The 57,671-nt window shown below is 54.9% G+C and carries 35 protein-coding genes (1 of these 35 running past the window's edge); 8 read left to right on the top strand and 27 right to left on the bottom strand.

The features are described 5' to 3' along the window. A protein-coding gene (locus J1782_RS14275; RefSeq protein ID WP_217153366.1) for an Ig-like domain-containing protein crosses the window boundary here: on the bottom strand, positions 1 to 11,349 show its 5' portion. The gene continues 2,496 nt to the left of window position 1, outside the view; the window shows 11,349 of its 13,845 coding nt (coding positions 1-11,349); the start codon lies at positions 11,347 to 11,349; the stop codon falls past the left edge of the window. 753 nt (positions 11,350 to 12,102) lie between these two features. Here J1782_RS14275 and J1782_RS14270 point away from each other — a divergent pair. From J1782_RS14270 to rcsB, 3 genes are read left to right on the top strand one after another with little or no spacing between them, the layout of a single operon-like run. After that, positions 12,103 to 13,323, top strand: a complete 1,221-nt coding sequence (locus J1782_RS14270; protein ID WP_244370483.1) for an MFS transporter — start codon at positions 12,103 to 12,105, stop codon at positions 13,321 to 13,323. 38 nt (positions 13,324 to 13,361) lie between these two features. Continuing rightward, positions 13,362 to 16,052: a phosphotransferase RcsD gene (rcsD, locus tag J1782_RS14265; protein WP_217153365.1), complete on the top strand. Its 2,691-nt coding sequence runs from the start codon at positions 13,362 to 13,364 to the stop codon at positions 16,050 to 16,052. 4 nt (positions 16,053 to 16,056) lie between these two features. Continuing rightward, positions 16,057 to 16,707, top strand: coding sequence for a response regulator transcription factor RcsB (gene rcsB / locus J1782_RS14260; RefSeq protein WP_013574620.1), 651 nt, complete (start codon positions 16,057 to 16,059; stop codon positions 16,705 to 16,707). Between the two features lie 76 nt (positions 16,708 to 16,783). Here rcsB and rcsC read toward each other — a convergent pair whose 3' ends face one another. Then, complete coding sequence (rcsC, locus tag J1782_RS14255; protein ID WP_165058265.1) at positions 16,784 to 19,651, bottom strand: two-component system sensor histidine kinase RcsC; 2,868 nt, start codon at positions 19,649 to 19,651, stop codon at positions 16,784 to 16,786. A gap of 149 nt (positions 19,652 to 19,800) precedes the next feature. Then, positions 19,801 to 22,452 carry a DNA topoisomerase (ATP-hydrolyzing) subunit A gene (gyrA, locus tag J1782_RS14250; protein ID WP_152324346.1) on the bottom strand — a complete coding sequence of 884 codons (2,652 nt, stop codon included), beginning with the start codon at positions 22,450 to 22,452 and terminating at the stop codon, positions 19,801 to 19,803. Positions 22,453 to 22,712: 260 nt separating this feature from the next. Between gyrA and ubiG the strand changes: the two genes are divergently transcribed. From ubiG to yfaE, 4 genes are all read left to right on the top strand, one after another. After that, the gene (gene ubiG, locus J1782_RS14245; RefSeq protein ID WP_152324347.1) at positions 22,713 to 23,450 is read left to right on the top strand and encodes a bifunctional 2-polyprenyl-6-hydroxyphenol methylase/3-demethylubiquinol 3-O-methyltransferase UbiG; all 738 of its coding nucleotides are present in this window, start codon (positions 22,713 to 22,715) and stop codon (positions 23,448 to 23,450) included. Between the two features lie 503 nt (positions 23,451 to 23,953). Continuing rightward, complete coding sequence (gene nrdA / locus J1782_RS14240) at positions 23,954 to 26,236, top strand: class 1a ribonucleoside-diphosphate reductase subunit alpha (protein WP_165058269.1); 2,283 nt, start codon at positions 23,954 to 23,956, stop codon at positions 26,234 to 26,236. A 71-nt stretch (positions 26,237 to 26,307) separates the two neighbouring features. After that, a complete protein-coding gene (gene nrdB, locus J1782_RS14235; protein WP_152324349.1) occupies positions 26,308 to 27,438 on the top strand; it encodes a class Ia ribonucleoside-diphosphate reductase subunit beta in 1,131 nt (376 codons plus the stop codon). Next, positions 27,439 to 27,699, top strand: coding sequence for a class I ribonucleotide reductase maintenance protein YfaE (gene yfaE / locus J1782_RS14230; RefSeq protein ID WP_165058271.1), 261 nt, complete (start codon positions 27,439 to 27,441; stop codon positions 27,697 to 27,699). Positions 27,700 to 28,358: 659 nt separating this feature from the next. Here the strand turns inward: yfaE and J1782_RS14225 are convergent. Continuing rightward, positions 28,359 to 29,567 carry a nicotinamide mononucleotide deamidase-related protein YfaY gene (locus J1782_RS14225; protein WP_217153364.1) on the bottom strand — a complete coding sequence of 403 codons (1,209 nt, stop codon included), beginning with the start codon at positions 29,565 to 29,567 and terminating at the stop codon, positions 28,359 to 28,361. A 156-nt stretch (positions 29,568 to 29,723) separates the two neighbouring features. After that, entirely contained in the window at positions 29,724 to 30,269 is a 546-nt protein-coding gene (locus J1782_RS14220) for a YfaZ family outer membrane protein (protein ID WP_152324353.1), read from the bottom strand. Between the two features lie 320 nt (positions 30,270 to 30,589). On the opposite strand from J1782_RS14220, the gene J1782_RS14215 reads away from it, so the two are divergent. Further along, a complete protein-coding gene (locus J1782_RS14215; protein WP_217153363.1) occupies positions 30,590 to 32,023 on the top strand; it encodes a catalase in 1,434 nt (477 codons plus the stop codon). A gap of 55 nt (positions 32,024 to 32,078) precedes the next feature. Here the strand turns inward: J1782_RS14215 and menE are convergent, their stop codons facing one another. From menE to lrhA, 22 genes are all read right to left on the bottom strand, one after another. After that, a complete protein-coding gene (gene menE, locus J1782_RS14210; RefSeq protein ID WP_217153362.1) occupies positions 32,079 to 33,455 on the bottom strand; it encodes an o-succinylbenzoate--CoA ligase in 1,377 nt (458 codons plus the stop codon). Continuing rightward, a complete protein-coding gene (gene menC, locus J1782_RS14205) occupies positions 33,440 to 34,441 on the bottom strand; it encodes an o-succinylbenzoate synthase (protein ID WP_152324356.1) in 1,002 nt (333 codons plus the stop codon). The genes menE and menC overlap by 16 nt, the downstream gene beginning before the upstream one ends. Continuing rightward, positions 34,441 to 35,298, bottom strand: coding sequence for a 1,4-dihydroxy-2-naphthoyl-CoA synthase (gene menB, locus J1782_RS14200; RefSeq protein WP_152324357.1), 858 nt, complete (start codon positions 35,296 to 35,298; stop codon positions 34,441 to 34,443). Before menB ends, menC begins: the two co-directional genes overlap by 1 nt. Continuing rightward, positions 35,285 to 36,082 (bottom strand): 2-succinyl-6-hydroxy-2,4-cyclohexadiene-1-carboxylate synthase, encoded by a 798-nt coding sequence (gene menH / locus J1782_RS14195; RefSeq protein WP_217153361.1) that lies wholly within the window; start codon positions 36,080 to 36,082, stop codon positions 35,285 to 35,287. Before menH ends, menB begins: the two co-directional genes overlap by 14 nt. Beyond that, positions 36,079 to 37,752: a 2-succinyl-5-enolpyruvyl-6-hydroxy-3-cyclohexene-1-carboxylic-acid synthase gene (gene menD / locus J1782_RS14190; RefSeq protein ID WP_217153360.1), complete on the bottom strand. Its 1,674-nt coding sequence runs from the start codon at positions 37,750 to 37,752 to the stop codon at positions 36,079 to 36,081. Before menD ends, menH begins: the two co-directional genes overlap by 4 nt. Before the next feature lie 23 nt (positions 37,753 to 37,775). Continuing rightward, entirely contained in the window at positions 37,776 to 39,116 is a 1,341-nt protein-coding gene (gene menF / locus J1782_RS14185; protein WP_165058284.1) for an isochorismate synthase MenF, read from the bottom strand. 230 nt (positions 39,117 to 39,346) lie between these two features. Further along, the gene (locus J1782_RS14180; protein ID WP_152324361.1) at positions 39,347 to 39,655 is read right to left on the bottom strand and encodes a DUF883 family protein; all 309 of its coding nucleotides are present in this window, start codon (positions 39,653 to 39,655) and stop codon (positions 39,347 to 39,349) included. A gap of 103 nt (positions 39,656 to 39,758) precedes the next feature. Next, positions 39,759 to 40,274, bottom strand: coding sequence for a DUF1097 domain-containing protein (locus J1782_RS14175; protein WP_217153359.1), 516 nt, complete (start codon positions 40,272 to 40,274; stop codon positions 39,759 to 39,761). A gap of 205 nt (positions 40,275 to 40,479) precedes the next feature. Then, complete coding sequence (gene nuoN / locus J1782_RS14170; RefSeq protein ID WP_015696468.1) at positions 40,480 to 41,940, bottom strand: NADH-quinone oxidoreductase subunit NuoN; 1,461 nt, start codon at positions 41,938 to 41,940, stop codon at positions 40,480 to 40,482. Positions 41,941 to 41,946: 6 nt separating this feature from the next. After that, positions 41,947 to 43,476: an NADH-quinone oxidoreductase subunit M gene (gene nuoM, locus J1782_RS14165; RefSeq protein ID WP_217153358.1), complete on the bottom strand. Its 1,530-nt coding sequence runs from the start codon at positions 43,474 to 43,476 to the stop codon at positions 41,947 to 41,949. A 97-nt stretch (positions 43,477 to 43,573) separates the two neighbouring features. After that, positions 43,574 to 45,421: an NADH-quinone oxidoreductase subunit L gene (gene nuoL / locus J1782_RS14160; protein ID WP_208950899.1), complete on the bottom strand. Its 1,848-nt coding sequence runs from the start codon at positions 45,419 to 45,421 to the stop codon at positions 43,574 to 43,576. Continuing rightward, positions 45,418 to 45,720 carry an NADH-quinone oxidoreductase subunit NuoK gene (nuoK, locus tag J1782_RS14155; RefSeq protein WP_004936014.1) on the bottom strand — a complete coding sequence of 101 codons (303 nt, stop codon included), beginning with the start codon at positions 45,718 to 45,720 and terminating at the stop codon, positions 45,418 to 45,420. The genes nuoL and nuoK overlap by 4 nt, the downstream gene beginning before the upstream one ends. Beyond that, entirely contained in the window at positions 45,717 to 46,277 is a 561-nt protein-coding gene (nuoJ, locus tag J1782_RS14150) for an NADH-quinone oxidoreductase subunit J (RefSeq protein WP_165058292.1), read from the bottom strand. Before nuoJ ends, nuoK begins: the two co-directional genes overlap by 4 nt. A gap of 12 nt (positions 46,278 to 46,289) precedes the next feature. Then, on the bottom strand, positions 46,290 to 46,832 hold the full coding sequence (nuoI, locus tag J1782_RS14145; RefSeq protein WP_112289933.1) for an NADH-quinone oxidoreductase subunit NuoI: 543 nt from the start codon (positions 46,830 to 46,832) through the stop codon (positions 46,290 to 46,292). Between the two features lie 14 nt (positions 46,833 to 46,846). Beyond that, positions 46,847 to 47,824, bottom strand: coding sequence for an NADH-quinone oxidoreductase subunit NuoH (gene nuoH / locus J1782_RS14140; protein WP_013574595.1), 978 nt, complete (start codon positions 47,822 to 47,824; stop codon positions 46,847 to 46,849). Then, complete coding sequence (nuoG, locus tag J1782_RS14135) at positions 47,821 to 50,547, bottom strand: NADH-quinone oxidoreductase subunit NuoG (protein ID WP_217153357.1); 2,727 nt, start codon at positions 50,545 to 50,547, stop codon at positions 47,821 to 47,823. Before nuoG ends, nuoH begins: the two co-directional genes overlap by 4 nt. A gap of 141 nt (positions 50,548 to 50,688) precedes the next feature. Continuing rightward, entirely contained in the window at positions 50,689 to 52,050 is a 1,362-nt protein-coding gene (gene nuoF / locus J1782_RS14130; protein ID WP_152324367.1) for an NADH-quinone oxidoreductase subunit NuoF, read from the bottom strand. After that, positions 52,047 to 52,583: an NADH-quinone oxidoreductase subunit NuoE gene (gene nuoE, locus J1782_RS14125; RefSeq protein ID WP_226790007.1), complete on the bottom strand. Its 537-nt coding sequence runs from the start codon at positions 52,581 to 52,583 to the stop codon at positions 52,047 to 52,049. Before nuoE ends, nuoF begins: the two co-directional genes overlap by 4 nt. A gap of 2 nt (positions 52,584 to 52,585) precedes the next feature. Continuing rightward, positions 52,586 to 54,385: an NADH-quinone oxidoreductase subunit C/D gene (nuoC, locus tag J1782_RS14120; RefSeq protein WP_152324368.1), complete on the bottom strand. Its 1,800-nt coding sequence runs from the start codon at positions 54,383 to 54,385 to the stop codon at positions 52,586 to 52,588. 81 nt (positions 54,386 to 54,466) lie between these two features. Next, on the bottom strand, positions 54,467 to 55,141 hold the full coding sequence (locus J1782_RS14115) for an NADH-quinone oxidoreductase subunit B family protein (protein WP_101076105.1): 675 nt from the start codon (positions 55,139 to 55,141) through the stop codon (positions 54,467 to 54,469). Between the two features lie 22 nt (positions 55,142 to 55,163). Continuing rightward, positions 55,164 to 55,607, bottom strand: coding sequence for an NADH-quinone oxidoreductase subunit A (locus J1782_RS14110; RefSeq protein ID WP_104921271.1), 444 nt, complete (start codon positions 55,605 to 55,607; stop codon positions 55,164 to 55,166). A gap of 702 nt (positions 55,608 to 56,309) precedes the next feature. Beyond that, positions 56,310 to 57,254, bottom strand: a complete 945-nt coding sequence (lrhA, locus tag J1782_RS14105) for a transcriptional regulator LrhA (RefSeq protein ID WP_152324369.1) — start codon at positions 57,252 to 57,254, stop codon at positions 56,310 to 56,312. Positions 57,255 to 57,671: the final 417 nt, after the last annotated feature.

Raw genomic sequence — 57,671 nt, 5'->3', positions numbered from 1 at the left:
GCTGAGCAGCCCGTCACCCAGCACGGAAGTGAGGTTGATGACCGGCCTGACGAGGTCGAGTACGGCGTTGGCAGCCGCAGTGCCGACGTTACCCGCCGCATCCACAACGCTGACGCTCACAGCCGCTGTCGTACCGGCCAGCGTGCTGAGAATATCCGGTGTAACGGTGACCAGGAAATGCCCCGTCGCATCGACCACGCCATTAATAGTCTGTGTACCGACCTGCACCGCAATCTCCGTTCCTGCTGCCACGTTCGACACGGTTCCGCTGATCGTCTGATTGACCAGCAAATCGGCGATATTGAGCACGCCGTCGCCAAACACCGTGTTAAGCACGACGGTTGGCAGGTTGTGGATCGCAATACCCACCGGAATCGTAGTGCTGGTGGAGTTGCCCGCCGGGTCTGTCAGCGTAATGCCTATGTTCAGATTGCCGTCGAGCAGCGTGGCCAGGTCACCCGGCAGAATGCTGATGTTCCAGGCACCCGCCGTCACCGTTGTATTGTAGGTTTTACCGCCCAGCGTGACGGTCACCTGCGTGCCATCCACTGCCGTTGCCACCCCGCCGATAGTCTGTGCGGTCAGTGCTTCGACCGCATTCAGCAGGCCGTTGCCGCCAAAGATCGGATCAAGCGCACCCAGCACCGGCAGGGTTTTTATGACGTCAATGTTCAGCGGTTCAACTTTGACGTTACCGGCAGCATCAGTGATGGTCAGGTTCAGAACCTGTGTGCCATCACCCAATGCACCCAGCAACGTTGCCGGAATGGTGAAGGCCCATGCCCCGTTGGCGCCGACGATGGCAGACAGTGTCGTGCCGTTAATCACGGTAGACACCACTGAACCCACGCCTGCGCCAATTGCCGTACCGCTGAGGATTTGCGCGACCTGAGATTCCGCCAGACTGAGGTAACCGTCGGTTAGTCCCAGTCCGCTGGCCACGCTCACATCGAGCAGTTTGTTGAAGAAAATATCCAGACCGGCTGAGACGCTGGTGGTGTTACCCGCCGCATCGGAGACCGTCGCCGCCAGGGTCAGGGAACCGTCGTTGAGCAGCAACATCTGCGCTGGCGTCAGGTTCAGAGACCAGGCGCCGCCCGGCTGAATGAGTGCCGTCCCGATGGTTGCACCACCGAGTGTCACCGTCACCGTCTGACCATCCGCACCGGAGGACGTCCCGCCGAGCACGACGTTTACCAGTGATTCAGCCAGATTAATGATGTTGTTTCCGGCAACCGCATTAAGGGCGAGCAGCGGCGCGGAAGTATCGACAGTAATCGGATGTGGCGTCGCAGCCCCGAGGTTACCGGCAGCATCCGTGACCGTCGCGGTAATGGTGTTGCCGGTGCCCTGTGGCAGCGCCTGCAAATCGGCGGCCGGTACGCTGACCGACCAGAGACCGCCCGCCAGCACGGTCGTGGTGTAGGTTTTACCGTTGAGCGAAACGGTCACCACACTGCCCACATCGTTATTGTTGTTATCAACCACCGTACCCGAAATGGTTTGCGCCGATTTCGATTCAAGGTTGTTGATAGTGTTGTCCGCAGTAAAGTCGTTGATGGTCACCACCGGCGCGCTGGTATCGACCACGACGGTTTGTGTGGCAATGGTCGGCGGAAGAAGGGTGGTTGCGGTGACCGTTGTATTGGTGCCGTTCACGAATTCAGAAGCCGCCACAGAAACTGACCAGATCCCCCCGGTGACCGTCGCCACATGCGCATTGCCCCCCACCGTCACATTCACCGGCGTGCCGTCCGGCACGTTGATGGATTTACCAGAAACGGTGATGTTGGTCGGATTGTTATCCGCCACGTTGATGACGTTGTCGCCGGTAACCGGATCAATCGTCAGCGTTGGCGTGACTGGCGGCGTCAGATCCACGCTGACCGGCAGGGAAACACCGTTAGCCAGGTTACCGGCCAGATCGGAAACTTGCGCAGTGATAATTTCACCGGTGGTCAGCGTAGCCAGTTCCGCCGGGGTCAGCGTTAATGTCCATGAGCCATCACCGAGTACCGTTGCCTGATGGGTAATGCCGCCGACAGCCACGGTCACCTGTTGCCCGGCCTGCACATTCACGGTGGTACCGGTAATGGTTTGCGGGTTCTGGCTTTCTGCATAGGTCAGGTCAAAACCGGTACCGGCAAACGAGGTGACTGCCACTGATGGAAGCAGGGTGACAGCAATGCCGACATCGGTTGAGGCCGAACCGGTATTACCGCCGCCGTCCGTCGCGGTCACGCTGATCAGCTGCGGTCCCTGCGGCAGATCGGCGATTTCCCCCGCGCTCAGAGAAACCGTCCAGTTACCGTCCGCATCTACCGTCGCGCCCGGAATTGCGATACCGCCGACAAGTACCACCACGCTTTGCCCGGCACCCGTCACGCCCGTCGTCCCGCTGAGGATGACTGGCGTTGTGGCAACCGCGGCTGCTTCGGCGGCACTCAGATAACCATCACCAAATGGCGTGTTGATGGTGACATCTGGTGCGGTGAGATAGCTGGTGAATGGCAGCGTCGCTGGCGCACTGTTGCCCGCCGCATCCGTAACCGTCACGTTGATATCATGCGTACCACTGCCCAGAGAATTCAGTACGCCCGCAGGCAGGCTGACAGTCCAGTTACCTGTGAGCGGATCGACAGTCGCGGTATAGGTGGTGCCACCGACGTCGATAGTCAGTTTAACGTTCTGGTTGTCGCCGGTGATGCCGGTGTTACCCGTGATGATGTTCACACCTGCGGCTTCAGCGATATTCAGGTTGCCGTCCGCGAAAGGTTCATTAATGACCGGCACCGGCCCGGACAGGTGGGAGGTAAAGCTTACCGTTGCATCATTATGGTTACCGACAGCATCGGTCGCGGTGACTGTGATGGCATGCGTTGCCGTCGCCAGCCCCAGCGTTGCCAGCTGGGCAGGCGTCAGGTTAAGACTCCAGACGCCGGTTGCCGCATCCACCGTTGCCGTAAACGGACTGCCCGTGATGCCCGCAATAGCGACGCTGACGGTTTGCCCTGCGCCGATCACTCCGGTTGTACCGGTAATGGTCTGCCCGCCGGTCGCCACAGAGGCTTCCGTAATATTCAGCGTGCCGTCACCGAATGGCAAATCGATGGTTGGCGCAGGCAGGGAATGAATCTGTACCCCGACAGAAACTGGCAGCACCGAGGAGTTTCCGGCGCTGTCGGTCACGGTCACGACAACCGGCCAGGTGCCATCCTGCAAGGACAACAGCTGGGCAGAAGTGAGTGAAACGCTCCAGGTTCCGTTCGCTGCATCAACCACCACCGGCACAGCGTTACCGTTGATGACCACGGTAACTGTCTGGCCTGCACTGGTGATCCCGGTGGTGCCGGTGATGACCTGTCCCAGCGGATCAGATGCTTCATCGAAGTTCAGAATGCCGTCGGTAAATGGCGTGTTGATCCCGGCTACCGGCAGTGTGTGCGTGAGGGCGGTGAAATCAAGGGTTCCGGCAGTGCTGACGTTGCCCGCACTGTCGGTGGTGGTCACGCTGATGGTGTGTGTCGCATCCGCCAGCCCCTGTAACAGACCGGAAGGCACGGTGGCCGTCCAGACGCCGTTATTGCCCACTGTTGCCAGCACCGGTGTGCCGTCAATCGTCACCAGAACGGTCTGGCCCGGACCGGTAATGCCGGTAGTACCGGTAATCAGCTGAGTGGCTGCCGCTTCGGCGGCGTTCAGAATGCCGTCGGTGAACGGCGTATTAATCGTCGGAACCGGCGGTGCGCCCAGCTCGATATCCAGACTTGCGCTGGAAGACGCCGGGTTACCGGCCACGTCCTGCGCCGTCACGGTGACCTGCACCACGCCGCTCGTCAGCCCGCTGAGCGCACCCGGCTCAACGGTTGCAGTCCAGCCAAGTCCGTCCGGATTGACCGTCCCGGATACCGGCGTCGCCAGCCCCGGAATGGTCACCAGAACGGTCGACCCCGGTGCCAGCCCGCTGCTGGTGCCGGTGAGCGTGATCCCTGCGGTTGCTTCACTGATATTGAGCACACCATCGCCGGCCACAACGCCCAGCGTCAGCACCGGCAACGCATGGATTGCCAGCGTAAAATCAGCAGAGTTACTGGCGGTGTTTCCGGCTGCATCGCTGACGCTGACGCTGACCGTTTTGTTGCCGTCCGTGGTGATGGCCTGAAGATCCACGCCCGGAATATTCAGCGTCCACACGCCGGATCCGTTGGCCGTACTGAAGTAATCCTTACCGTTAAGCGTAATTTTGACGACCAGATTCGGGTCAGTCTGACCGGTAAGCGGAAGGCCTGCCACGGCCTCAGCCAGATTGATGTAACCGTCACCGCCGGTATTCACCGTGACACTCAGCGTCGGAGCAATCAGGTCTACCGTGACGTTTTGCGTCGCAGTCGCCACATTTTGCGCCACGTCATCCGCCGTCACGGTGAAGGTGTTATTGCCCGCTGGCAATTCCTGCACCTGCGCCGCCGTCAGCGGAATGCTCCAGCTACCATTGGCCTGCACGGTCGCGGTATACGTGTGGGTATAACCTTCACCGGTGATGACCAGCGTGATAATTCCGCCCACAGGAACACGGGTTGAGGTGCCGGTAATGGTTGTCGCCTGGTTGTGTTCGATGATGTTGAAGTTGCCGTCGCCGGACACCGCGTTAATGGTCACCGTTGGCAAATCACCCGGCTGGGCAATTACGGTAGCATTGTGCGACGCCGTGGCCGGGTTCTGCGCCACATCGGTCACGGACGCCGTAACCGTCAGCGGCCCGTCGGACAATCCGACCAGATCTCCCGCCGGTACACTCGCCGTCCAGCTTCCGTTCGGCTGCACAATGGCCGTGTAGGTCTGGCCGTTAAACACCACTGTAACAACCTGGTTTGCTTCTACATGCGTCGTGGTACCGGTAATCGGTACCGGCTGGCCTTTTTCGATAGCGTTGATGTAATCATCAGTGGAAACCGCGGTAATGGTCAGCGTTGGCAAATTAGCCGCAGCCGCATCGACGCTGAAGGTATGGGTTCCGGTCGTCACGTTCCCGGCCGCATCGGTGATGGTTGCCGTCAGCGTATAGGTAGTATCCGTCAGTGCCTGCACCACACCACTTGGCAGCGTGAAGCTCCAGCTGCCATCCGGCTGAACAACAGCGTTGTACGTCACGCCGTTGAAACTCAGTACGACAGAAACCGTCTGACCGGCATCCGGCAGATCGGACGTTCCGCTGATCACCACCGGTTGCAGCGCTTCGGCGGCGTTGATGATGTTATCCGTCGCCACCGGGTTAAAGCTCAGCGTTGGCAACGTGTAATCGACTGTGATTGCACTGCTGACGGTACCCACGTTGCCGACGCTGTCGGTTGCCGTGACCAGAACCGTTTGCGGGCCTTCCGATATGGCCTGCAAATCCGTTGCGCTGAGGGTAACCGTCCAGACACCGTTCGCATCTACAGTCGCCGGGTGATCGACACCCTCAATATTCACTACCACCGTCTGGCCTGCGCCCAGAAGGCCGGTCGTCCCGGTCAGGGTTTGGGCAACATCGGCTTCATTGAGGTTGAGGAAGGTATCGCCAAACGGCGTGTTGAGTGATGGCACCGGCGGATGCGCGGCAACTACGGTGTAGGTTTCCGTCGTCGTCGTGGTATTTCCCGCCAGATCTTTCAGCGTGGCGGTCAGCGTATAGCTACCGTCTGCTGTGCCGGTCAGCGTGCCCGCCGGAACATCGAAGCTCCACGCACCGCCAGGTTGCACGACGGCCTGATAAGTCTGGCCGCCAAATTGCAATGTCACTGTCTGCCCGGCATCGGCCGCATCCGCCTGCCCGGAAAGCGTAATGATACCCGCCAGCTCCTGCGCATTGATGACGTTATCGCCTGCAACGTTGGCAAGCGTCAGCGTCGGCGGTGTGAAGTCGATATTGACTGAACCGGTCGTAGTGCCGGTGTTGCCACCGGCATCGGTCACGTTAACCTGAATTGGCGTCGGGCCTTCGGTTACACCGGTCAGGGTGCCCGCTGGCACGGTGACCGTCCAGGTGCCATTGCTGGCGACAGTGCCGGTCAGGGTATAACCGTCGATGATCACCTCAACCGTCTGGCCGTCACCGGTCAGGCCGGTCGTCCCGGTCAGAGTCTGTACGGCGGCCGCTTCAGCGGTGCCCAACTGGCCGTCACCAAACGGTGCATTGATGGTCGGGACAGGTACCTGCGTGTAAATGCCAATATCGACCGTACTGGTGACGTTACCCAAATCGGTGCTCACCGTGGTGGCGATCACATGGCTGGTGCCATCCGCCAGCCCCGCAAAGGCGGATGATGGAATATTGACTGACCAGTGCCCGGCCGCATCAATAACCGTTGTCGGGTAATTCTGCCCGCCCAACGATACGGTGACGACTGTGCCAATCGGCACATTGCTGGTGGTGCCGCTGACGGTGATCCCCGCAGCCGCCTCCGTCGCGTTGACGTTATTGTCACCGGCAATGGTATCAATCGAAATCCCCCCCAGCGTTGTATCTACCGTAATCGGGTGCGAGGCGTTTTGCGGATTCCCCGCCTTGTCACTTACGCTGGCCGTAATGATAAACTGGGAATTACCCAGTTCCTGTAAATCAACCGCCGGAACGGAAACGCTCCACGCACCGCTGGCCTGCACAGTGGCGCTATAAGTGTGTGCACCCAGCGTAATCGTCACTGTCTGACCTGCTTCCACATGCGTCGTGGTTCCGCTGATCAGCTGCGCGGTCTGTTGCTCGGCGCCATTAAGCACATCATCACCGGCGAAGGTGTTAACGGTAATCGTTGGCAGAAGCGCCGGATCCGCCACGATAGTCACCGGCGTGCTGGTGCTGCCGGTATTGCCTGCCGCATCGGTAATGCTCGCCGTCAGGGTGTACTGACCGTTAGCAACGCTGGCCAGCGCGTCAGCCGGAATATTCACCGTCCACGCGCCCCCCGCAGCGACCACGCCGGTGTAAGTGTGCCCGCCGATGGAAACCGTCACGGTCTGGCCGACTTCTGTCACGCCTGTCGTGCCGGTTACCGCAATAACAGCGTCCGCTTCAGCAGCATTAATGGTGCCATCACCGGCAACAGGGTTGATTGTGACGGTCGGTGCGACGGTATCAACAGTGACCGGGACCGTGATGTTGCTGGTATTGCCCGCGGCATCGGAAGCCGCGACCTGAACCGTTGTCCCCCCCTGACCCAGTGTGGAAAGCGCCGTTGACGGAACGGTCACGGTGAATGAACCGTCGCCGCCCACCGTTGCGGTATACGTTTCCCCGCCCAGCGTCACAGTGACAGTTTGCCCGTTGCCGGACACGCCGGTGTTACCGGTCAGCGTCTGACTGGTCGCTGTTTCAGCGGCATTCAGAATGCCATCGCCAAATGGCGGGTTGAGGGTCACGGCTGGCAGGTTATGAATGATGACGTTCAGAACGTCGGTGTTGCTGACCGGGTTCCCTGTCGCATCGGTCGCGCTGACACGAATCGTGTTCGGGCCATCGCTGAGCGTCGCCAGATCGCTGGCTGAAACCAGCGCACTCCAGGCACCGCCAACGCCGACAGTGGCGGTGTAGGTTTTACCGTTCAGCGTAATGGTCACGACGCCGTTCACCGGCACGTTGACCGAGGTTCCGCTGATGGTAACACCCGCCGCCGCCTCAAGAGCGTTCAGCTGGTTATCGCCGGTCACCGGATCCACGGACAGGCCGCTTTGCAGGTTGTTAACGGTGATCTCTTCCGAATCGCTGGCCGGATTCCCGGCTTTGTCGAGCACGGTGGCGGTGATTTGCAGCGTTCCGTTAGTCAGTGCGGTCAGCGCCGAAGAAGGGACGCTGGTGCTCCAGCTGCCATTTGCCTGCACGGTCGCCGTGTAAGTAATGCCGTTGAGCAGGATGGAAACGACCTGACCGGCTTCCACATGCGTGGTCGTGCCGCTCAGGGTCTGCGCCGCTCTCTGCTCAGCTCCATCGACAATGTTGTCACCAGCAAAGGCATTGAGGGTAATGGTCGGCGCGGAGGCCGGATCGGTGGCCAGCTGAACGTTAGCGCTGACTGTCGTGCTATTGCCCGCCGCATCCGAAAGCTGTGCGGTCAGCGGATATTGTCCGTCGGCCACACCGGCCAGCGCACCGGCTGGCACTGTCACACTCCACTGTCCGTTGACGCCGACAACGCCGGTATAAGTCTGGCCGTTTAGCGTCACCGTGACGGTGCGCCCCGCATCCGCAACAGAGGCGGTGCCGGTGACGGCGATGTCTGCCGCCGCCTCACTGATATTGACGTAACCGTCGCCGGAAACCGGGTTGATGGTCAGCACAGGCGCGGTCAGATCGACCGTTGTGGTGGCGTTCAGCGTGGCGGTGTTGCCTGCGCTGTCCGTTACATTGACCACTATCGCATTACTGCCCGCCGGTAACGCCTGCAAATCGGCGGACGGAAGGCTGACCGACCATGCGCCGGTACCATCCACCGTGGCGTTGTAGGTATGTCCGCCAATCGTCACGGTCACAATCTGTCCGTCACCGACTTTCCCGGTGGTGCCGGTCAGAGTTTCAGCTGTTGCCGCTTCGGCAATATTGAGATAACCGTCGCCAAACGGTGTGTTAAGCGTCGGTACCGGACTGATCGCATCGTAATTGACCGAAACGCTGTTACTTACCGTCGAGCCATCCATTGCCTGAACAATCGCGGTAAATTGCAGGTTGCCCGTCAGGCCCCCTGCCGCAGCAAGCAAATCGTTGGATGTCAGTTGCACCGACCAGGTACCGTCCGGCTGTACCAGCGCCAGACGAACCAGGGATCCGAAAGTAAGTTGTACCAGCTCAAAGGTTGAGACCCCCAGCGTGGTACCGGTCACCAGGAAACCGTTCTGCGTTTCCTGCACGTTGATAACGTTGTCGCCGGTAATCGGCGCAATGGAGATACCTTCCTGCGTAATATCCACATTGAAGGTGTCGGTGCCCGGAGTGGCCGCATTACCGGCCTTATCCGAAACCGTCGCCGTAATAGTTTGCGTACCGTTTGTCAGCACAATCATATCCGCAGCCGGAACGATGACGTTCCAGTTACCGCTGGCCTGAACAGTAGCGGTATAGGTATGTCCGTTCAGGGTGATCGTCACAATCTGACCGGCTTCTACCCGCGTTGTGGTGCCGCTTAATACCTGCGCCGTTTTGACTTCCGCACCGTTGATAAAATCATCTCCGGTAAACGGATTGATGCTGATAACCGGCGGCAGGAGAGGATCGGAAGCCACGTGGATCGTGCTGGTATTGGTGGTCTGGTTGCCTGCAGTGTCAGTCAGGGTCGCGGTGACCGTGACGTCCTGATCGAGATTACTCAGGGAACCGGCCGGAATACTCACGCTCCAGGTGCCGTTCGGCTGAACCACCGCGCCGGGATAATCCACGCCGTTGATGGTGATAACTACCGGACGCCCTGCTTCACTGACCGATGCTGTCCCGGTCAGGATCATGACCCCCGCGGCTTCGGCCACGCTGATATAACCGTCGCCTTCCAGCGGATTGACGGTCAGGGTTGGCGCAATGGTGTCAACGCTCACTGGCGTGGTGAGGGTGTTATGGTTGCCCGCGGTGTCCGTCACGGTCACCGTAATATTGTTGGTGCCTTGTGGCAGAGTGCCGAGTACAGACGGCGGTACGCTGACGGTAAAGCTGCCGTCGCTGTCGACCGTGCCGGTGAGTTGCTGCCCGCCAATGGTCACGGTAACTGTCTGGCCGTCGCCTTTCAGGCCGGTGTTACCCGTCAGAATCTGCGTGGCGGTGGATTCAGTGCCATCAAGCGTGTTATCGCCGCCAAATACCGGATCCAGCGTTGGCGGGACGCCGTGAATGGCAACATTAAGACCGGCCGACTGACTGATAGTATCGCCCTGAGCATCAACCAGACTGACGGTCAGGGTCGTTTCGCCATCGGTCAGCGCCTGTAGCGCCGGGGAAGGCACGCTCAGGCTCCAGCCGCCGTCAGCGTTAGTGGTTGTGTGATACGTCACACCGCCAAGAACCACGGTAATTTGCGTACCCGCCGCGACATTTGACGTCGTTCCGGTGATCACCAGCGCGGACTGTGCTTCGGTTGCATTGAGCTGGCCGTCGCCGGAAATCGGATTGACGGTCAGAATGCCCGCGCTGTCATTGATGACAAAGCTTTCCGGTGTCGTGGTTGAGTTACCGGCGGCATCCGTCAGCGAGGTGGTGAGGGTGTAATTCCCTTCGGCCAGCGCAGAAACGACGTTGGCCGGAATAGTGACGGACCAGGTGCCCTCTGAGGTCACGGTGGCGCTGTAGTGCACGCCGTTAAGCACCACATCGACGGTGCGCCCGGCTTCAGAAACCGAGGCGGTTCCACTCACGACCAGCGGTTGCTGATGTTCAATCGCATCGATGACGTTGTCGCCATCCACCGGATTGACTGTCAGCACCGGCGGTGTGGTATCAACCACCACGGTGACGCTTTTGGTCACGCTATCGCCATTGGTGTTGGTTACAGTCACACTGACCACGTAAGTGCCGTCGGCCAGCGTGTGCAGCTCAGCCGCCGTCAGCGGAACACTCCAGTTGCCATTGCCGTCAACGGTGGTTGTGAAGGTTTTGCCATTGATGGTCAGCACGATGGTGCTGCCTGCGGCGGCGTGAGTGGTGCCACCGGTGAAATTCTGAGTACTTTCTGCGGCCGTTTTATTGACGACGTTGCCGTTGGCAAACGTGGCCAGCGTCAGCGTTGGCGCTTCATTGGTGGTTCCGCCGTTGTTGCCGCCGTTATTCCCACCATTGTTGCCACCGTTATTCCCGCCATTGTTACCGCCGTTATTCCCGCCATTGTTGCCGCCATCACTTCCGCCGTTATTACTGCTGCTGCCCCCGCCGCCACCACCGCCGCCGGCGGCAATCGCGATACCCGCGCCGAGCGCCACAACGCCCAGCACCGCGGCTAATACGCCCGGGCTAAAACTTGAGGAATCTTCAAGCAGAACACCGATATCCGGGATGGTCTGATAAGCGGGAACAATCGGTACGGCACCGGCTGTGGCACCGGTATCGACAAACGCGGCGTGTTCAATGGGATGAACACCATCATCGAATACCAGAACGCTGTCTTCGGCACCTTCGGTGTTGAAGAAACTGTGGTAGCGGACGGTGCTGCCGTCTTTCATGTGGATGACGAGATCATTGCCCACGCGCTCATAGCTGGACACCGCTTCACGGGTGCCGTGAATGCGAATTATGCTGGCCTGATTGAGGGTAACATCCTGACTGGCACTGGAAACCTGAGAGATTACTGCACCATTTTTACGAGAGAGAACATCAATAACAACGCTACCGTTCTGAGCCATGTTGTACCCCTATAACATCCAGTTGAGACTCACACGCGCATGGCCCACGCTTTCCGTTATCGGAGAAGAGCGGTTCAGCAGGTATGATGACCATTACGAAAATGGGTTAACTTCCAACTGGTGTTGGGGAATGCCATAGACTACAAATCGAGCAATTAACACGTCACTTAAGGCTAGAATGTTCTTTTTATGTAATCGTTACGGTAACTTTTTGTCCGAAACTCCATAAGTTATATGCATGATTTAAGTTAAGTGCATAAAAAAAAGATAATCTTTAAGATAAAATTTATTTATCGTTTGGAGTGGAAATATAAGTTTGACGCGAGGTAATTCCTGTTCTAGCCCAAAGCGTTAAAAAACAACATGATGATAAATAACAAGTTTGCAACTTCATCTTAAAGACTAAGCGGGATCATTATTAATAAAATCAAGCATTAGCCGCACTGATAACTCATCAAATTGACTTACCAATTGTGTGATCGCCTCTTAGATTTTCTGGCACTACTGTATTCCGCCAGCAAATATTTAAGACTATGCGCAATCACAGTGACTTATGCTTTCTGATAAGATGCCCGGTTAGTAAGTTTGTGTGATGTTTTTCAGAACCTCTCAGCCGTTAAAAGCCGACGGATTAAGCGAAAACCGGGTTGTCTTGCCCCCCTTCCGGCCCGTTTCAGAGAGAAAACCGGCAGCAGGATTGATTAATTAATTTTTTTTATAATTTCGCCAATCAGTACAAAGGGATTTTGCACCATGCCTCATGACCCGCTGCTCACACAGCCTGCTACAGAAAGTGTTTCAGACGTTGATTCACAGAATTCTTCAGAAGAACAAATCGCCGGAACGCCACAGCCCGGCGTCGCACAGCAACACGCGACACGGCTTATTTTTCTGCTTTCCGGCTTTGCCATGGCAGCCTGGGCGCCGCTGGTGCCGTTTGTGAAATTGCGGCTCGATATCAGCGACGGCACGCTCGGATTATTGCTTCTGTGTATCGGCGCAGGCTCGACGTTTTCGATGCCGCTGACCGGTTTTCTCACCGGTAAACTCGGGTGCAAAACCGTGATTTTAATCGCCAGCACATTGCTTTTGCTGGCGCTGCCGTTACTGACACTAATGAACAGCGTTGAAGGTATGGCACTGATTTTGCTGGTATTCGGCGCAGCAATTGGCATGGTCGATGTGGCTATGAACGTTCACGCCGTGGTGGTCGAAAAAGCCAGCGGACGCGCGATGATGTCCGGGTTCCATGGCTTTTTCAGCATGGGCAGTATTTTTGGCGCACTGGCCATCACCGGCCTGCTCTTTCTGGGCATGACACCGTTTATTTCGGTGATGATCGTGGTGGCCGCGCTGGCTGTTTTAGTGGTGCTGACCAGCCCTCATTTTTGGAAAGACACCCGTCACGACGGCGACGGGCCGATGTTTGTTCTGCCGCGCGGCTGGGTGATTTTGCTCGGTTTTTTATGTTTTGTGATGTTCCTGACCGAAGGCTCAATGCTGGACTGGGGCGCGCTGTTCCTGACCACGGAACGCGGTGTTTCCGCCCATCAGGCCGGTCTGGGTTATGCGGTGTTTTCTATTGCGATGACCCTGGGCCGCCTGACCGGCGACCGTATTATTGCGGCAATGGGACGTTATAAAGTGCTGATGTTTGGCAGCCTTTGCGCCAGCCTTGGTATGATTTTACTGACCACGGTAGACAATCTCTGGTTTGCCGGTCTCGGCTTCATCATGACCGGTTTTGGTGCGTCGAATCTGGTGCCTATTATGTTCAGCGCCGCGGGGAATCAGACGGCGATGCCCGCCAGCATGGCTATCGCTTCCGTGACAACCCTGGGTTATGCCGGTATTTTGGCGGGTCCCGCGCTGATTGGCTTTATCGCGCAACTGAGCAGTTTGTCTGTCGCACTGGGCTGCGTGGCAGCAATGATGTTATGTGTCACGGCCTGCGCGAAAGCCGTGCTCCGATAAAAGAGTGATAACAAGAATGAAGGAAAAAATTCATCATCATGGCTGGTAAATATTTATCACTGACATCAACCAACATTACGCGTTTCTTCTGGTTGTTCATTCTGCTGCTGGTCGTGGGGCTGGGCCTTTACGGTTACAACTACACCAACGCGTACATGAATGACAAACTGCACACGACGCAAACTCTTGCCGATCAGTTGCAAAAACGCATCGATAAATATCGCTACATGACTTACCAGATTTACGATGATTTTTCCGGTCAGCCGATGACGCCCGATGCAGTGAATGCGCAGGAAATCCGTCTTCGTCAGGATATGTTCTTCGTCTCCAAGCCGCATAAGAAAACGGATGCGCTGATCTTCGGTACGCACGACAGCTCGACGCTGGATCTCACGTTGAAGGTCTCGGCATTTCTCGACGATCAGTGGGGCTCAACCACCCTGCCTTATTCCCTGTATTATCTGAATGGCCAGGACAACAGCATGATGCTGATTACCACCGTGCCGTTGCAGCAGCAGGATTCCCGGCTGAAAGAAAACTATTTCACCAGCACGCTGCAATCGCGCCGTGCGGAAATGCTCCAGCAAGCCAACACGCTGGACGAGCGGGAAAGTTATTCTCCGCTGCGCAAATCCCGCCAGAGCAATGAATATTCATTCTCCCTGCGCACGACCTTCAATAATCCGGGTCATCTGGCAACGGTAATTGCCTTTGATTTACCGATGAGCGACCTGATCCCGTCGAGCATGGCGCGGGATAATTTCCAGCTCAACGGCAATACCTCGGACGTCAATGAAGGGGATCCGACCGACGACGGCGCCGCGAGCACCATTGCGCTGCAAGGCTGGTCGCTGGTCTTTAATGTCCCTCTGAACAACTCTCCGCTGTCGCTGACTTACCATGTGCCGCTGTTTAGCCTGGTCGTGGATCTGTCGCGCAACAACTTCTGGCTGATCCTCATCAATCTGTTCCTGATGGGACTTGCGATGGCGAGTATCTATTTCATCCGCCATCAGTACATCCGCCCGAGCGAAAATATGGCGGCGCAGTTGCAGATGCAGCAGGCGCTCAATCAGGAAATTATCTCCGGTCTGCCGCTCGGATTGCTGGTGTACAATTTCAGTAACCACAGCGTGATCCTGAGCAACAAGATTGCCGATCAGCTGTTGCCGCACCTGAGCCTCAATAAAATTGCCAATATGGCCGAGCAGCATCACGGTACGATACAGGCCACCGTCAATAATGAGGTGTACGAGATACGCATGCTCCGCAGCCAGATTTCATCGGAAACCTACCTGTTCATGCTGCACGATCAGGACAAAGAAGTGATGGTGAACCGGACGCTGCAACAGGCCAAACGCGAGTTCGAAAAGAACCTCCAGGCGCGCAAACTGATGCTGCATAATCTGGGCATTGAGCTTAACCAGCCGCTTCAGGAACTCAACGGACTGGCGCAGGCGCTGACCGAAGAACAGCAACCGGAAGAGCGTCTGGCGCTGGAAGCCAAACTGCTCAATGAATCGCGTAACGCACTGACGCTGGTGGATAATATTACCCTGCTGACGCGGCTGGAAACGCAGGACTGGCAGCCTTCCAGCGACGGTTATGTGTTATCGGCGATGGTTGATGAACTGTTACTCGACGCCCTGCCCCGCCTCAGCCAGAAAGGGCTCGGGCTGCTGAACCATTTCCAGATTGCGCCGGAAGCGTCCTTTGTGGGCGATATGCAGGCGGTGAAGAAAATTCTGTCGCTGCTGATCGATTACGCCATCGTTACCACGTCGCTGGGCAAAATCACGCTGACCAGTGAACAGGACGAAGATCGCCCGGATCAGCTGATTTTCCACATTACCGACACCGGCAGCGGAATTTCGAAGGAAGAATTGAGCAATCTGAATTATCCTTTCCTGAGCCAGACGTTAGTTGATCGCTTTAATCACGGGTCAGGACTGACGTTCTTCCTGTGTAATCAGCTGTGCAAGAAGCTCGGCGGTCAGCTCGAAATCCGCAGTAAGCTGAACATCGGAACCCGCTACACCGTGCGCGTGAAGCAGCGTCCGCAGGCGCAGGAAGTGGAAGCCGAACATGAGCAGTTGCTCAATGATGTCACGGTTTTACTCGACATCACCTCGGAAGAAGTTCGCGGCATTGTCACCCGCACCATGAATGCATATGGCGCGGTGTGTATTGTGGCAGACGAGCGCCAGGTGACGCGCGAGTACGACGTTTTACTGACGGATAATGCGCAAAACAGCGATAAATATACGCTGCTGCTGACCGACGATGAAGCCGGTTTCCAGCCGCTTGAAAAGCATTATATTCGCGTCAATTACAACATCAGCAGTGCGCTGATCGACGCAACCTTACTGTTAATCGAACAGCAATTTTCTGTTTCCGATGACAGTGTTTCACCCGAAGAACCCGGCGAAGACTCTCTCGATCAGTACGAAAAGCAGTTAAAATCAAGCGATTACTATCAGCTTTTTGTCGAGACAGTACCGGAAGATCTTGAGAAACTGTATAATGAAAACCAACGTCGTGATTTTACGTCACTGTCACAAACAGCACATCGCCTTAAGGGGGTATTCGCCATGCTGAATCTGACTCCCGGCAAGCAAATGTGCGAAGCGTTAGAACAATACATCGCAGACGGCGATGCATTACAGATTACTGAAACCATCAATCACATTGATTCTTTTGTCTCCAGACTGCTCCAGCAAGGTAGCTAATCACATGAATAATATGAACGTAATTATTGCTGATGACCATCCTATCGTCCTGTTTGGTATTCGTAAGTCCCTTGAACAAATTGAATGGGTGAACGTTGTCGGTGAATTTGAAGACTCGACAGCACTGGTTAACAGCTTAAGCAAACTTGACGCCCATGTTCTGATTACTGACCTTTCAATGCCAGGCGACAAATTCGGCGACGGCATTACGCTGATCAAGTACATCAAACGTCACTATCCGCAGCTGTCCATTATTGTTCTGACCATGAACAATAATCCGGCGATCCTGAGCTCTGTCCTGGATCTGGATATTGAAGGGATTGTGCTAAAACAAGGCGCGCCAACCGATTTACCGAAAGCGCTGGCCGCGTTGCAGAAGGGCAAGAAGTTTACCCCTGACAGCGTTGCCAAATTGCTGGAAAAAATCAGCGCCAACGGTTACGGCGACAAGCGTCTGTCTCCGAAAGAAAGCGAAGTTCTGCGTCTGTTTGCAGAAGGCTTCCTGGTGACAGAGATTGCTAAAAAGCTGAACCGCAGCATCAAAACCATCAGCAGCCAGAAGAAATCTGCGATGCTTAAACTGGGAGTGGAAAACGATATCGCCCTGCTTAACTACCTGTCTTCCGTCAGTTCCCAGCCAGTCGATAAAGACTAACGTTTCAGGACGTTACTCTGATTATTGAACGTTAAGACATAAAAAAAGGCACCTCCGGGTGCCTTTTGCTTTTCTATTACTGCTCACTTTCCCGTTTCTTGCGAACCAGCGCGCTGTAGTAACTCAGCGTATCGCGCAACGTCTCCAGCGTGACCGGTTTCGACAGGCAGTTATCCATCCCCGCTTCCAGACAACGCTGACGTTGTTCGGCCAGTGCGTTGGCAGTCACGCCAATCACCGGCAGCGTATGGCCCAGCTCACGCAGTTTTTGGGTCAGCCCGTAACCATCCAGCCGTGGCATGTTTACGTCACTGAGAACGATGTCGATTTCATGGGAACGCATGGCGTCCAGCGCGTCCATACCGTCATTCGCCGTCACCACGACGTATCCCATCGTGCCCAGCTGATCTGCCAGCAGACGCCGGTTGATCGGATGGTCATCCACCACCAGCAATGTGATATCGCTGTAATCGTGAACCACAGTGGCTTCCGGTGCCGGTAAACCGCCTTCTTCTGCTGACGTTTCCAGCCGGTAAATACGGTTAAGCAGCGCGGTGATTTCCAGCGGCGTCGAGGTGCTGTGAACCCAGTACCCCGGGCGTGTCTCGACCGGCGGCCCGATGTGCGCGATAGAAAACTCAATCTGTGCCGCCAGTTCACCTTTGTGGATGAGCGGCGTATCGGTGATCAGCACATCTTCGCGCTGGCTTTGCATTCCTGCCTCAAAGCGCTGAATATTCGCGCCGTGGTAACGTAGCAGCTGCATCAGATAGCTTTCCAGATACGCGTTACGCACATCCAGCCAGACCGTTTTGTCCTGCCAGTTATCGAGCGGTTCTTCGGACGGGAACGTGGCGTTGTACAACGGAATACGCACGGTAAACGAACTGCCCAGCCCCGGTTCGGATTCAACGTCAATGTCGCCATCCATCAGGTTGATCAGCTTTTCACAAATCGCCAGCCCGAGCCCGGTGCCCTGGAAGTGGCGCTGCACGCCGGTTCCGACCTGGAAGAACGGGTCAAACAGGCGGGTGATTTCCCGCTCCGGGATGCCCACGCCGGTATCGCGCACCTGGAATTCCAGATAATTACCGCAGGTTCTGACGTTCAAAACGATACAGCCGGTATCGGTAAATTTGATCGCGTTATTCAGGATATTCGAAATGACCTGCTGCAAACGCACCGGATCGCCGTTAAACGACAGCGGCACGTTGTGCTCGATAAAACAGTAAAGGCCGAGGTGCTTTTTCACCACCAGCGGCAGATAGTTGCCGGCAATGTGGGTAATCACTTCACGGCACGAGAATTCCTGCGGCTCGATTTTCAGCTGCTCGGATTCAATTTTCGAGAAGTCGAGAATGTCGCTGATGATTTTCAGTAAAAGCGCCGAGGAGTTGTTCATCGCCGTTACCAGACGGTCAACGCCCTGCGGCAGCCCCTGCGTTTGCAGTAAATCCAGGTTACCGATAATCCCATACAGCGGCGTACGCAATTCATGGCTGACCGTCGCCAGGAACATGGATTTCGACTGGCTGGCCTGTTCCGCCGCATTGGCCATTTCCTGGAGTGATTCCTCCATTTTCACCCGCGAGCTGACGTCTATCAGAACGCAGATCGCCACGTCTTCATTCCGGTAGCGAGAGTGAACGAAACTCAGCTGGATGTTGTTGTTATTCTTGGTAATCACATCAACAAAATTGACCTGCTGGTCGCAGATGATCCGCGTAATACGCTGGCGGTCTTCCTGCGTCAGCATATTGATATAATTATGCGCCAGCTCATTACTCAGGATATTCACGCCATCACTGATGCGCAGAATCGAAATTCCTACCGGCGCCGAGGCAACGATTTTATGGTTAAACTGCTCATGTTCTTCCAGACGGAACGCGTTTTCTTCCGCCGGTAAAAACATCTTACGCTCAAATACCCAGGCCAGAATAAACAGCAGCAGACCGGAGAAGATATTCAGCAATACGGCGTTGAAAATCAGTATCTTGAACCGTTCAAGCAGCGTGTTGAACGGCATTGAATAGACTACGCTCAGCGTGGATGGTGTCAGCGGCTTTTTATAAATGAGATCTTTATAGCCGTTCATGTAGCCGAAATAAGAGCTTTCTTCCGGGTAATTTCCCAGCGTCGCCGTGTTACCGTCATCTTCAGAAATGCTCAGCAACGGCTGATCGTCTTCATCCAGCAGCGTCACGCCGGTGTGCTGGGCATTAGGATTCAGTAAATCTTCAAGACGCAAATTTTGCTGAATACCCATCAGCGCTTCGAGTTTATTACCGACATAAATTGGGGTTAATACATAAAGATAGCCGGAATCTTTATTACCGGACTGCGACACCCAGTACAGGCTGTTGGCCTTGTCCTGGTTTTTACCGTTGCGGTATTGCAGGATTTTCTCATGCAACGATTTCAGCTGCTCCTGACTTTCACGCTCCAGCGGTTCGCTGCTGACCCCAAAATCCACCAGACACAAATTCTCGCCGCTGATATAGAACACACGGTTCAGATCGTAAGCATCGGAGAAATTGTCTTTCCAGTAATGGATCATGTTACCAAGCGACGCCAGCGAGTTGCGGTAGCTGCTGTTTATCTGAGAACAATCGGACTCAGGAAACAGTGAAAGATAGGTCGGCGGCGTGCTTTTGGTGCTGATCATGCCATTGATGATATCCAGCCCGTTCATGGAATCGCTGAGACGCTTCTCGGCCATAAACTTTATGCTGTGCATGACGTCATTGGAGTTTTTGACGTAGCTCTGCGCCAGATCGTAGTTGAGGTTATCCTCATCGCGGATCTCAGATTCTTTGTTGTGGAAGATATTCAGCACATAAAAGGTGGTCAGCAGCACACCCAGTGTCCACAACATAAGCGCCAGCACCCGGAACAGATAGCGGGATATTTTTAGCGTTGTTCGAAACGAAGCAAGATATTTCAAGGATTAACCATCGGTGTAACGGCTCAGTGAGCAGGATACGTTTAGGATTCAGAATACACTATTGTCGTGGTTTCTAAAAAATACGATGTTAATAAAAAAGGCATAACACGTTGCCATGTTATGCCCTTCATTTATCCGACTAAGAAAACTTATTCTTCGTCGTCTTCAGCTGGCTGATCGTCTTCACCTTCTGCGTCGTCCGGCAAATCGGCTGCTTGTGCCGCTTCCAGTTCGCCCGCTTCAGTGGCTACGCCATCCAGTTCTTCGTCTTCTACCGGCTCTGCAACACGTTGCAGACCGACGACGTGTTCTTCTTCTGCGGTACGGATAAGCGTCACACCCTGGGTGTTACGGCCTACTGTACTCACTTCAGAAACACGGGTACGCACCAGCGTACCGGCGTCGGTGATCATCATGATCTGATCCGCTTCATCTACCTGAATCGCGCCAACAACCGGTCCGTTACGCTCGCTCACTTTGATTGAGATTACGCCCTGCGTTGCACGGGATTTGGTTGGATATTCTGTGGACTCAGTCCGTTTACCGAAGCCGTTTTGCGTCACAGTCAGAATACAACCGTCGCCGCGTGGGATAATCAGGGACACAACGCTGTCGCCTTCGCCCAGACGGATACCGCGTACACCGGTCGCCGTACGGCCCATCGAGCGGACGGCTTCTTCGGAGAAGCGCACCACTTTACCGGCGGCAGAGAACAGCATGACTTCGTCTTTACCGTCAGTCAGGTCAACACCAATCAGCTCATCACCCTCGTTCAGGTTGATGGCGATGATGCCGGCGCTGCGCGGACGGCTGAAATCGGTCAGAGCAGTTTTCTTCACGGTACCGCTTGCGGTTGCCATGAACACATGACGGCCTTCTTCGTACTCGCGTACTGGCAGAATGGCGGTAATACGTTCGTTTGGCTCAAGCGGCAGTAAGTTGACGATCGGACGGCCACGGGCACCGCGGCTGGCTTCCGGCAACTGATAGACTTTCATCCAGTACAAACGTCCGCGACTTGAGAACATCAGAATGGTGTCATGGGTGTTAGCCACCAGCAGACGGTCGATAAAGTCTTCTTCTTTAATGCGTGCGGCTGATTTGCCTTTACCACCGCGACGCTGCGCTTCATAGTCGGTCAGAGGCTGATATTTCACATACCCCTGATGCGACAATGTCACCACAACGTCTTCCTGATTGATCAGGTCTTCGATGTTGATGTCAGAAGAGTTCGCCGTAATTTCGGTGCGACGCGGATCGTTATACTGATCGCGGATCGCTTCCAGTTCTTCACGAATGACTTCCATCAGACGCTCAGGGCTGGACAGGATGAACAGCAGCTCGGCGATTTGCACCAGCAGCTCTTTGTATTCATCCAGCAGTTTTTCGTGCTCAAGGCCGGTCAGTTTCTGCAAGCGCAGATCCAGAATCGCCTGTGCCTGCTGTTCAGTCAGGAAGTATTTACCGTCGTGAATACCAAACTGTGGTTCCAGCCATTCAGGACGAGCCGCATCATCACCGGCGCTTGCCAGCATCGCAGCAACGTTACCCAGATCCCATGAACGCGCGATCAGGCCCGCTTTCGCTTCAGCCGGTGTCGGTGCAGCACGGATCAGTTCAATGATTGGGTCGATGTTTGCCAGCGCGATGGCTAGTGCTTCAAGGATATGTGCACGGTCACGGGCTTTACGCAGTTCGAAGATAGTACGACGCGTGACGACTTCACGACGGTGACGGACAAACGCAGACAGGATCTCTTTCAGACCGAGAATTTTCGGCTGACCCTGGTGCAATGCCACCATGTTGATGCCGAAAGACGTTTGCAGCTGCGTCAGTGAATAGAGGTTATTCAGAACCACTTCACCGACAGCGTCGCGTTTGATTTCAATGACGATACGCATACCGTCTTTGTCGGACTCATCGCGCAGTGCGCTGATGCCTTCGACACGCTTTTCTTTCACCAGCTCGGCGATCTTTTCGATCAGACGGGCTTTGTTCACCTGATACGGGATCTCGTGAACAATGATGGTTTCGCGACCGGTTTTGGCGTCCGCTTCCACTTCAGCGCGGGCACGGATGGAGATTTTGCCACGGCCTGTACGGTAAGCTTCTTCGATACCACGACGGCCATTGATGATCGCTGCCGTCGGGAAGTCAGGCCCCGGGATGTGTTCCATCAGCCCTTCAATGCTGATGTTTTCATCTTCGATGTACGCCAGACAGCCGTTGATCACCTCAGTGAGGTTATGCGGCGGAATGTTCGTCGCCATACCGACCGCGATACCTGACGAGCCGTTAACCAGCAGGTTAGGAATACGCGTTGGCATTACCGCAGGAATTTGTTCGGTGCCGTCATAGTTTGGCACGAAATCGACAGTTTCTTTTTCTAAGTCTGCCAGCAATTCGTGTGCAATTTTTGACATGCGGATTTCGGTATAACGCATGGCGGCGGCGGAGTCGCCATCCACCGAACCGAAGTTACCCTGCCCGTCCACCAGCATGTAGCGAAGTGAAAAAGGCTGAGCCATACGAACGATGGTGTCATAAACAGCAGTATCACCGTGCGGGTGATATTTACCGATAACGTCACCGACCACACGGGCCGATTTTTTGTAGGCTTTATTCCAGTCGTTACCGAGAACATTCATTGCGAAAAGTACGCGCCGGTGCACCGGTTTCAAACCATCGCGCACATCTGGGAGCGCACGTCCGACAATAACGGACATCGCATAATCCAGGTAAGAGTTTTTCAGCTCTTCTTCGATGTTAATCGGTGTGATTTCTCTGGCAAGGTCGCTCATGGAGCTGCTATCCCTCTACTGATTATTCATGGCCGCTGCCCACGTAGGCATATATAGCGCAAAGGTGTAAAACTATACCACAAACCAGCCAAACGTGGAAAACAACCTCCCCCTTTTGCGCAGTATTATCCAACATGATTCAAACCTTTGCGCAAAGCGCGTGAATTCGTACAAAGATTAGCCAGCCGCGACAAAACTGAACCAAACCGGACGGAATATGTATAATCCGCTCATCTGGATATAAGGAGTTCATCACGCTCATGACAACCACACCGGCCTCTAAGCCACAGAATATTGACCATGAAGAAATCGCCAAGTTTGAGGCCGTCGCCTCGCGCTGGTGGGATCTGGAAGGCGAATTCAAACCCCTTCACCGCATTAATCCACTTCGTCTGAACTACATTCTGGAGCGCGCCGACGGCCTGTTCGGGAAGAAGGTTCTCGACGTCGGCTGCGGCGGCGGAATTTTAAGTGAAAGCATGGCGGTGGCTGGCGCAGAAGTGACCGGTCTGGACATGGGCGGCGAGCCGTTGCAGGTCGCGCGTCTGCATGCGCTGGAAAGCGGTGTGAAAGTCACTTACGTGCAGGAAACTGTCGAAGCACATGCCGATGCGCATCCGCAGCAGTACGATGTCGTGACCTGTATGGAAATGCTGGAACACGTGCCGGACCCGGCGTCAGTGGTTGCGGCCTGCGCCCGTCTGGTAAAGCCCGGCGGCCACGTTTTCTTCTCCACCATCAACCGCAATAACAAAGCCTGGCTGATGGCGATTTTCGGCGCGGAATACGTGCTGAAGATGGTGCCGAAGGGCACGCATGACATCAAAAAGTTCATCAAGCCGTCAGAGCTGCTGAACATGATTGACCGCACGCCGCTGTTTGAACGCCACATTATGGGGCTGCATTACAACCCGCTGACCGACCATTTCAAACTCGGGCCAAACGTCGATGTGAATTACATGATTCATACGCAGGCTGAAAATAACAGCGTGAGCTGAGTGCCCGAAATCACCCCTGCGTCAAGCCCGGAAGATGCGTTCCGGGCTGAAATCTTCAGACTTTACCCAAACATCCCTGCTCATAATTTCACTTAAACCTTAGTTTTTAGGGCGTTGGTTCATCCGGCAGGCGCAACATGTTTTTTTAGAATAGTTATCCAGATCAATATAGCGTTTTTTTCTAACGTTTAATAAACCGGCAGTCGATCACCTTTCGCAAAAATATAAGAAAATCGTATCTCAGATATTGACAGGTTTGTCGCGCCAGCAATGACGGACTCCTCAGGCTTGAGGCAAAAATTTCTCCCCAACTTATCCACAAAACAGGCCATTTTGTTCACTTGCAAAAGGGCCATTCAGTCACTATCTTGTCATCAGAAAATAACAAACCCACAATATATTGTGTTTATATCCTGACCAGCACACAAGGGACTCTTTGTGCTGTCGCGCGTGTTTTCACGGCCAGGTCAGGCACTGTATAAACCTTTGAGGTATCACACCGAATGAACCAAAGTCTGCTTGTTACTAAACGTGATGGCCGCACAGAACGCATCAACCTTGATAAAATCCACCGTGTCATTGACTGGGCAGCGGAAGGTCTTCAAAACGTATCAGTTTCTCAAGTAGAACTTCGTTCACACATCCAGTTCTATGACGGGATTAAAACCGCTGATATTCATGAAACGATTATCAAAGCGGCTGCCGACCTGATCTCCAAAGATGCCCCGGATTACCAATATCTGGCCGCCCGTCTGGCAATCTTCCACCTGCGTAAAAAAGCCTACGGCCAGTTTGAACCGCCAAAACTGATCGACCAGGTCACGCGCATGGTTGAAATGGGTAAATACGACAAACATCTGCTGGAAGACTACACGGCTGAAGAGTTCGAGCAGATGGACAGTTTTATTGACCACTGGCGCGACATGAATTTCTCCTACGCAGCTGTGAAGCAGCTGGAAGGGAAATATCTGGCACAGAACCGCGTGACCGGCGATATCTACGAAAGCGCACAGTTTCTGTACATTCTGGTCGCGGCCTGCCTGTTCTCCGGCTACCCGCGTGAAACCCGTCTGGATTACATCAAACGTTTCTATGACGCGATTTCTACCTTCAAAATTTCTCTGCCTACGCCGATCATGTCTGGCGTGCGCACCCCAACCCGTCAGTTCAGCTCCTGCGTTCTGATTGAATGTGGCGACAGCCTGGATTCCATCAACGCGACGTCCAGCGCTATCGTGAAATACGTTTCCCAACGTGCCGGTATCGGCATCAATGCCGGTCGCATCCGTGCGCTGGGCAGCCCGATCCGTGGCGGCGAAGCGTTCCACACCGGTTGTATCCCGTTCTACAAACACTTCCAGACCGCCGTGAAATCCTGCTCTCAGGGCGGTGTTCGCGGCGGCGCAGCGACGCTGTTCTACCCGATGTGGCATCTGGAAGTGGAAAGCCTGCTGGTGCTGAAAAACAACCGTGGTGTTGAAGGCAACCGCGTCCGTCATATGGACTACGGTGTGCAGATCAACAAACTGATGTATCAGCGTCTGGTGAAAGGCGGCGATATCACCCTGTTCAGCCCGTCTGACGTCCCTGGCCTCTACGATGCGTTCTTTGCCGATCAGGACGAGTTCGAGCGTCTGTATGAGAAATACGAGCAGGACGCCAGCATCCGTAAGCAGAAAGTAAAAGCGGTTGAGCTGTTTTCGCTGATGATGCAGGAACGTGCTTCTACAGGCCGTATCTACATTCAGCACGTTGACCACTGCAACACCCACAGCCCGTTTGATCCGGCTATCGCGCCTGTTCGCCAGTCCAACCTGTGTCTGGAAATCGCGCTGCCAACCAAACCGCTGGATGACGTCAACGACGAAAACGGCGAAATCGCGCTGTGTACGCTGTCTGCTTTCAACCTCGGCGCTATCGAAAGCCTCGACGATCTGGAAGAGCTGGCAGTGCTGGCAGTTCGTGCCCTTGACGCCCTGCTCGATTATCAGGATTACCCGATCAAAGCCGCAAAACGTGGCGCGATGGGGCGTCGTACGCTGGGTATCGGCGTGATCAACTACGCGTATTATCTGGCGAAAAACGGCGTGCGTTATTCCGACGGCAGCGCCAACAACCTTACGCACAAAACGTTTGAAGCCATTCAGTATTACCTGCTGAAAGCCTCCAACGAGCTGGCGAAAGAGCAAGGCGCGTGTCAGTGGTTCAATGAAACCACCTATTCACAAGGCATCATGCCGGTGGATACGTACAAGAAAGATCTGGATGCGATTTGCGACGAGCCGCTGCATCTGGACTGGGATTCCCTGCGCGAAAGTATCAAAACCCACGGCCTGCGTAACTCCACGCTGTCCGCGCTGATGCCTTCCGAGACGTCTTCGCAGATCTCCAATGCCACCAACGGTATCGAGCCACCGCGCGGCCACATCAGTATCAAAGCGTCGAAAGACGGCATCCTGCGCCAGGTTGTGCCGGAATATGAGCGTCTGAAAGATCAGTACGAACTGTTGTGGGATATGCCGAACAACGACGGTTATCTGCAACTGGTTGGCGTGATGCAGAAATTCATCGACCAGGCGATTTCGTCTAACACCAATTATGATCCGTCGCGCTTCCCGAACAGCAAAGTGCCGATGAAGCAGTTGTTGAAAGACCTGCTGACGGCCTACAAATTTGGCGTGAAAACGCTGTACTATCAGAACACCCGCGACGGTGCTGACGATGTGCAGGAAGACATGAAAGCTGAAGTGGCTGATGACTGCGAAAGCGGCGCCTGCAAAATCTAATCGTCTGTTTTAACTCAATTATTATTCGAAACCCCCGTCAGGGGGTTTTTGCCGAGAATTTCGAGGAAGTTATGGCCTACAGTACTTTTTCCCAGAATAAAAACGATCAGCTTCTTGAGCCAATGTTCTTTGGCCAGTCGGTTAACGTTGCCCGTTTCGACCAGCAGAAGCATGAAATCTTTGAAAAACTGATCGAAAAGCAGCTGTCCTTCTTCTGGCGTCCGGAAGAGATTGATGTTTCCCGCGACCGTATCGATTTCCAGGCACTGCCGGAGCACGAAAAGCACATCTTCCTCAGCAACCTGAAATACCAGACGCTGCTCGATTCCATTCAGGGCCGCAGCCCGAACGTCGCGCTGTTGCCGCTGATTTCTATCCCGGAGCTGGAAACCTGGGTCGAAACCTGGGCGTTCTCGGAAACTATTCACTCACGTTCTTACACGCACATTATCCGTAACATCGTTAACGATCCGGCGATTGTGTTTGACGATATCGTGACCAACGAAGAAATCCTCAAGCGCGCGAAAGATATCTCCGGCTATTACGATACGCTGATTGAGATGACCAGCTACTATCACCTGCTGGGCGAAGGCACGCATCAGGTTAACGGCAAAACTGTCGTGGTAAACCTGCGTGAGCTGAAGAAAAAACTCTACATCTGTCTGATGAGTGTCAACGCCCTGGAAGCCGTGCGTTTCTACGTTAGCTTCGCCTGTTCGTTTGCGTTCGCAGAACGTGAACTGATGGAAGGCAACGCGAAAATCATCAAGATGATCGCCCGTGACGAAGCCCTGCATCTGACCGGTACCCAGCACGCGCTGAACCTGCTTCGCTCAGGTCAGGACGATCCGGAAATGGCTGAGATCGCGCTGGAATGTCAGCAGGAATGCCATGATTTGTTCGTGCTCGCCGCGCAGCAGGAAAAAGACTGGGCTGAATATCTGTTCAAAGACGGCTCGATGATCGGCCTGAACAAAGACATTCTGTGCCAGTACGTCGAGTACATCACCAACATCCGTATGCAGGCTGTGGGTCTGGATGCGCCATTTAAAACCCGCTCTAACCCAATTCCGTGGATCAACGCCTGGCTGGTGTCCGACAACGTGCAGGTTGCACCTCAGGAAGTGGAGGTCAGCTCCTATCTGGTCGGTCAGATTGACTCTGAAGTTCATGCTGACGATCTGAGTGATTTCGAGCTGTAAATGACGGACAGAACCATCACACTTTCAGCCGGTGGCAGACAGCTGGTGTGCGAAAGCCACCATCGCAATCTGCTGGAAGTGTTTGAACATCATGATGTTGACGTCGAGTATCAGTGTCGTGAAGGCTATTGCGGATCGTGCCGCATGCGGCTGGTTAGCGGTGCGGTGGAGTACAGTGAAAAACCCTTAGCGTTCATCTCTGACGGCGAGATTTTGCCGTGTTGTTGTATGCCGGTCGGGGATATTGAGATTGAGTTTTAGTGGGTTTTGGCCCACAGCCCGATGTTGCGAACTGCTTTAACAACCACTTCAAAACCGACTTCAACGTCAAGGTCGTGGGCGTCGGCCCACACCGACCAGAGGGAGAATAAACCTTCTCCCTCTGGACTCCCGCGTTTTTTTAAAACATGCGCTGTCGCAAGGCCGATGGACGTGTTCTGTGACTCCACATGTGGCTCAAAACCCTGCCGCTGCGCGGTGCCTTCTCTCGGCCTTCGAGCCTAAGGTCTCGAAGCCGCTCCGTTCAGCAGGATTTTTTTATCGCGCCATCCCACCATTTTAAAAGAAAAAACCAATTGAATATTAAGCAAAGTGTTTTGCTTTTCATGTGATCCGAGCCGGTGAAGCTGTGACCTAAAAAGCCTCTGGCCGCGTTCAAAAATCGCGCCGGAGGAGAGGTGGAAAACCGCGCGATTTTGCGCGGGTTGTAACCCGAACGGAGGGCACCGCGCAGCGGCGGGATTATGCGGCAATAGCTGGCGTTTCTGAAACAGAGCCGGGTTGCTTGGCACGTGTTTTAAAAAACGCGGGAGTCCAGAGGGCGCGCGTTTACGCGTCCTTTGGGCCAGTTTGGGCGGCAGCCCAAGGTCTTGACCTTAGAGCCAGTTTGGGCCGCAGCCCAAGGTCTTGACCTTAAATAATCACCAGACTTTCTCGACTCGGTCGAGCCAAGGATAGTCCGCTACCGGCTCCCACCCGTTCAGATACCTGCGCAGCATATCCATTGCCACCATCGCCATCGTCTCCTGCCGTAACGTCAGTCCGTGACGCGTGGCGGTATAACGAATAGTTAATCCGCTGGTGCCGGACGGCGTATGCAATGCCAGACTCAGGTGTTCGCCGGACAGTGCGCCGACGGCCAGTGCGAGTTGTGCGCCGGTTTTTTCCGCCAGCCCCTGAGCCCGCGCCAGCAGGCATTCGAGGGATTTTTCCGGTGACGCTTCTTCGCTGTGCGCCAGCAGCTCTCCTCCTGCCAGCGGAACACCTGCGCTTTGCAGCCGCCAGTTCAGCAGACCACCGGTGAAACTTTCACTCACCGCAAGACGCAGATTTTGTGCCAGCAGACGCTCAGCCAGACGATCTGGCAGACTGCCCAGCCCTTCGAAAATCGTGCTCTCCCCCGCCACTTCCCGTACACGCTCAAACGCTTTGTGCATCGCGGCTTCCTGCGAACGCGGGCCGGTGACTTTCAGCTCGATAATCGGCGATGACGAACGGTAACCCATCACCACACCTTCCGGCAGTTCAAGTTTATCCAGTTCGGTGGCGAGATCGCTTTCGCCGCGTCCGAACGTGGTCAGACGCAGACACAACGGCGCTTCAAGTGCGGGAAATTGTTTGTGAAGTCGCGGAACGATTTGCTGCTCCACCATCACTTTAAATTCAGAAGGTACGCCCGGCGTGAAGAAGATCTCACAGCGGTTGAGCTTCACGCTAAACCCGCAGGCGGTGCCGACCGGGTTATCCAGCAGTTCGGCATTGGCCGGAATTTGTGCCTGTTTACGGTTAGATTCGGCCATCGGACGGCCACGTTCATTAAAGAATGCCTGCATGGTTTCAATCCAGCCGGCATTCTCCACCAGTTCTACGCCACAGGCTTTAGCCGCGGCCAGCGCACTTAAATCATCCGTTGTTGGCCCTAAACCGCCGTTTACAATCAGCACATCCGCGATATGGCTGCGTTCTTCGAGAACGGCCACCAGCGCGTCGAGACTGTCACCCACGGTTTCGCGGCTGGTCATCGGTAAACCCTGTTCGAACAGATAATTCGCCAGCCACGCAGAATTTGTATCCACAATCTGGCCGTGCAGCACTTCGTCACCCGTACTCAGCATCTCAACCCTAAGCATCCCGTTCTCCTTCTGTTTTTGTCACTCCACTGTAGAAAGGCTCAGGCCGAAACACAATTGCAAAAGCACAAAGTGAGAGTGCGGAAGGGAACATTCAGGCGAAAAAAAAGCCTGCTAAGCAGGCTTATCAGGAGATTTCCCGAAAGAGGACGGGGATCAGAAGTTGATGGCGCCGCCGAGGTATGCGCCATCAGCCACGATGTTGTCACGGTTGCCATCTTTGCCGTCCAGCGCCATGTACCGGTAACCCACGCTCACGGTCACTAACGGAATCGCGGTCAGACGCACGCCTGCATTAGCTTCTTTATAGTTGCCAATGCCGCTGGACAGTGAATCCGGGGAATAATAGTAATCACCGTACAGGGTGAACAGTTTAGCGATTGGCAATTGCAGGCCGCCACCAACTGCTGCCGCGTAACCTTCGTCGCCGTCTTTCGGGTTGGTGTAAAGCCCTTTCCCGCCAACGGTGGCCATGAACGGACCCAGCGGGATGTTGTAGCCCAGACCCAGACCTGCAACATCGCCGTCGTCATCGTTATGTGTCCAGTCACCGCTTAAAGCCAGACCCGGAGAAGTGGTGCCGAAGCCCACGCCTAAGTGAGTGTAATGCTCGCCAACTTCACCATTCACGCTGATTGCATTTGCAGAAGCAGCCGCGAACATCAGGCTGGCAGCAACACCAGCGACAAGAAACTTTTTCATTATTTATCCTAAATAATTGCTAAACGACAATGATTCTTCCGCGTGAAGTCTAAAGCAATTCACTCTGTTGTAACAACTTTTTGGAACTTTAAAACATTCGCGAAAAGGCGGTAAATTGTAAGAAACATCGATTTCATTGATGAAACGACGATTTCTAATCGGAATGATAACTCCAGCCTATTTGCCCCTGATCAATATAGGGTTTATTACTTGTGGGTAGAGTGAATTTTGCTTAGGAAAGCAACCCTCAGACAAGGAATGTAAAAAGGCTTCCACAGCCCCTTTTACCCCACACCCGTTTCAAACTGGAAGGAATTGTCATGACGAAGAAAGGATTAACAACAGCCTCTGGCGCACCCGTCGTCGATAATAACAATGTCATCACCGCTGGCCGCCGTGGCCCGCTGCTTCTGCAGGATGTCTGGTTTCTTGAGAAATTAGCGCACTTCGACCGCGAAGTGATCCCTGAGCGTCGAATGCACGCGAAAGGTTCCGGCGCGCACGGTACCTTCACTGTGACGCACGATATTACGCAGTTCACCCGCGCGAAGATCTTCTCTGAAATCGGCAAGCAAACCGACATGTTTATCCGTTTCTCTACCGTGGCCGGTGAGCGCGGCGCGGCGGATGCAGAACGTGATATCCGCGGCTTCTCCATGAAGTTTTACACCGAAGAAGGCAACTGGGATTTGGTCGGTAATAACACGCCGGTATTTTACCTGCGTGACCCGCTGAAGTTCCCGGATCTGAACCACGTCGTGAAACGCGACCCGCGCACTAACCTGCGTAACCCGGCGTATAAATGGGATTTCTTCTCGCATCTGCCGGAAGCGTTGCATCAGCTGACCATCGACGTCAGTGACCGTGGCCTGCCAACGTCTTACCGTCACATTCACGGTTTCGGCAGCCACACCTTTAGCTTTATCAACGCAGAAAATGAGCGTTTCTGGGTGAAATTCCATTTCCGCTGCCAGCAGGGTATTGAAAACCTGATGGACGATGAAGCCGAAAAACTGGTCGGCACCGACCGCGAAAGTTCACAGCGCGACCTGTATGACGCCATCGAACGCGGCGATTTCCCGCGCTGGAAACTGTTCGTGCAAATCATGCCGGAAGCGGAAGCCTCTCAACTGCCGTACAACCCGTTTGACCTGACCAAAGTCTGGTTGCACAGCGATTATCCGCTGATTGAGGTCGGTGAATTCGAGCTGAACCGTAATCCGGAAAACTACTTTGCCGAAGTTGAGCAGGTGGCGATGAGCCCGGCGAACGTGGTGCCGGGCATCGGCTTCTCACCGGACAAAATGTTGCAGGGCCGCCTGTTCTCTTACGGCGACGCGCACCGTTATCGTCTGGGCGTGAACCATCATCAGATCCCGGTGAACGCACCAAAATGCCCGTTCCATAATTATCACCGCGACGGCGCGATGCGCGTTGACGGCAACAGCGGTAACGGCGTGACGTACGAGCCGAACAGCGCAGGTTTATTCCAGGAACAGCCCGATTTCAGCGAACCGCCGCTGAGCATTGAGGGCGCAGCCGATCACTGGAATCATCGTGAAGATGATGATTATTTCACTCAGCCGCGTTTGCTGTTTAACCTCCTGTCTGAAGCCGAACATCAGCGTATGTTTGCGCGCATTGCCGGTGAACTGAAGCATGCGTCACCTGAAACGCAACTACGCCAGCTCGACCTGTTCTATAAAGTCGATCCGGCGTATGGCGCGGGCGTTGAAGAAGCACTGAAAGCCTGATCCGGTTTACACCGTAAGCAATGATAAGGGCCGCGCAATGCGGCCCTTTTTTCGTCTACGCGGTCAGCGTTTCAATCCACTGCCGGATGCGCAGCCGGGAGATTTTGATACCGCCCTGCGCCAGCGTTTCGGGCAACGCGTGATACGCCACCGGCAACTGGAAATGCGGTAATTTCCGGCTAAGCCAGAGATTCAGTTCCGCATAAACCAGCCCGGCCTGTGCGTCAAGCACCGCCACCGGACGATGTCCGAATTGTTCATCAGCAACGGGAACCACAAAAGCCTGCGAAACCTGAGGATGGCTGACCAGCACTTTTTCGATATCTTCCGGCTGAATGCCTTCGCCGCCGCTGAAAAACAGATTGTCCAGACGCCCGGCGATAAACAGTTCTTCGGCATGCCACCCGCCGCGATCGCGGGTATGCAACCAGCCATCGGCATCCGTCAGCGGCATCAGACTACCGTTTTTCCAGTAACCGGCCGCCAGACTGTCGGCACGGATCAGGATTTCTTCGTCAGAAATACGGACGTCTTTTCCGGCCAGCGGCATGCCCACACCCGCCGACGCATCAGCGCGTTTGGCCGTCACCGTGGACGCCGTTTCCGTCATCCCGTAACCGCACCAGCACTGCACACCAGCCTTTTCGGCCTGCGTGGTCAGCTCCAGCGGGATCTGCGCACCGCCGAGCAGAACGTGTCGCAGGGACGCCGGGAATGCCGTTTGTTGCAACAAACGCCAGAGCTGCGTCGGCACCAGCGACGCATGGCTGCATTCCGCCAGCGCGGTCTCGATATTTTTATCCCCAGCCAGCACCAGCGTGGCACCGGCGGTAAGCCATCGCCAGATAATCCCCTGCCCCGATACATGAAACTGCGGCAGCGAAAGCAGCCAGCTGTCGTTGTGTGTAAACGGAATCAAACCCAGAACGCCGCGCGCACTGGCAAGATGAGCGGAAAGGGTATGCGCTGCGGCTTTCGGCAACCCGCTGGAGCCGGAAGTGAGCGTCATTGTTGCAATACGCTCCGGCTGCCATGAAACGCAGCTGACGGAAAACGCGTTACGCAAATGCAGCGGCGTCTGGCTCAGGGACAGCGGCTGTCCGGTCAGTTCCAGCACAAAACTGATGTCCAGCTGGGGTAATAATTTTTCGCAAAGACCTTGCGGCAACTGCGGATTCAGCGGCAGTAAACGCGCGCCAGTCTGCAACAGCGCCAGATAACTGAGCAGCGCATCCAGACTGTTTTTACTGCGCAGCACAACACCCGCGCCTTCACTGACGCCCTGCTGAATAAATCCGGCGGCCAGTGAATCAACACGATGTTGCAAATCACGCCAGCACCAGGTGATATCCCCGGCTTTCAGCGCCATGGCAAACGGCGAACGGTTCGCCCGTTCACGCCACGGCCAGTCATTGATCATTTGCTCTGCCATACCTTTTCCAGTTGAGAAACATCCGTCAGCGGGAGTGTGGAACCCGGCCATTGCCGGATCAACTGTGCCTGCATCAGATCCAGTGTATCGAGCCCCGGCACGGCGTCGGGCGTCAGCCATTGCGCGATACGCGCCAGCTGCGTCAGCCCGAGGCTGGATTCAATCGATGAACTGATGACTGCTTCCAGCCCCGCCGCGTGAGCCTGCGCAATCAGCTGGCGGCAGCGCAACAGGCTTCCCGTCAGCGTAGGTTTGATGATGATCGCCGCCAGACCCGGCTCGGCCTGAACGGTAAAACCGGGCTCGCGCACGCTTTCGTCCCAGGCAATCTTAATGCCGGTGGTACGGGAAAAATCGCGGGATTGTTCACGCGTCAGGCAGGGTTCTTCGATAAAAGCGATGCGGGAACGCAGCTCAGGGGCGACGTGACGGGCAAACCCCTCGGCTTTGACCGGCGTCCAGCTGCGGTTAGCGTCGAGGCGTAAACGCAGCTCCGGCAACGCCTCCAGCAACATGCTGACATTCAGCCCGTCGCCTACCGATTCGTACAAACCGACTTTCACTTTGGCGACTTTCTGGCCAAATAAATCACCCGGCAATTCACCCAGACGCGCATACAGTTCGTTCGGATCGCCATGACACAGCGGCGCACAGCGCAAACTCATGACTTCCGGCAATTCGCCGCGCAATTCCGCATCGGCACAACTGAGGCCGAACGCCACAGAAGGCAAACTGCTGAACGCCGACGCTACCGCCGTCAGCGATGCGCCCTGCACCCATTGACTCAGCCCGTGCTGAACGGCATCCTGCGCCTGCGGCAACGCCTCCTGACTAAAACCGGGCAGCGGCGCAATTTCGCCCCAGCCGGTTTTATCGTCCTGCCACAGTGATACCAGCAAACCGTCACGCGTTTTCAGACGCTGATTGCGCAGCACCACGCCCGCCTCCATCGGCAGGCTATACCGGTACACCGTGGCGCGGCGCATTACGGATTACGCTTAAATTTGCTGAAGTCCGGCTGGCGTTTTTCGTTAAACGCGTTGCGCCCTTCCTGACCTTCGTCGGTCATGTAGAACAGCATCGTGGCGTTACCCGCCAGTTCCTGCAACCCGGCCTGACCGTCGCAGTCAGCATTGAGTGCAGCTTTCAGGCAACGCAGCGCCATCGGGCTGTTTTCCAGCATTTCACGGCACCAGCGCACGGTTTCCTTTTCCAGATCGGCCAGCGGAACTACAGTGTTAACCAGGCCCATTTCCAGCGCGGCTTTCGCGTCGTACTGACGGCACAGGAACCAGATTTCGCGGGCTTTTTTCTGGCCGACGATGCGCGCCATATAAGAAGCGCCCCAGCCGCCGTCGAAGGAACCGACTTTCGGGCCGGTCTGGCCAAAGATGGCGTTATCCGCGGCAATCGTCAGGTCGCACATCATATGCAGAACGTGTCCGCCGCCGATGGAGAAACCGGCTACCATCGCCACAACAGGTTTCGGGCAGGTACGGATCTGACGCTGAAAATCCAGCACGTTCAGGTGATGCACGCCGCTGGCGTCCTGATAGCCGCCGTAATCGCCGCGGACTTTCTGATCACCGCCGGCGCAGAAGGCTTTTTCGCCTTCGCCGGTCAGCACGATCACGCCAATACCTTCGTCGTTACGGGCATCGTCGAGCGCACGGATCATTTCTTTGACGGTCAGCGGGCGAAACGCATTACGCACCTGCGGACGGTTGATGGTGATTTTAGCGATGCCATCTGCAGATTTGTGATAACGGATATCTTCGAATTCGCCGGTGCAATCACGCCATTCAACCGGCGCATACAGTTCTTTTTCATCAGGATAAATCATGCTCAACTTCCTTTAAGACAGGTGAATTAATGAACGCCAGCGCCTGACGGGCAAATTCCGCCGGATTGTCACGATGGGCGTTATGCCCGGCATTGGCGACGGTACGCAGTTCGAAACCGGACTGCTGTGCAAGATGGATAAATTTGGTGTCGGCACTGCCACACAGCCACGCCAGTGGACGGGAAAGCAGACGCAGTTCAGGGCGCAAATCCGGCTGCACCGACAGCGACGTGGAGGCCAGCATCGCGGCAACGGCGCGGGGATTATTGCCCTCACGCAATAAAACCAGCTCAGCGCGCTGTTCGTCCGTCAGGCTGGAAAACACCGGCTGCTGATACCAGCTGGCGAGTGTCTGCGGCCAGGATGCTTGCGTGAAACGGGCGGCCCATTGCTGATCGTGATGACGGCGCTGCGCGCGTTCTGCCGGACAGGTCAGCCCGGGATGTGCACCTTCCACCAGCACACCCTGCAAGCCGGACGTGTCGCCGTGACAGGCGTGATACAGGCTGATGCGCCCGCCCAGCGAATAACCGATCAGCCAGTAAGAAGTTATGCCCTGCCCGTTCAGCGTGTCGGTCAGCAACTGACTGACGTCGGCAAAACCAGCGGCGGTAATCGCGGTGGAACGCCCGTGCCCCGGCAAATCCACCCGTAAGCACGGCCATCCGGTCAGCGAAGGCAAAAGCGGCTGCCAGTCTTCAGCACTGCCCAGCAAACCGTGGAGAAAGACCAGCCACGGACGCCCTTCGGCGTCGCCACTGAGCCGCGTGCAGGCCAGCGTCATGATGCGCTGACCTCTCTGACTAAATCACGCAGACACTCAGCGCCTTCCGTTTCACTGACTTTCAGCTCGATAAGTTTTACGCCGCCGTGCTGCCAGCATTGGCTGACGGCGTCGCGTAACGTGCTCATGGAATCCGGGCAGGCGTAATCCAGACCAAACATCGCTGCCGCATGGCTGAATTCAACGTTTTGCGGCATGCAGTAAAAACGCTGACGCTCGGCCTCCGGCGTCGGTAACAAAGAGAAAATCTGCCCGCCGTTGTTGTTCACCACGATGATGACCGTCGGGGCGGAACACTGGCGCATCAGCGCCAACGCGTTTAAATCGTAAAGTGCGGAGATATCGCCGAGAAGCACCAGCGTGGGTTTGCAGGTTGCGCGCTGAACACCGGCGGCTGTTGAAAGCAGGCCGTCAATTCCGCTGGCGCCGCGGTTGGCGAAAACCGGATAACCGGCAGGCAACTGCGCGAAAGCATCCACGAGCCGGACAATCAGGCTGTTGCCAAGAAAAAGCTGACCGTGTTCCGGCAATAAAGCGGGAAGACACCACGCTACCGCGGCCTCACCAAAGGTGCCTTCAAGACGATTTTCCACGGCGTTTAGCGCGCGTTGGGAACACTGTTCCAGCTCTTCTGCCCACTCCGGCTGAGGCTGCGCAGGGTGCGCCAGAAGCCACTCAGCGACATCGGCCTGAATACGGTGGCCACGATGCTGCGCCGGATCCTGCCTGCCCGGTAAGGTGTCGATCAGCCAGTATTCCTCCGGCTGGCACGCGGCCTGCCATTGCAGCAAACGCTTACCGGTTAAACCGCCGCCAAACTGAATGACCAGCTGAGTTTTCGACAGCACAGCCTGCGCCTGCGGGGAGGCAAGCCATAAATCGGCACAGGGAAGCGGATTACCGGTTGATGCCTGAACGTCGGTTATCAGCGGCCAGCCAAGCAGTTCTGCCCAGCGGGCGACCAGCTCACTTTCCTTCGCTGAAATACGACCGGCGATAATCACGCCGCGCTTTTGCCACCATGAAAACCAGTCAGACTGTGCCACCGGATGCTGCACCGGCGAATAAGACAGCCACGGCTGATCTCCCTGCCACCAGTCGCCCAGCGTTTGCAGCCAGACCTGATGTTCACCGTTATCTTCACCATAAAGCGGCTCAGCAAACGGGCTATTTATATGTACCGCGCCATGCGTCTGCTGCGCCAGCGCGTTATCGAGCGCCGACACCAGCCAGCGGGCACTGATTTCCGGCGTCGGACGCGGCAAATCCAGCGTCTGAACCGGATGGCTGGCAAAAATACCGGTCTGGCGGATGGCCTGATTGGCGCCACAGTCGATGAGTTCCGGCGGGCGATCGGCGGTGAGCAGCACCAGTTTTTCGCCGGTGAGTCCCGCTTCGATCAGTGCCGGATAAAGATTGGCGACCGCCGTGCCGGAAGTGACAATGACAGCCACGCGCTGCCCGCTGGCTTTTGCCAGCCCGAGCGCCAGATGGCCGAGGCCGCGTTCGTCAAAATGGGTGTGACAGATCAGATACGGATGTGCCGCGGCTGCAAGGGTCAGCGGCGTGGAACGGGAACCGGGAGCAATACAGACATGCTGCACATTATGGCGGGTCAGTGCTTCAAGGATCAGCGTCGCCCAGCGACGGTTAAAGACGGCAACAGACATGATGAACTCACTCCGGCAAAGGATTATCCGGCCTGAACGGCAGGCGTGTAGTGCTCTTCCAGCAAAGTACGCAAACCGGCGGCTTTGTTTTCGATTTCCTGCCATTCCTGTGCAGCGTCAGAACCGGCGACAATCCCCGCCCCGGCGTAAAGTTCCAGCTGTTGTCCTTTTACCGCCGCAGAGCGCAATGCCACGGTAAATTCACTTTGTTCGGTACTGAGATACCCGGCAGAACCGGCGTACCACTGGCGGTCAAATGGCTCATAACGGGCGATAAATTCACGCGCGGCCTGACGCGGTAATCCGGCCACCGCCGCCGTCGGTTGCAGACGTTGCAGGCATCCGGCGTCATCGGCCTCGGCGAGCTCGCCGTGGATGCTGCGGCGCAGATGCTGCACTTTGCGTAACCGCAGAATCTCAGCGGGCATCACGTCCAGAGAATGCGCCCCGCCCTGCAAACGCTGGCAAATATCATCAACCACCAGCAAGTTTTCACGCTGGTTTTTGCCGTCATTCAGCAGCCATTCACCCAGCATTTGTGCTTCACCATCATCAGGATGATTAGCGACAGTGCCCGCCAGCGCTTCGGTGAATAACTCAGTATGGTCGCGCAGGAACAGACGTTCCGGGCTGGATCCCAGAAAAGCCTGTTGCGGCGTGAACGCCAGCATAAAGTGATAACAGCGATGATTGACTTCGCGGCTGGCGGCGAGGAAAGCGCAGGCGTTCAGCGGCTGGCTGAGCGTTAGGGTAGTTTTACGGGCGAGAACGACTTTGTCGAATTGCTGCTGTTCGATACAGGTCAGCGCCTGTGAAATCAGTTCGTTCCACTGCGGCTGAGCGGGCAAATGCTGGTGCTGGATGACGCGGGAAGTGATCGGCGGCAAATCCCGGCTGGCGACCAGCGAACGCAGGAACAACCGGGTCCGGCGCGCTTCATTCCATAACGAAAGGGTGCTGAAAACGGTACAGCGCAGCCAGTAAGTGGTGCCTTTGCGGCAGAGCTCAATGCGTGGCAGGAAGAGAGCGTTGGCCGCAAATGCGGCGTCATCGTTGTCCGCATTAAAGGCGTTCAGGCCCCAGATATGCAGATCGGAAATGTCCTGGTACTCTCGGATAAAATCCTGCGCCTGCGACAGGTTGCCAAACGCATAGGCATCGCCACACACGGCGGCTTCTTCATCGCCATCGCGCTGCTGCCAGTAGAATTTTGGATAGCAAGGTTGTGCGGATAACCATTCAAGCAGGCCGGTGTCAGGCTGTTTTTGCAGAGAATAACTGAACTGTCGGATACCCGCGGTATCAGGCCATTCGCCTGCCAGGGCTGTATCAAGCTGTTCAATGATTGCTGATATTTGTTTCACCGCTACCTCGGGCCATACCGGATGTTTTGTGACGGGCAGAAATACCCTTCTGGATCAAAAAACGGGTTGGATCAATTACGGATGAATTATGCGGCGATACGAAAAATGAAAATATGCGACAGATCAAGCTGAAGTGAGTGACGTTAGCTAAGAAGGAGTATAGGAGGAGAGAAAGGAGTAATCAAACGTGAGGTAGCAGGAGCAGCGAAAACCGCTCCTGCTCAGCGGGATTAGCGACGCAGAAGGAGGCCAACCACCAGACCGACAGCCGCGCCTACACCAACGCCGTGCCATGGGTTTTCGCGCACATAGCTGTCAGTTTGTTCTGCAACTTTGCGGGCTTTTTTGCAGTAAGAGCGAGCCTGCGGATCAATGCGCGATTTGATATCTTTCAGTGCATTTTCTGCACGCGCTTTGATTTGGACATACTTCTCATCGGCTTTATCACCGGAAGATTTCAGCACTTCTTCCAGAGTTTCAGTCAGCATACGCAAATCGTCATCTAACGAGTTCTGCTGTGTCTCAAATTGGTCAGCCATATTTATCTCCTTATGATGTGAAAGTTCACACTGCCTATAACCCTAGCGCAGAACGGGAGTAAATGCCCGCCGGATCCCATAAACTGCCGTAAATTCGGGAGTTTTAAGAACCTTCTGACCCTTTGGTTTTCACAAAAACGACGGATTTTTCCAGCTGCGCACGCGGTTTTTCACGCTGTTTCGCCAGCCATAATCCGCTGTTTTTCATCGCGTAACCGAATACCAGTCCGACCAGCAATGACACCACCACCTGACGCCAGTCGCCCTGCGCGGCAAAAGTCGCACAGGCACCGATAAATGTTCCCGGCACAAAAGCCAGCCACTGTTGCCGGGCCTGAATGCACATCAGGAAAGCGACGACGCCGGTCAGCATGTAACCGAGAATGCTCCATTCGGGGCGCATGGCGCTGCCCGCGATAATGACGACCGCCCAAAAGACACCGCTCATGCAGGTCAGCGTACTGATCAGTAATCCGCGTAGTCCACCCTGCGGACAGGCGAAATATGCCGTGCATCCGAGGAATCCCGCCCAGCTTATCAGCCCAAGGCTGATGGCCACCCAACCCCAGACACCGGAGAGGATGCCGGTGGTTATGGCAATCATCACTAAAACATTCATGGTGTAAATCCATACGAATCTGAACAAGCGCGCAGTGTACGCATTGGCGGGAATAATGGAATGGGCAAGATCACAAAACAAATGTAATATTTGAATGAACGTACATATAAATGTGATTGATATCACAAAAATGCATCGATACGATTAAAAAAGCCGCTCATGAGAGCGGCTATGTCAGCTTTCAGGACTGCGTGTACAGGCTTTATCAGAGCAGCGGTTGCGCCATCTGCACCAGCGAGATCAGCGGTTGCGGGAAGATACCCAGCAGCAGCACGAGAATCGCGGAAATCAGTACAACCACCCCGCCTGCCGTGAGCGCCCAGTTATTAGGCGTATCACGAACCAGCGTTTCAGGCGCGCTCAGATACAGGCTCACCGTTACGCGCAGATAGTAGTAAAGACCAATCGCAGAACCGACAACCACAGCACCGGTCAGCCACCACAGATGCGCGGTCACACCGGTCGCAATCACGTAGAACTTACCGATAAAGCCCAGCGTCATCGGAATGCCGGCGAGTGACAGCATCATCACGGTCATTACCGCAGACAGAATTGGCTTATGCCAGAACAGACCACGGTAGGAGAACAGCGATTCCGCGTCCGGACCTTTGTACGGGCTGGACATCAGGCTGACCACACCGAAAGCACCGAGGCTGCTGAACAGATAACCGGCCAGGTAAACGCCGACAGTTTCCATCGACAACTGATGCGTTTGTACCGCAATCAGCGCCACCAGCAGATAACCAAGGTGAGCGATGGAAGAGTAACCGAGCAGACGTTTGATATTGCTCTGGCTGATTGCCATCAGGTTACCGACCAGAATTGAGCAGAACGCAATAATGCTCAGCACAATCCGGATCGATTCGCTGTCAGCCACCGGCGCGTAGAGGAACAAACGCATCACTACCGCGAAGATTGCGATTTTGCTGGCGGTTGCCAGGAAAGTCGAAACCGGTGCAGGTGCGCCCTGATAAACGTCTGGCGTCCACAGGTGGAACGGAACCAGCGACAGTTTGAACCCCAGACCGACAATCATCATGCCCAGACCGGCCATCAGCAGCGGCTGATGCAGCATCACGCCGTCACCCAGATTTTTGCCCAGAGATGCGAAGGACAAATCACCGGACTGTGCGTACAGCAGTGCCATACCGAACAGCAGGAAAGAAGACGCAGCAGCCGACAGCAGCATGTATTTGATAGCGGCTTCCAGCGAACGTTTCTGGCGGTAGGCGTAACCAATCAGGCCGAACAATGGCAGGGAAATCAGTTCGATCCCGAGGAACATTGACGCCAGATGGTTTGAACATGCCAGCAGAATGCCGCCCATGGCCGCGATGAGAACTAACAGGTAGAACTCTTCACGGTTGTCCGGATAACCGGCCAGCCACGGGTAAGCAAACGTACTGGTGGCCAGACTCGCCAGCAGCACCAGCCCGATGTAGAACATCGAGTAGCCGTCAACGCGCAGCAACGGTGTGACGTCCTGCGGCCCGACCTGCCCGACGTAGTAAAGGGAAAGTAAGGCAACGTTCAGCCCGATGACTGTCAGAGTGGCATTAAGAAAATGGTCGCGTCGCCACGCAATGGACAGCATCACCACCACCACCGTCAATCCGACGATCATCAGCGGTAATAGTGCGATCAGATTTTGAAGTGTAAATGTCATGGCGAATTACGGCCTTGTCGTTGAAATAGTGGAAACTGAAGACCCGAACCAGTGCTGAATGTTGCTCATCGCGGCGCTTGAAGTATCCAGAATTGGCTGCGGGTAGAAGCCCAGCGCCACCAGCAATACTACCAGCAACAAGATGATCGACAGTTCGCGTGAGGTCATGCCCGGCAGCGGTTCGTCAGATTTTGCTTTGCCATAGTAAGCGCGCTGCATCATCACCAGTGAGTAAACCGAAGCGAACACCAGACCAAATGTTGAGATGACAGTGATCACCGGCACAACCGGGTAGCTGCCGAACAGGATCTGGAATTCACCGACGAAGTTACCGGTACCCGGCATCCCCAAGGTGGCGACGGCGAAGAACAGCGACAACGCTGGCAGGTATTTAATCCGGCCCCACAATCCGCCCATCTGGCGCATATCACGGGTATGCAGACGTTCGTAAAGCTGACCACAGATGATGAACATACCGGCTGCGGACAGGCCGTGTGCAATCATCTGAATCACTGCGCCCTGGTATGCCAGCTGGCTGCCGGTGTAGATAGCAATCAGTACGAAGCCCATATGCGAAACTGAGGTGTATGCAATCAGACGTTTAATGTCGGTCTGACAGAACGCCATCCACGCGCCGTAGAAGATACCAATCACACCCAGCCACATGGCAATCGGGGCAAACTGGTGTGACGCTTCCGGGAACAGCGGCAGACAGAAACGCAACATCCCGTAGGCTGCGGTTTTCAGCAAAATACCGGCTAAGTCGACGGAACCGGCGGTCGGTGCCTGACTGTGTGCATCGGGCAACCAGCCGTGCAATGGCACAACCGGCATTTTCACCGCGAACGCGATGAAGAAACCGAGCATCAGCAGGTATTCAACACCGTGCGACATTGGCGTTTTCAGCAGGTCAGCGTAATTGAACGTCCATACACCGGTGGCGTTGTAATGCACAAACACCAGACCGAGTATGGCAATCAACATCACCAGACCGCTGGACTGCGTATAGATGAAGAATTTGGTTGCTGCGCTGATACGCGTTTTACCGTCTGACGCTTTGTGTCCCCACAAGGCAATCAGGAAGTACATCGGCACCAGCATCATTTCCCAGAAGAAGAAGAACAGGAACATGTCGATGGCGAGGAACACGCCGATTACGCCGCCGAGGATCCACAGTAAGTTCAGGTGGAAGAAGCCCTGATACTTCTGGATTTCACGCCACGAACAGAGGATCGCCAGGACACCCAGCAGACCGGTCAGAACCACCATCAGCAGGGACAAACCGTCCAGCGCCAGATGGAAGCTGATGCCAAAACGAGGGATCCACGGCACCGAAAATTCGGATTGCCACTGTGGAATACCCGCAGGCGTCGTTAATGAATATCCTCCCTGCAACCACAATTGCACGGAAAGAGCCAGCGTCAGCCCCATCGCAATCAACGCGATCCAGCGCGGTACTTTGCTCCCAAAGCGCTCAGTCTGCCAGCACAGCAGCCCGCCGATAAAGGGGATAAATAATAGCCAAGGTAATAGCATGGCGTGTCGTTCCCTTCTTTTATGCCCGAAGGCTATTTCACTTGCCGGTCAGTTACACCAACAGACCGGCATTGATAACTACACCCGTAATGCAGGCTTAAATCACCAGCAGCAGCGCCAGAACGACGACCGCACCGAGCCCCATTGACGCGACGTACCAACGTACCTGACCGTTTTCGCTCAGAGTCAGACCACGGTTACCCAGACGGGCAAACAGCGCAGGCAGATTCATCATCGAGTTCAGCGGATCACGTTGCAGGAGTTTCGCGACCAGCAGATAAGGTTTCACGAAAATCATGTCGTACAGCCAGTCGAAGCCCCAGGCATGGAACCACCAGGTCGTGAAGAAACGACCCGGTGCGCTTTTCGCAATGCTGTTGACCAGCGAGCGTTTACCCAGATACAGGGCCGCCGCCAGCAGAATGCCAGCAATTGCAATCACGCCTGATGTGATTTCCAGCGTCAGCACACTGCCATGCGCCAGCTCAGTGGTATCCGGCAGTACGCCTTTCAGTGGCGGAACAATCATCGCGCCAATGAAGGTGGACAGAACCAGTAACACCAGCAGCGGCAGGTGGTGAGTGATGCCTTTACCCGCATGCGCTTTGATTTTCTCTTCGCCATGGAACACGATGAAGATCATGCGGAAGGTGTACAGCGAGGTCATAAACGCACCGACCAGACCGGCAACCATCAGATTCAGGTGTCCGTTAGCCAGCGCACCCGCGAGGATTTCATCTTTACTGAAGAAGCCCGCAGTGATGATTGGCAAGGCCGACAGCGCCGCACCACCGACCAGGAAGCAGAGATAGACAAGAGGAATGGATTTACGTAATCCACCCATTTTGAAAATGTTCTGTTCGTGGTGGCAGGCCAAAATGACCGAACCGGAAGAAAGGAACAACAGTGCTTTGAAGAATGCGTGCGTCATCAGGTGGAAGATAGCGGCATCCCACGCCTGAACGCCCAGCGCCAGGAACATGTAACCAATCTGGCTCATGGTCGAGTACGCAAGAACGCGTTTGATGTCGGTCTGTACCAGCGCAGCAAAACCTGCCAGAACCAGCGTTACCGCACCAATAATGCCCACCAGATGCAGGATCTCCGGCGCCATCAGGAACAGGCCATGAGTACGTGCAATCAGATAAACACCGGCGGTTACCATGGTCGCGGCGTGGATCAGCGCAGAAACCGGCGTCGGACCAGCCATCGCATCTGCCAGCCAGGTCTGCAAAGGAAGCTGCGCGGATTTACCCACGGCGCCACCCAGTAACATCAGGGTTGCCCAGGTGATTGCCGTGTCGCCCACTGCCAGTTTTTGCGGTGCCAGGATCATCAGTTCGCGGAAGTTCAGCGTACCCAGTTCGCGGTAAAGAATGAACAACGCGAAAGCCAGGAACACGTCACCCACACGGGTCACGATAAAGGCTTTCATCGCCGCGGCACCGTTGGCCGGATGGGTGTAGTAGAAACCGATCAGCAGGTAGCTGCACAGACCCACGCCTTCCCAGCCGAGGTACATCAGCAGCAAGTTGTCAGCCAGTACCAGAACCACCATGCTGGCGATAAACAGGTTGGTGTACGCAAAGAAGCGTGAGTAGCCTTCTTCACCGCGCATGTACCAGGAAGCGAACATGTGGATGAAGAAACCGACGCCGGTTACCACAGACAGCATGGTCATAGACAAACCGTCGAGCGTCAGTGTGACTGGAATATTGAAGTCACCCACCTGCATCCAGTTCCACAGATGCTGGTTGAAGACTTCAACGCCCGCCGCTTTCTGGCTGAAGAAGTTGATGCCCACATAAACGGTGGTAAGTGCTGCCAGACCAATGGAACCCACGCCAATGGTAGCGGAGGTATTTTCAGACCAGCGACCGCGAGAAAAGGCCAGTAACAGGAAGCCAATCAGCGGGAACAGAATAGTTAAATAGAGTAAGTTCATCCGCGCATCTCACTGACAGTATCAATATTGAGAGTGTGGCGACGGCGATACAGTTGCAACAGCAACGCCAGACCAATACTGGCCTCCGCCGCAGCCAGGCTGATGGCCAGAATGTACATCACCTGCCCGTCTGCCTGACCCCAGTAGCTTCCCGCCACAATAAACGCCAGCGCTGCCGCGTTAATCATCACTTCAAGACTGATTAGCATAAACAACAGATTACGACGAACCAGCAGCCCGGTAAGCCCCAAAACAAAGAGGATCGCGGCCAGAATAAGACCATGTTGTAGAGGGATCATGCTCTCTCCTCCGGTTTTCTTTTTGTAGCCATTTCGGTCGTGGCCGGTGCGTCACCGAAGACTTCACCCGGTTTGTGTTCACGACCAACATGGAATGCCACGACCAGACCGGCCAGCAGCAACATTGACGCCAGCTCAACCGCCAGAACGTAAGGCCCGAACAGCGCGATACCCACCGCTTTCGCGTCAATCATGTCGCCTTTGATGCCATGGTCATGCACACCGAGAATAGACAGGATCATCACCACCAGCAGGATGACTGACAAAACTGAAGGCCCGATCCAGGTGGCAGGTTTGAGCCAGGCACGTTCCTGTTCTTCGACATTGCCGAGGTTGAGCATCATCACGACGAAGACGAAGAGCACCATAATGGCGCCCGCGTAAACGATGATCTCCAGTGCACCGGCGAAGTACGCGCCGAGCGAGAAGAAGACCGCAGCAATCGCCAGTAAAGAGACGATCAGATACAGCAGTGCATGCACCGGGTTGGTGTGCGTGATAACACGCAATGTCGCCAACACGGCCACCAGGGCTGCAATATAAAATGCAAATTCCATGCTTGCGGCTCCTTAAGGCAACAGACCTTTGACGTTGATCGGTTTGGCTTCGTTTTCAGCTTCGCCTTTCGACTTGCCGTCAATCGCCATACCGGCCATCCGGTAGAAATTGTATTCCGGATATTTACCCGGCCCAGAAATCAACAGATCTTCTTTTTCGTACACCAGATCCTGGCGTTTGAATTCGCCCAGCTCGAAGTCCGGCGTCAGCTGAATCGCTGTTGTCGGGCAGGCTTCTTCACACAAACCGCAGAAAATGCAGCGTGAGAAGTTGATGCGGAAGAACTCCGGATACCAGCGGCCATCTTTCATTTCTGCTTTTTGCAGAGAAATACAGCCTACCGGACAGGCTACTGCACACAGGTTACAGGCAACGCAGCGCTCTTCGCCGTCCGGGTCGCGCGTCAGCACGATACGGCCACGGTAGCGCGGAGGCGGATTGACCGGAACTTCAGGGTACATCTGGGTTTCGCGCTTGGCGAAGGCGTGCATGCCTATCATCCACAAGCTGCGAACCTGGGTACCGAACCCGACCACTATGTCTTTCAATGTCATGGTTTCATTACCCCTTATTGCGCGTTGTACAAGATGACCGCAGCGGTCGCCAGCAGATTAAGCAAGGTCAGTGGCAGGCAAACTTTCCAGCCAAATGACATCACCTGGTCGTAGCGGGGACGCGGCAAAGCAGCACGGATCAAAATGAACATCACCATGAAGAAAGCGGTTTTCAGCGCAAACCAGATAAACGGCGGCAGGAACGGCCCCTGCCAGCCACCGAAGAACAAGGTGACGATCAGCGCAGAGACAGTCACGATACCGATGTATTCCCCGACAAAGAACAGACCGAATTTCATACCGGAATATTCAATGTGGTAACCGTCGGCCAGTTCCTGCTCGGCTTCCGGCTGGTCAAACGGGTGGCGGTGACACACAGCCACACCGGCAATCGCAAAGGTCACGAAGCCAAAGAACTGCGGGATGATGTTCCACACATGTGCCTGAGAATTGACGATGTCTTGCAGATTGAAAGAACCCGCCTGCGCCACGACGCCCATCAGCGATAAGCCGAGGAACACTTCGTAGCTCAGCGTCTGAGCGGATGCACGCATCGCCCCCAGCAGCGAGTATTTGTTGTTACTGGACCAGCCAGCAAACAACACCGCATAGACGGTCAGACCGGCCATCATCAGGAAGAACAAAATACCGATGTTCAGGTCTGCGGCGAACCAGGTCGGGCTGACCGGAACAATCGCAAAGGAGATCAACAGGGATGTAAACGCAATCATCGGTGCCAGCGTAAAGATGGCTTTGTCGGTGAATTTAGGTACCCAGTCTTCCTTGAAGAACATTTTGATCATGTCAGCGACCAGTTGCAGGGAACCGCCCCAGCCGACACGGTTTGGTCCGTATCGGTTCTGGAACAGGCCCAGCAAACGGCGCTCGCCGAAGCTCATGAAGGCCCCGCAGGTCACAACAACCAGCAGGATCACCACCGCCTTCAGAATGGCGATCAACGAATCGATGACTACAGGTGTAAACCAGCTCATTGTGCTGCCTCCCGCAGATTTTCAACCGTTGCGCCAACCAGCACCGGAGGAATGCCCGGCAAGCCCAGCGGCAGGCCAACCTGGCCCTGACTCAATGTTTCACTCAGACGAACGGGCAATCTGAGGGTCTGACCGGCACAGGTGAATTCCACCCGAGAACCTGCATTCACCCCTAACTGCGCAGCATCTGCCGGGTTAACCATCACATACGCTTGTGGCATACGTTGCTGGATAACTTTCGAGCGCTGTGTCATTTCTTCACTGCCGAACAGGTGATAATAAGGCGCTACACGCCAGTTATCGCTCTGTGGAGTAAAGGCCGCCGGAATCGTGGTGAAGTAATCGAGTGTTCCCTCACCGGCTTCAATCAGACGCACACCCGGATCACCGTGGCGCAGACTGCCGCCCACTTCACTCTGGAATTTGTTCCAGGCTTGCGGTGAGTTCCAGCCCGGCGCCCAGGCGAATGGCACCTGATTGCGGTTGGCTGTCGGGCTGTTGTTCCCTTCCATCGAGAAGGCAAACATGGTGTCTTTATCTTGAGGCTGACGCGGTTCATGAACGCTGATGTTCGCGCGCATAGCGGTACGGCCACTTGAACGCGCCGGAGAACGCGCCAGCTTCTGACCACGAATACGGAAGCTGGCGTTTGGCGCCGCTTCTACCATGCCTTTCAGCTGTGGCAGAGCTTCAACACAGGCTTCAATCACGTGATCAAGCTGAGTCCAGTCAACATGACGGCTGTTGATAGTGGAATGCAGCGAGTGCATCCAGCGCCAGCTTTCGAGCATGGCAACCGTTGTGTCGTAGTAAGCCGGGTCATAAACCTGGAAGAAGCGCTGTGCGCGACCTTCCTGATTTACCAGCGTACCGTCGCTTTCGGCAAAACTCGCCGCAGGCAGGATCAGGCTGGCTTTATCCATGATGCGGGTACGCTGATGGTCAACGACCAGCAGGTTCTGCACATTAGCTAATGCTGCATCGACTTTCGCCTCAGGCGCCTGACGGTAAAGGTCATTTTCCATCACAATCGCGCTGTCTGCTTCGCCACGGGTCAGCAACTCAAGTGCTTCATCGAGTGTGCCACCGCCAATCATCGAAAGACCGATACTGTTAGCCGCAGAAGCCACGAACGTAATGCCGACATCACTGCCCGCAATTTTCAGCGCTTTGGCGATATTGGCCGCTGCTTCGATAATGGCGTCAGAGCCGGCGTTAGAACCGGTGATGATCAATGGCTTGCGGGCACCGGTCAGCGCCTGCACGATCACGTCGATTTTCTTGCTCAGGCCATCAGCCAGATCGGTGACCGCTGGCGCAGAATTATCCAGTGCATGAGCGATAGCAAAGCCGAAACGCGCCTGCTCATCCACCGGTGCACGGTAATTGTAGGCCGCGATATCGTCGAGTTTGGTGTTGTCTACGTTGGTCATAAACAGCGGGTGTTTGGCGTGCTGACCGATGTTCTGAACAGCGGCGATTTGCCAGTCGGCAACGCGCTGAGCCGCAGCCATCGCGCGGGCTTTACCTTTAACAGCCTGACGCACAGACAATGCGATACGCGCACCGGTCTGGGTTAAATCTTCGCCCAGCACCAGAACGGCATCATATTCTTCGATTTCACGCAGCGCTGGCGTGTGAACGCCGCTGTTGCGCAGAATGTTCAGCATCAGTTGCAGACGCCCCTGCTCTGCCGCGTTAATTCCGGTATAAAAGTTTTCAGCACCGACCAGTTCACGCAACGCAAAGTTGCTTTCCAGGCTGGCACGCGGAGAACCGATACCGATGGTTTTCTTCGCCTGACGGATAATATCTGCCGCGCCCTGCATCGCCTGTTCGGCGTTAAGTTCGATCCAGTCGTTACCACGCAGCTGCAAAGGTTTCTTCGGACGATCTTTCAGGTTCACGTAGCCATAACCGAAACGACCACGGTCACACAGGAAGTAGTGGTTTACGGTACCGTTATAACGGTTTTCGATACGACGCAGTTCGCCGTAACGCTCACCCGGGCTGGTATTGCAGCCAACAGAACATTGCTGGCAGATGCTTGGTGCAAACTGCATGTCCCATTTACGGTTATAGCGTTCGGAGTGCGTTTTATCGGTGAATACGCCGGTCGGACACACTTCTACCAGGTTACCGGAGAACTCGCTTTCCAGCGGGCCATCTTCCGGGCGGCCGAAATAGACGTTGTCGTGTGCGCCATAAACGCCCAGATCAGTGCCGTCCGCGTAATCCTTGTAGTAACGGACACAGCGATAACAGGCGATACAGCGGTTCATTTCATGAGAGATGAACGGACCGAGATCCTGGTTGTTATGGGTACGCTTGGTGAAGCGGTAACGGCGCATACTGTGGCCGGTCATCACTGTCATATCCTGCAGGTGACAGTTACCGCCTTCCTCACACACCGGACAATCGTGCGGGTGGTTGGTCATCAGCCATTCCACGACGCTTTCACGGAATTCTTTCGCTTCAGAGTCGTCGATGGAAATGAAGGTGCCATCAGACGCTGGTGTCATACATGACATCACCAGACGACCGCGCGTGTCTTCCGCATTTTGGTATTGCTTAACCGCACATTGGCGGCAAGCGCCGACGCTTCCCAGCGCCGGATGCCAGCAAAAATAAGGAATATCGAGGCCGAGAGAGAGGCAAGCCTGTAACAGGTTGTCCGCTCCGTCTACGTCGTATTCTTTGCCGTCTACATGAATCGTAGCCATAGTCAGCATGCTTCCACGTGGCCCGCCTGAGCGGGCGTTAATCAAAAATTCTTGCCGGGTTGGCGTATATCATTCGACAGCGCGTCCCTTGTTCCGGAAATTCGCGCACAGCGGGCTCACGTCCGCTGCCTGTTGCCTTCACTACCAGCGCTCTTTCAGCAAATTGTTTGGCTGAATGCCCGCAATCGCATGTGCGTTGTTGTAATGCTGTTTGGCGATACCCGCCTCAAATTCTTCCCGGAAATATTTAATCGCACTCTGCAATGGCTCCACGGCACCCGGCGCGTGTGCGCAGAAGGTTTTGCCCGGGCCAAGCTGGCGGCAAAGTTGCAGGAGAGTTTCGATATCCCCCGGCTGACCTTCACCCCGTTCCAGCGCACGAAGAATTTTCACACTCCACGGCAGGCCATCGCGGCACGGTGTACACCAGCCACAAGATTCGCGGGCGAAGAACTCTTCCAGGTTGCGTACCAGCGGAACCATGCCGATTTCGTGATCCACGGCCATCGCCAGCGCAGTCCCCAGACGGCTGCCGGCTTTACCAATGCTGGCAAAGTCCATCGGCAGGTCCAGATGATCGGCGGTCAGGAAGTCAGTCCCTGCCCCGCCCGGCTGCCAGGCTTTGAATTTCAGACCATCGCGCATGCCACCGGCATAGTCTTCAAGAATTTCACGTGCGGTAGTCCCAAACGGCAGCTCCCAGACGCCCGGATTTTTAACCCGGCCGGAGAACCCCATCAGTTTGGTGCCGGCATCTTCACTTTTGCCCGCAGACATACCTTTGTACCAGTCCACGCCGTGCTCAAGAATCGCTGGCACGTTGCACAGGGTTTCGACGTTATTAACGCAGGTCGGTTTACCCCATGCACCGGCAGATGCCGGGAACGGTGGCTTGGAACGCGGGTTAGCACGACGGCCTTCCAGCGAGTTAATCAGCGCAGTTTCTTCACCGCAGATGTAACGCCCTGCGCCGGTGTGAACAATCAGTTCAAAATCAAAACCGGTGCCGAGGATGTTTTTACCCAGCAGGCCCGCTTCGGTAGCTTCGGCAATCGCACGACGTAAGTTAACAGCCGCTTCAATGTATTCGCCGCGCAGGAAGATATAACCACGGTAAGATTTCAGCGCGAATGCCGAGATCAACATGCCTTCCACCAGCAGGTGCGGCATTTGCTCCATCAGCATGCGGTCTTTATACGTACCCGGCTCCATCTCATCGGCGTTACACAGCAGATAGCGGATGTTCATGCTTTCGTCTTTCGGCATCAGACTCCACTTCAGACCGGTGGAGAAACCTGCGCCGCCGCGCCCTTTCAGGCCCGCGTCTTTAACCAGATTGACGATTTCTTCCTGAGCCATGCCTTTGAGGGCTTTTTCTGCACCGACGTAACCGTTTTTGCTGCGGTATTCGTCGAACCAGACAGGCTGTTTATCCTCACGCATACGCCAGGTCAGCGGATGCATCTCCGGTGTGCGTTCGATATGTCTTGGAATGTAGGTCATGCGTAGCGCTCCAGTAGCGAGCCGATCGCTTCCGGCGTCAGGTGGCTGTGCGTGTCCTCGTCAATCATCATTGACGGGCCTTTGTCACAGTTACCGAGGCAGCAGGTCGGCAGCAGGGTAAAGCGTCCGTCTTCGGTCGTTTCGCCCGGCTTGATGTGCAACTGTTGTTCCAGAGCAGCCTGGATCCCCTGATAACCGGTGATGTGGCACACCACGCTGTCACAGTAACGGATCACATGGCGCCCCACCGGCTGACGGAAGATCTGGCTGTAGAATGTCGCCACACCTTCGACGTCGCTGGCAGGAATGCCCAGAACATCGGAGATCGCGTAGATAGCGCCATCAGGCACCCAGCCACGCGCCTTTTGCACGATCTTCAGCGCTTCGATAGAGGCCGCGCGGGCATCTTCGTAGTGATGTTTTTCGTGCTCAATCGCTTCACGTTCAGCGTCGCTCAGCACAAACACCGGCGGCGCGACGGGCTCGCTGACGTTGATGTACTGAACTTCTGAGTCTTTATTGATATCTGTCATCGTTAGCGGTCCACATCTGACATTACAAAATCGATACTGCCCAGATACACGATCAGGTCGGATACCAGGCTGCCACGGATTACGGACGGGATCTGCTGCAAATGCGGGAAGCTTGGCGTACGGACACGGGTGCGGTAGCTCATGGTGCTGCCGTCACTGGTCAGGTAGTAGCTGTTGATCCCTTTGGTTGCTTCAACCATCTGGAAAGATTCTTGCGCAGGCATGACCGGCCCCCACGACACTTGCAGGAAGTGGGTGATCAGGGTTTCGATGTGTTGCAGTGTGCGCTCTTTCGGTGGCGGCGTGGTCAGCGGGTGATCCGCCTTGAACGGGCCTTCCGGCATGTTTTTGTAGCACTGTTCCAGAATGCGCAGACTCTGACGCAGTTCTTCTACTTTGAGCATGACGCGGGAATAGCAGTCACTGACGCCATCACCTGTCGGAACTTCAAAGTCAAAGTTTTCATAGCCAGAATAGGGACGCCATTTACGCACGTCGAACGGGATACCCGTTGCGCGCAGGCCAGCACCGGTGGTGCCCCAGGCCAGAGCGTCATCTGCGTTATACGCAGCCACGCCTTTGGAACGGCCAATCAGAATGGTGTTTTTCAGCGCCGCTTTGACGTAGGAATCCAGACGTGCTGGCATCCAGTCAAGGAACTCACGCAGCAGGCGATCCCAGCCTTTCGGCAGGTCATGTGCAACGCCACCAATACGGAACCAGGCCGGGTGCATACGGAAACCGGTGATCGCTTCCACCAGATCGTAGATTTTCTGACGATCGGTAAAGGCAAAGAACACCGGCGTCATCGCGCCCACGTCCTGAATAAACGTAGAGATGTACAGCAGATGGCTGTTGATACGGAACAGTTCAGACAGCATCACGCGGATGGTGTTAACGCGATCCGGCGTTACGATACCAGCCAGTTTTTCAACGGCCAGCACGTAAGGCATTTCGTTAACACAACCGCCAAGATATTCGATACGGTCGGTATACGGGATGTAGCTATGCCAGGACTGACGTTCGCCCATTTTTTCAGCACCACGGTGGTGGTAACCGACGTCCGGAACGCAGTCGACAATTTCTTCGCCATCAAGCTGCAATACGATACGGAACGCACCGTGCGCGGACGGATGGTTTGGCCCGAGGTTGAGGAACATGAAGTCCTCGTTGTCGGTACCGCGCTTCATGCCCCAGTCCTCCGGCTTGAAGGTCAGCGATTCCATCTCAAGTTCTTCTTTTTGCTTAGTCAGCTCATAAGGGTCGAACTCGGTGGCGCGCGCCGGATAATCTTTACGCAGCGGGTGACCTTCCCAGGTCTGCGGCATCATGATGCGCGTCAGGTGCGGGTGACCATCAAAGGTAATACCGAACATTTCCCAGGTTTCGCGCTCGTACCAGTTGGCGTTCGGGAAAACCTTGGTAACGGTCGGAACATGGAGATCGTTTTCTGACAACGCCACCTTGATCATGATGTCGCGGTTACGCTCGACCGAGATCAGGTGGTAGAAAACGGAAAAATCCGCAGCCGGTAAACCGTCGCGGTGAGTACGTAAACGCTCATCAAAGCCATGCAAATCGAAAAGCATGACATAAGGTTTTGGCTGTTTTCGTAAAAAGGTAATCGCTTCCAGTACCTGTTCGCGCTTGAACCATACCACGGGAATTCCGGTACGGGTTGCCTGAACAGTAAAGGCCTCTGGCCCAAAACGGTTACGCAATTCGCCAATAACCGGATCATCGAGATGATCACGGGTATGCCATGCTGGCAGGGCGGAATCTTGCGTCGTCAAATCTGTCATATTTTTTTCACCACACTAAATGGTCATTTATGCCGTAAGGGGGACACCTCACCCCTCAGGGTTGACTCTCAGACCGCAGTGTTAAATCTCGTCCGGCGAACGCAGATTTGTCACGGCAATACGCTCAGCACGTTTACGCTCTTTTTCAGACTGCATATTCGCGCGGTAAACACCCTGATCGCCGACAACCCATGACAATGGGCGACGTTCTTTACCGATAGACTCCTGCAGCAGCAGTAATGCCTGCATATACGCTTCCGGACGCGGCGGGCAACCCGGGATATACACGTCGACAGGCAGGAATTTATCCACACCCTGCACAACAGAGTAAATATCGTACATGCCGCCGGAATTCGCACAGGCGCCCATCGAAATCACCCATTTTGGTTCCAGCATCTGGTCGTACAGGCGCTGAATAACCGGGGCCATTTTGGTGAAGCAGGTACCTGCAACCACCATGAAGTCAGCCTGACGGGGTGATGCACGCAGAACTTCTGCCCCAAAACGCGCAACGTCATGCACCGCAGTGAATGACGTCACCATTTCGACGTAGCAGCAGGAAAGGCCGAAGTTGTAGGGCCAGAGGGAGTTTTTGCGTCCCCAGTTCACCATGCCGTGCAATGATTCCTGGAGATTCCCCATGAAAACGCTGCGCTTAACCTGCTCCTGAAGAGGATCGCCGACGACCTCCTGGTTTTGCAGGGGGTAACGGTCGTTCTCACCGTCCGGGTCTATGCGGGTGAGCGTATAGTCCATCTTAATGCCTCGCTATGACTGCTTACTGAGGGTGATTGTTGGTATTAATTGCCGGGCTCGGTTTAACAGGTCCTTTCGAACGTGTTGGGGTCCAGTCGAGTGCGCCAATTCGCACCAGATAGAACAAACCGGCCAGCAGTACCAAAATGAAAATGGTGGCTTCAACGAATCCCGTCCAGCCGCTTTCGCGGATTGACGTTGACCATGCATAGAGATACAGGGCTTCAACGTCGAAAATGACGAAAAACATTGCAACCAGATAGAACTTTGCGGAAAGGCGCAGACGGGCAGTGCCCACCGAGGCGATACCTGATTCAAAAGGCGTGTTTTTGTAGCGTGCTCTGGCTCTCCCGCCAAGGAACGCGGCGCCCAGTAACATCAGGCAGCACAGCCCAACGGCAACGATAAGAAAAACGGCGAACGCCCAATGTTGAGCGATGACTTCAGTGGCTGTTGACATACTCATTGCTTACTCATCAAAAGTGGCACTTTGGCATCTGCTCTTAGGGCCGGCAGTTTGCGTACCACATCGATTCAAGGGAAGGATTAATAACCACACAGTTCACGGCTCAACAAGGCATTAAGCCAGTGATTTGTTGTGGGCTTTTTACCCTTTTCTATAACCTTTTGTCAACTTTGACAAAAGTATCTCCACATTAGTTTACATGCTTATCATTTAATTAACATATCATGCGACGGAACTTAAGCTAAATCGTGTCAGTTAAATACCGTGATAAAGCATGGGCCTGGGATGGGAGTTATTACATCTTTCGGGCTTTCCTATTGTCGCAGGAATAGTCGGCTCTTCCACTCTCTTAATAGGGGTATTTTTTTGATCCATGTCAGAGTTCTGTCAATTTTGAGACAGAAATGGCCACACATTTAACAAGTTTTATTGATTTTCAAAAAATGACAAGCGAATTACGGAGAAATTTGATGCATTCTTTTAACCTAAAAAAGTTCAGGATTTTGCGTCGTTTAGTGAAGTGATAGTCAACGGGAATGACAGTCGTAGCGGGAAAGAAACGGGGTTAATGCAGAAAAAGTCAGGTTTGAGTGGAGTTATTAAATTAAACCGCTAAAAATACAACTTTTGCACCTCTAAAGAGGTAGGAACCTTTACCCCCGCCCCGCTGATCGGAGGCGGAAGGTAAAGCCGGGTTTATTTTTAACTTTGAGAGTCTGCCAGGAACTCATGATCGTCATCCACAACCGGACGCGGACCATAGGCACTGAGAGAATAAGGATCATTCCCTTGCTCAACAGCGTTGAAAATCGCCATCGCCAGTTCATTTTCGCAACGGGCATTTTTGTACAACACGTACTGAGTGTCCGGCAAGCGTGGCAGACCATCCTGCTCACCCAAAACACGCAGTTCCGGGCTCATCATTTCAATCGGCCGCGCAGTCACGCCCAAACCGGCACGAACCGCAGCACGAATGGCAGACAATGTTGATGCCACATACGCAATGCGCCACGGGATCCCCGCCTGGTTGAGATGCTCTATCGCCATCATGCGATACGGGCTGGGTTCATCCAGCACCACCAGCGGCACACTGTCTCCTGACGGATAGGCAAAATCAGCCGAGCAATACCATAATGTTGGCGAAGTCCGCAGGACGATATGCGGATGATCGGTGTTGGTCATCGTCGTGATGGCCAAATCGACTTCCTCACTTTCCAGCATCGACAACATAAACGGGCTGCGTTTCACGCGAACATCAATAGACAACTTTGGATATACCGAAGTCACGCGGCTGAGCAGGAAAGGTAAGATGGTGTCAGCCGTATCGTCTGACGCACCAATCGTTATCCCGCCCTGGACGTTGCTGTACATCAAAGAGGTGCACGCTTCGTCGTTAAAACGAAGAATTTTCCGTGCGTACCCCAATAACTGAATACCATGTTCAGTTAATAATTTATTGCGTCCATGTCTGGCAAACAGTTCTTTTCCAACGAGTTGTTCTAGACGTTGCATCTGTTGGCTGACCGCCGACTGAGTACGACACACCGCAGCAGCTGCCGCAGCGAACGTATTTAAATCGGCAACAGCGACAAATGTCCTCAACAGGTCAAGGTCGAGATTGAGGATTGGACGATTTGCTATTGTCATAGTTTTTCTTCACTTTATAGAATCTAATAACAAGCTACCCTGATGGTGCGTCAAAGTACCCGCAAAAAGCAGAATACCAGATATGGCAGATACTCACTCATTTGATAAGTGAAATTGAGAAATATTTGTGCACGAAAGTTTTCCACTTTGTGAGCATCGAACCTTTTAAAGCACGCACAGTAATTCCGCACAAAGCAGGAATGATTAGAGCGTCTTAATTAATATAGTCCGTCCAGTGAAACCCTTCCACATACCTACATACCGGCCTGCTGCTGACAAAACCCTGACAATCGTTAATCATCTGGAGAAAAAACATAAGTTAAATTAACGAATAAAAGTAAGATATGGAAATATAACCTATTAAATTCATCGGCTCAAACGAATAACCATTTAATGCCACTGGGCATTAGTTAAATG

It is taken from the genome of Rahnella sp. BCC 1045, assembly GCF_019049615.1.
Taxonomy (GTDB): domain Bacteria; phylum Pseudomonadota; class Gammaproteobacteria; order Enterobacterales; family Enterobacteriaceae; genus Rahnella; species Rahnella contaminans.
The sequence above is the reverse complement of the archived record's forward strand: the minus strand, read 5'-3'. Positions and strand labels throughout refer to the sequence as shown.

Coding starts and splice junctions, on each gene's coding strand:
- nuoM (WP_217153358.1), bottom strand. CDS start 43,476: ATGCTATTACCTTGGCTATTATTTATCCCCTTTATCGGCGGGCTGCTG.
- ubiG (WP_152324347.1), top strand. CDS start 22,713: ATGACAACCACACCGGCCTCTAAGCCACAGAATATTGACCATGAAGAA.
- J1782_RS14115 (WP_101076105.1), bottom strand. CDS start 55,141: ATGGACTATACGCTCACCCGCATAGACCCGGACGGTGAGAACGACCGT.
- J1782_RS14270 (WP_244370483.1), top strand. CDS start 12,103: ATGCCTCATGACCCGCTGCTCACACAGCCTGCTACAGAAAGTGTTTCA.
- menD (WP_217153360.1), bottom strand. CDS start 37,752: ATGTCTGTTGCCGTCTTTAACCGTCGCTGGGCGACGCTGATCCTTGAA.
- rcsD (WP_217153365.1), top strand. CDS start 13,362: ATGGCTGGTAAATATTTATCACTGACATCAACCAACATTACGCGTTTC.
- nuoC (WP_152324368.1), bottom strand. CDS start 54,385: ATGACAGATTTGACGACGCAAGATTCCGCCCTGCCAGCATGGCATACC.
- J1782_RS14220 (WP_152324353.1), bottom strand. CDS start 30,269: ATGAAAAAGTTTCTTGTCGCTGGTGTTGCTGCCAGCCTGATGTTCGCG.
- gyrA (WP_152324346.1), bottom strand. CDS start 22,452: ATGAGCGACCTTGCCAGAGAAATCACACCGATTAACATCGAAGAAGAG.
- nuoE (WP_226790007.1), bottom strand. CDS start 52,583: ATGACAGATATCAATAAAGACTCAGAAGTTCAGTACATCAACGTCAGC.
- menH (WP_217153361.1), bottom strand. CDS start 36,082: ATGACGCTGGCCTGCACGCGGCTCAGTGGCGACGCCGAAGGGCGTCCG.
- nuoN (WP_015696468.1), bottom strand. CDS start 41,940: ATGACATTTACACTTCAAAATCTGATCGCACTATTACCGCTGATGATC.
- J1782_RS14175 (WP_217153359.1), bottom strand. CDS start 40,274: ATGAATGTTTTAGTGATGATTGCCATAACCACCGGCATCCTCTCCGGT.
- nuoI (WP_112289933.1), bottom strand. CDS start 46,832: ATGACATTGAAAGACATAGTGGTCGGGTTCGGTACCCAGGTTCGCAGC.
- J1782_RS14180 (WP_152324361.1), bottom strand. CDS start 39,655: ATGGCTGACCAATTTGAGACACAGCAGAACTCGTTAGATGACGATTTG.
- J1782_RS14215 (WP_217153363.1), top strand. CDS start 30,590: ATGACGAAGAAAGGATTAACAACAGCCTCTGGCGCACCCGTCGTCGAT.
- menE (WP_217153362.1), bottom strand. CDS start 33,455: ATGGCAGAGCAAATGATCAATGACTGGCCGTGGCGTGAACGGGCGAAC.
- nuoK (WP_004936014.1), bottom strand. CDS start 45,720: ATGATCCCTCTACAACATGGTCTTATTCTGGCCGCGATCCTCTTTGTT.
- nuoG (WP_217153357.1), bottom strand. CDS start 50,547: ATGGCTACGATTCATGTAGACGGCAAAGAATACGACGTAGACGGAGCG.
- rcsB (WP_013574620.1), top strand. CDS start 16,057: ATGAATAATATGAACGTAATTATTGCTGATGACCATCCTATCGTCCTG.
- nrdA (WP_165058269.1), top strand. CDS start 23,954: ATGAACCAAAGTCTGCTTGTTACTAAACGTGATGGCCGCACAGAACGC.
- yfaE (WP_165058271.1), top strand. CDS start 27,439: ATGACGGACAGAACCATCACACTTTCAGCCGGTGGCAGACAGCTGGTG.
- nuoJ (WP_165058292.1), bottom strand. CDS start 46,277: ATGGAATTTGCATTTTATATTGCAGCCCTGGTGGCCGTGTTGGCGACA.
- nuoL (WP_208950899.1), bottom strand. CDS start 45,421: ATGAACTTACTCTATTTAACTATTCTGTTCCCGCTGATTGGCTTCCTG.
- lrhA (WP_152324369.1), bottom strand. CDS start 57,254: ATGACAATAGCAAATCGTCCAATCCTCAATCTCGACCTTGACCTGTTG.
- menC (WP_152324356.1), bottom strand. CDS start 34,441: ATGCGCCGCGCCACGGTGTACCGGTATAGCCTGCCGATGGAGGCGGGC.
- nuoH (WP_013574595.1), bottom strand. CDS start 47,824: ATGAGCTGGTTTACACCTGTAGTCATCGATTCGTTGATCGCCATTCTG.
- nrdB (WP_152324349.1), top strand. CDS start 26,308: ATGGCCTACAGTACTTTTTCCCAGAATAAAAACGATCAGCTTCTTGAG.
- J1782_RS14225 (WP_217153364.1), bottom strand. CDS start 29,567: ATGCTTAGGGTTGAGATGCTGAGTACGGGTGACGAAGTGCTGCACGGC.
- J1782_RS14110 (WP_104921271.1), bottom strand. CDS start 55,607: ATGAGTATGTCAACAGCCACTGAAGTCATCGCTCAACATTGGGCGTTC.
- menB (WP_152324357.1), bottom strand. CDS start 35,298: ATGATTTATCCTGATGAAAAAGAACTGTATGCGCCGGTTGAATGGCGT.
- nuoF (WP_152324367.1), bottom strand. CDS start 52,050: ATGACCTACATTCCAAGACATATCGAACGCACACCGGAGATGCATCCG.